At 62.9% G+C, this 56,673-nt stretch carries 57 protein-coding genes and 1 tRNA gene (2 of these 58 running past the window's edge); 35 read left to right on the forward strand and 23 right to left on the reverse strand.

What is annotated here, in order from left to right:
* Positions 1–465 carry the start of an ExeM/NucH family extracellular endonuclease gene (locus tag KBB96_RS19570; protein ID WP_211631181.1) on the reverse strand. It extends 2,760 nt beyond the left edge of the window, so only the first 465 of its 3,225 coding nucleotides appear in the window; its start codon is at positions 463–465; its stop codon lies beyond the left edge, outside the window.
* A 158-nt stretch (positions 466–623) separates the two neighbouring features.
* Here KBB96_RS19570 and KBB96_RS19575 point away from each other — a divergent pair, with 158 nt between their 5' ends.
* On the forward strand, positions 624–1,655 hold the full coding sequence (locus tag KBB96_RS19575; protein WP_211631182.1) for a glycosyltransferase family protein: 1,032 nt from the start codon (positions 624–626) through the stop codon (positions 1,653–1,655).
* Positions 1,656–1,673: 18 nt separating this feature from the next.
* Here the strand turns inward: KBB96_RS19575 and KBB96_RS19580 are convergent, their stop codons facing one another.
* Positions 1,674–2,012, reverse strand: a complete 339-nt coding sequence (locus KBB96_RS19580; RefSeq protein WP_211631183.1) for a hypothetical protein — start codon at positions 2,010–2,012, stop codon at positions 1,674–1,676.
* A 47-nt stretch (positions 2,013–2,059) separates the two neighbouring features.
* Positions 2,060–3,361, reverse strand: a complete 1,302-nt coding sequence (locus tag KBB96_RS19585) for a hypothetical protein (RefSeq protein WP_211631184.1) — start codon at positions 3,359–3,361, stop codon at positions 2,060–2,062.
* Positions 3,362–3,493: 132 nt separating this feature from the next.
* Between KBB96_RS19585 and KBB96_RS19590 the strand changes: the two genes are divergently transcribed.
* Positions 3,494–3,949, forward strand: coding sequence for a hypothetical protein (locus tag KBB96_RS19590; protein ID WP_211631185.1), 456 nt, complete (start codon positions 3,494–3,496; stop codon positions 3,947–3,949).
* A gap of 148 nt (positions 3,950–4,097) precedes the next feature.
* Here KBB96_RS19590 and KBB96_RS19595 read toward each other — a convergent pair whose 3' ends face one another.
* From KBB96_RS19595 to KBB96_RS19655, 13 genes are all read right to left on the reverse strand, one after another.
* Entirely contained in the window at positions 4,098–5,819 is a 1,722-nt protein-coding gene (locus KBB96_RS19595) for a sulfite reductase subunit alpha (protein ID WP_211631186.1), read from the reverse strand.
* A 108-nt stretch (positions 5,820–5,927) separates the two neighbouring features.
* A complete protein-coding gene (locus KBB96_RS19600; RefSeq protein ID WP_211631187.1) occupies positions 5,928–7,013 on the reverse strand; it encodes a glucose-6-phosphate dehydrogenase assembly protein OpcA in 1,086 nt (361 codons plus the stop codon).
* Positions 7,014–7,109: 96 nt separating this feature from the next.
* Positions 7,110–8,642 carry a glucose-6-phosphate dehydrogenase gene (zwf, locus tag KBB96_RS19605; protein ID WP_211631188.1) on the reverse strand — a complete coding sequence of 511 codons (1,533 nt, stop codon included), beginning with the start codon at positions 8,640–8,642 and terminating at the stop codon, positions 7,110–7,112.
* A gap of 247 nt (positions 8,643–8,889) precedes the next feature.
* Positions 8,890–9,297: a type II toxin-antitoxin system VapC family toxin gene (locus KBB96_RS19610; RefSeq protein WP_211631189.1), complete on the reverse strand. Its 408-nt coding sequence runs from the start codon at positions 9,295–9,297 to the stop codon at positions 8,890–8,892.
* A gap of 8 nt (positions 9,298–9,305) precedes the next feature.
* Positions 9,306–9,566 carry an AbrB/MazE/SpoVT family DNA-binding domain-containing protein gene (locus tag KBB96_RS21220; protein WP_264176978.1) on the reverse strand — a complete coding sequence of 87 codons (261 nt, stop codon included), beginning with the start codon at positions 9,564–9,566 and terminating at the stop codon, positions 9,306–9,308.
* A gap of 201 nt (positions 9,567–9,767) precedes the next feature.
* Positions 9,768–11,441 carry a ribose 5-phosphate isomerase B gene (gene rpiB, locus KBB96_RS19620; protein ID WP_211631191.1) on the reverse strand — a complete coding sequence of 558 codons (1,674 nt, stop codon included), beginning with the start codon at positions 11,439–11,441 and terminating at the stop codon, positions 9,768–9,770.
* 149 nt (positions 11,442–11,590) lie between these two features.
* On the reverse strand, positions 11,591–12,151 hold the full coding sequence (locus KBB96_RS19625) for a GNAT family N-acetyltransferase (protein WP_345779498.1): 561 nt from the start codon (positions 12,149–12,151) through the stop codon (positions 11,591–11,593).
* A gap of 74 nt (positions 12,152–12,225) precedes the next feature.
* A complete protein-coding gene (locus tag KBB96_RS19630) occupies positions 12,226–12,897 on the reverse strand; it encodes a hypothetical protein (protein ID WP_211631193.1) in 672 nt (223 codons plus the stop codon).
* A 13-nt stretch (positions 12,898–12,910) separates the two neighbouring features.
* Positions 12,911–16,276 carry a helix-hairpin-helix domain-containing protein gene (locus KBB96_RS19635; protein WP_211631194.1) on the reverse strand — a complete coding sequence of 1,122 codons (3,366 nt, stop codon included), beginning with the start codon at positions 16,274–16,276 and terminating at the stop codon, positions 12,911–12,913.
* 282 nt (positions 16,277–16,558) lie between these two features.
* Positions 16,559–18,472 carry a heavy metal translocating P-type ATPase gene (locus tag KBB96_RS19640; protein ID WP_211631195.1) on the reverse strand — a complete coding sequence of 638 codons (1,914 nt, stop codon included), beginning with the start codon at positions 18,470–18,472 and terminating at the stop codon, positions 16,559–16,561.
* A gap of 84 nt (positions 18,473–18,556) precedes the next feature.
* Positions 18,557–20,032, reverse strand: a complete 1,476-nt coding sequence (locus KBB96_RS19645; RefSeq protein WP_211631196.1) for a leucyl aminopeptidase family protein — start codon at positions 20,030–20,032, stop codon at positions 18,557–18,559.
* A gap of 28 nt (positions 20,033–20,060) precedes the next feature.
* Positions 20,061–21,428, reverse strand: a complete 1,368-nt coding sequence (locus KBB96_RS19650; RefSeq protein WP_211631197.1) for an MBL fold metallo-hydrolase — start codon at positions 21,426–21,428, stop codon at positions 20,061–20,063.
* Positions 21,429–21,490: 62 nt separating this feature from the next.
* Positions 21,491–22,006, reverse strand: a complete 516-nt coding sequence (locus tag KBB96_RS19655) for a peroxiredoxin (RefSeq protein WP_211631198.1) — start codon at positions 22,004–22,006, stop codon at positions 21,491–21,493.
* Between the two features lie 131 nt (positions 22,007–22,137).
* On the opposite strand from KBB96_RS19655, the gene KBB96_RS19660 reads away from it, so the two are divergent.
* From KBB96_RS19660 to KBB96_RS19805, 30 genes are all read left to right on the forward strand, one after another.
* A tRNA-Met gene (locus KBB96_RS19660) sits at positions 22,138–22,212 on the forward strand.
* Positions 22,213–22,926: 714 nt separating this feature from the next.
* Complete coding sequence (rpsL, locus tag KBB96_RS19665; RefSeq protein ID WP_211631199.1) at positions 22,927–23,340, forward strand: 30S ribosomal protein S12; 414 nt, start codon at positions 22,927–22,929, stop codon at positions 23,338–23,340.
* A gap of 40 nt (positions 23,341–23,380) precedes the next feature.
* The gene (gene rpsG, locus KBB96_RS19670) at positions 23,381–23,854 is read left to right on the forward strand and encodes a 30S ribosomal protein S7 (RefSeq protein ID WP_211631200.1); all 474 of its coding nucleotides are present in this window, start codon (positions 23,381–23,383) and stop codon (positions 23,852–23,854) included.
* A 57-nt stretch (positions 23,855–23,911) separates the two neighbouring features.
* A complete protein-coding gene (fusA, locus tag KBB96_RS19675; RefSeq protein WP_211631201.1) occupies positions 23,912–26,074 on the forward strand; it encodes an elongation factor G in 2,163 nt (720 codons plus the stop codon).
* A 32-nt stretch (positions 26,075–26,106) separates the two neighbouring features.
* Entirely contained in the window at positions 26,107–26,415 is a 309-nt protein-coding gene (rpsJ, locus tag KBB96_RS19680) for a 30S ribosomal protein S10 (RefSeq protein WP_211631202.1), read from the forward strand.
* A gap of 55 nt (positions 26,416–26,470) precedes the next feature.
* Complete coding sequence (gene rplC / locus KBB96_RS19685; RefSeq protein ID WP_211631203.1) at positions 26,471–27,106, forward strand: 50S ribosomal protein L3; 636 nt, start codon at positions 26,471–26,473, stop codon at positions 27,104–27,106.
* 39 nt (positions 27,107–27,145) lie between these two features.
* Positions 27,146–27,754 (forward strand): 50S ribosomal protein L4, encoded by a 609-nt coding sequence (gene rplD / locus KBB96_RS19690; protein ID WP_211631204.1) that lies wholly within the window; start codon positions 27,146–27,148, stop codon positions 27,752–27,754.
* 23 nt (positions 27,755–27,777) lie between these two features.
* On the forward strand, positions 27,778–28,062 hold the full coding sequence (gene rplW / locus KBB96_RS19695) for a 50S ribosomal protein L23 (RefSeq protein ID WP_211631205.1): 285 nt from the start codon (positions 27,778–27,780) through the stop codon (positions 28,060–28,062).
* 44 nt (positions 28,063–28,106) lie between these two features.
* A complete protein-coding gene (rplB, locus tag KBB96_RS19700; RefSeq protein ID WP_211631206.1) occupies positions 28,107–28,949 on the forward strand; it encodes a 50S ribosomal protein L2 in 843 nt (280 codons plus the stop codon).
* Between the two features lie 34 nt (positions 28,950–28,983).
* Positions 28,984–29,256, forward strand: coding sequence for a 30S ribosomal protein S19 (gene rpsS / locus KBB96_RS19705; RefSeq protein WP_211631207.1), 273 nt, complete (start codon positions 28,984–28,986; stop codon positions 29,254–29,256).
* Between the two features lie 27 nt (positions 29,257–29,283).
* Positions 29,284–29,985: a hypothetical protein gene (locus KBB96_RS19710; protein ID WP_211631208.1), complete on the forward strand. Its 702-nt coding sequence runs from the start codon at positions 29,284–29,286 to the stop codon at positions 29,983–29,985.
* Between the two features lie 32 nt (positions 29,986–30,017).
* Positions 30,018–30,443 carry a 50S ribosomal protein L22 gene (gene rplV, locus KBB96_RS19715; RefSeq protein ID WP_211631209.1) on the forward strand — a complete coding sequence of 142 codons (426 nt, stop codon included), beginning with the start codon at positions 30,018–30,020 and terminating at the stop codon, positions 30,441–30,443.
* Positions 30,444–30,477: 34 nt separating this feature from the next.
* Positions 30,478–31,242, forward strand: coding sequence for a 30S ribosomal protein S3 (gene rpsC / locus KBB96_RS19720; RefSeq protein WP_211631210.1), 765 nt, complete (start codon positions 30,478–30,480; stop codon positions 31,240–31,242).
* A gap of 58 nt (positions 31,243–31,300) precedes the next feature.
* Positions 31,301–31,720 carry a 50S ribosomal protein L16 gene (gene rplP / locus KBB96_RS19725; protein ID WP_211631211.1) on the forward strand — a complete coding sequence of 140 codons (420 nt, stop codon included), beginning with the start codon at positions 31,301–31,303 and terminating at the stop codon, positions 31,718–31,720.
* A 53-nt stretch (positions 31,721–31,773) separates the two neighbouring features.
* Positions 31,774–31,971 (forward strand): 50S ribosomal protein L29, encoded by a 198-nt coding sequence (rpmC, locus tag KBB96_RS19730; protein WP_211631212.1) that lies wholly within the window; start codon positions 31,774–31,776, stop codon positions 31,969–31,971.
* 32 nt (positions 31,972–32,003) lie between these two features.
* Positions 32,004–32,276, forward strand: a complete 273-nt coding sequence (gene rpsQ / locus KBB96_RS19735) for a 30S ribosomal protein S17 (protein ID WP_211631213.1) — start codon at positions 32,004–32,006, stop codon at positions 32,274–32,276.
* Between the two features lie 74 nt (positions 32,277–32,350).
* Positions 32,351–32,716, forward strand: coding sequence for a 50S ribosomal protein L14 (gene rplN / locus KBB96_RS19740; RefSeq protein ID WP_211631214.1), 366 nt, complete (start codon positions 32,351–32,353; stop codon positions 32,714–32,716).
* A 26-nt stretch (positions 32,717–32,742) separates the two neighbouring features.
* The gene (rplX, locus tag KBB96_RS19745; RefSeq protein ID WP_211631215.1) at positions 32,743–32,967 is read left to right on the forward strand and encodes a 50S ribosomal protein L24; all 225 of its coding nucleotides are present in this window, start codon (positions 32,743–32,745) and stop codon (positions 32,965–32,967) included.
* Between the two features lie 58 nt (positions 32,968–33,025).
* Positions 33,026–33,601, forward strand: coding sequence for a 50S ribosomal protein L5 (gene rplE, locus KBB96_RS19750; protein ID WP_211631216.1), 576 nt, complete (start codon positions 33,026–33,028; stop codon positions 33,599–33,601).
* A gap of 30 nt (positions 33,602–33,631) precedes the next feature.
* Positions 33,632–34,027 (forward strand): 30S ribosomal protein S8, encoded by a 396-nt coding sequence (gene rpsH / locus KBB96_RS19755; RefSeq protein WP_211631217.1) that lies wholly within the window; start codon positions 33,632–33,634, stop codon positions 34,025–34,027.
* Positions 34,028–34,055: 28 nt separating this feature from the next.
* Positions 34,056–34,595 carry a 50S ribosomal protein L6 gene (gene rplF / locus KBB96_RS19760; protein WP_211631218.1) on the forward strand — a complete coding sequence of 180 codons (540 nt, stop codon included), beginning with the start codon at positions 34,056–34,058 and terminating at the stop codon, positions 34,593–34,595.
* Positions 34,596–34,636: 41 nt separating this feature from the next.
* Complete coding sequence (gene rplR, locus KBB96_RS19765) at positions 34,637–34,993, forward strand: 50S ribosomal protein L18 (protein ID WP_211631219.1); 357 nt, start codon at positions 34,637–34,639, stop codon at positions 34,991–34,993.
* Between the two features lie 17 nt (positions 34,994–35,010).
* Positions 35,011–35,721 carry a 30S ribosomal protein S5 gene (rpsE, locus tag KBB96_RS21110; protein WP_211631220.1) on the forward strand — a complete coding sequence of 237 codons (711 nt, stop codon included), beginning with the start codon at positions 35,011–35,013 and terminating at the stop codon, positions 35,719–35,721.
* Positions 35,722–35,752: 31 nt separating this feature from the next.
* A complete protein-coding gene (gene rplO, locus KBB96_RS19775) occupies positions 35,753–36,199 on the forward strand; it encodes a 50S ribosomal protein L15 (protein WP_211631221.1) in 447 nt (148 codons plus the stop codon).
* A 98-nt stretch (positions 36,200–36,297) separates the two neighbouring features.
* The gene (gene secY, locus KBB96_RS19780; RefSeq protein WP_211631222.1) at positions 36,298–37,824 is read left to right on the forward strand and encodes a preprotein translocase subunit SecY; all 1,527 of its coding nucleotides are present in this window, start codon (positions 36,298–36,300) and stop codon (positions 37,822–37,824) included.
* Positions 37,825–37,835: 11 nt separating this feature from the next.
* Positions 37,836–38,483: an adenylate kinase family protein gene (locus KBB96_RS19785; RefSeq protein WP_211631223.1), complete on the forward strand. Its 648-nt coding sequence runs from the start codon at positions 37,836–37,838 to the stop codon at positions 38,481–38,483.
* A gap of 35 nt (positions 38,484–38,518) precedes the next feature.
* On the forward strand, positions 38,519–39,298 hold the full coding sequence (map, locus tag KBB96_RS19790; RefSeq protein ID WP_211631224.1) for a type I methionyl aminopeptidase: 780 nt from the start codon (positions 38,519–38,521) through the stop codon (positions 39,296–39,298).
* 81 nt (positions 39,299–39,379) lie between these two features.
* Entirely contained in the window at positions 39,380–40,222 is an 843-nt protein-coding gene (locus KBB96_RS19795) for a hypothetical protein (protein ID WP_211631225.1), read from the forward strand.
* A 99-nt stretch (positions 40,223–40,321) separates the two neighbouring features.
* A complete protein-coding gene (locus KBB96_RS19800) occupies positions 40,322–40,855 on the forward strand; it encodes a hypothetical protein (RefSeq protein ID WP_211631226.1) in 534 nt (177 codons plus the stop codon).
* A 109-nt stretch (positions 40,856–40,964) separates the two neighbouring features.
* On the forward strand, positions 40,965–42,128 hold the full coding sequence (locus tag KBB96_RS19805; protein ID WP_211631227.1) for an FtsW/RodA/SpoVE family cell cycle protein: 1,164 nt from the start codon (positions 40,965–40,967) through the stop codon (positions 42,126–42,128).
* A 99-nt stretch (positions 42,129–42,227) separates the two neighbouring features.
* Here KBB96_RS19805 and KBB96_RS19810 read toward each other — a convergent pair whose 3' ends face one another.
* Both KBB96_RS19810 and KBB96_RS19815 read right to left on the reverse strand, forming a co-directional pair.
* Positions 42,228–44,459, reverse strand: coding sequence for a transglycosylase domain-containing protein (locus KBB96_RS19810; RefSeq protein WP_211631228.1), 2,232 nt, complete (start codon positions 44,457–44,459; stop codon positions 42,228–42,230).
* A gap of 63 nt (positions 44,460–44,522) precedes the next feature.
* Positions 44,523–50,324, reverse strand: coding sequence for an alpha-2-macroglobulin family protein (locus KBB96_RS19815; RefSeq protein WP_211631229.1), 5,802 nt, complete (start codon positions 50,322–50,324; stop codon positions 44,523–44,525).
* Between the two features lie 152 nt (positions 50,325–50,476).
* On the opposite strand from KBB96_RS19815, the gene KBB96_RS19820 reads away from it, so the two are divergent.
* Positions 50,477–51,043, forward strand: coding sequence for a ribonuclease H-like domain-containing protein (locus KBB96_RS19820; RefSeq protein WP_226373591.1), 567 nt, complete (start codon positions 50,477–50,479; stop codon positions 51,041–51,043).
* A gap of 403 nt (positions 51,044–51,446) precedes the next feature.
* Here KBB96_RS19820 and KBB96_RS19825 read toward each other — a convergent pair whose 3' ends face one another.
* From KBB96_RS19825 to KBB96_RS19840, 4 genes are all read right to left on the reverse strand, one after another.
* Positions 51,447–51,818 carry a glyoxalase superfamily protein gene (locus KBB96_RS19825; protein ID WP_211631230.1) on the reverse strand — a complete coding sequence of 124 codons (372 nt, stop codon included), beginning with the start codon at positions 51,816–51,818 and terminating at the stop codon, positions 51,447–51,449.
* Between the two features lie 949 nt (positions 51,819–52,767).
* On the reverse strand, positions 52,768–53,526 hold the full coding sequence (gene eutC / locus KBB96_RS19830) for an ethanolamine ammonia-lyase subunit EutC (protein WP_211631231.1): 759 nt from the start codon (positions 53,524–53,526) through the stop codon (positions 52,768–52,770).
* Entirely contained in the window at positions 53,523–54,908 is a 1,386-nt protein-coding gene (locus tag KBB96_RS19835; protein WP_211631232.1) for an ethanolamine ammonia-lyase subunit EutB, read from the reverse strand. Before KBB96_RS19835 ends, eutC begins: the two co-directional genes overlap by 4 nt.
* A gap of 105 nt (positions 54,909–55,013) precedes the next feature.
* Positions 55,014–55,376 carry a bleomycin resistance protein gene (locus tag KBB96_RS19840; RefSeq protein ID WP_211631233.1) on the reverse strand — a complete coding sequence of 121 codons (363 nt, stop codon included), beginning with the start codon at positions 55,374–55,376 and terminating at the stop codon, positions 55,014–55,016.
* 116 nt (positions 55,377–55,492) lie between these two features.
* Between KBB96_RS19840 and KBB96_RS19845 the strand changes: the two genes are divergently transcribed.
* Both KBB96_RS19845 and KBB96_RS19850 read left to right on the forward strand, forming a co-directional pair.
* Positions 55,493–55,894, forward strand: a complete 402-nt coding sequence (locus KBB96_RS19845) for a hypothetical protein (RefSeq protein WP_211631234.1) — start codon at positions 55,493–55,495, stop codon at positions 55,892–55,894.
* Positions 55,894–56,097 (forward strand): helix-turn-helix transcriptional regulator, encoded by a 204-nt coding sequence (locus KBB96_RS19850; RefSeq protein ID WP_211631235.1) that lies wholly within the window; start codon positions 55,894–55,896, stop codon positions 56,095–56,097. Before KBB96_RS19845 ends, KBB96_RS19850 begins: the two co-directional genes overlap by 1 nt.
* Here the strand turns inward: KBB96_RS19850 and KBB96_RS19855 are convergent.
* Positions 56,094–56,673, reverse strand: the final stretch of a protein-coding gene (locus tag KBB96_RS19855; RefSeq protein WP_211631236.1) for a hypothetical protein. 1,469 nt of this gene lie beyond the right edge of the window; the window shows 580 of its 2,049 coding nt (coding positions 1,470–2,049); the start codon falls outside the window, past its right edge; its stop codon occupies positions 56,094–56,096. The genes KBB96_RS19850 and KBB96_RS19855 overlap by 4 nt on opposite strands.

Consider the following 56,673-nt stretch of genomic DNA (forward strand, 5'->3'; position numbering starts at 1 on the left):
CCATTGTTCACCGGTATAAGCGATGGAGAAGGAAGTGATGGTCGAACCGGTGTTATTGACCAGCGCCACACCGATGGTGGATTCCACGGACCCACTGAGCAGCATGCCCAGTGCGCGTTCTGAAGCGGAAGCGGCACCGAAGGAATAGACCGAACCCGTGTTGCCGGAACCGGTGCCCACGTTGAAGAGGGCGTTGCTGCCTGAACCACCGGTTTTCGCGAAGCTCCAGCCGCTCAGGCCGGAGGCGTTCACCGGTGAGGCGTTCAAGCCGAACGGGCCGGCTCCCGTCACCGTGAAGGTGCCGGAAGATGGCAGCGTGTCGAAGTTCTGGCTGTAGGTGCCGCCAGCGTAGGACACCTGGGCATTGGCGGATCCGGCAAGCATCGGGATCGACGCCAGCACGGACAAGAGGGAAAGGACACCGCGTCGTCTGAAGCGGCATGAAGGGGCAAGGGGTGGGTTCATGGCTCGGAGGGGCTGCGAATCCGGAGATTCACCATCATCCCTAGTGATCCGGCCGGAGCGCGCACCCCGCTGGCGGTGGCACTATTGTCATGTGAAGGTTTCGCCATGATCCCTGCGGCATTGACCACCGCCGCGCCACGCCCGAAACTGCGGGCCGCATGCGCATCGTTCACGCCGCCAACCTCCAGCTCGACAAGGATGGCGCCCATCTCTGGAATCAGGATCAGAAGATCCACCACGGCCTCGTGCGGCTGGGGCACTTCGTCTATCCGTTTTCCATCAACGACCGTGCGCGCATGCTCTCTCCCTTCGGAGGGAAATCGCTTGGCAAGAAGCCGGCGAACCGCGCGTTGATCGAGACCTGCCGCAACGTCCACCCGGATGTGCTGTTGCTCGGGCACGCGCAGTACATCACCGCGGAGACCCTGCTGGAGATCCGCCGGATTCTTCCGGAGATCCGCATCGGCCTGTGGTACGTCGATCCGTTGTGGGACGATGAAGCGACGCAACATCTGCGCGATCGCCTGCAGGTGCTCGACGCTCTCTTCTGCTCTACCGGAGGATCATTGTTGGAAGCTCTGGCGCGCCCGAATTGCCCGGCTGCGTTCATCCCCACGGCGGTGGATGCGGGGATTGAATGTCACCGTGCGTTCGAGACGGCGGAAGCGGACTTCCTGCACGACTTTCTTTTCTTCGGCCGCGACAAGGGCGAGCCGGCACGGCGCGCATTGCTCCAGGAACTGGAGCGCCGTTTGCCCGATCTCAAGAGCGGCATCTATGGCTGCCTTGACCGGCCCGGCATCTTCGGCTGGGAGAAGGAACAGATCATCCGGCGCTCCAAGCTGGCGCTGAACCTTTCCCGGCGAGCCGATGTTTCACTGTATTCGTCCTCACGCATCGGCGAACTGATGGGAAATGGCATCCTTGCTCTGACACCGCGCGGCGCGGGGTTGGAGGAACTTTATGCCGAGGATGAGATCGTTTACTTCGACGGTGCCGACGAACTGGTGGAGAAGATCCGCCATTACGCCACGCATTCGCAGGAACGCACCGCCATCGCCCGCAAAGGGTGGGAGCGCAACCACCGCGATTACAACGGAACGGCGGTGGCGGGATTCATCACCGCGCTTACCACGCGGGATGATGCATGGAAACAAGCGCCATGGGCGGCGCATGTGTACGGGGCCTGATGCGCGGGCAGCGTCGGATCACTTCGGCTTCTTCTTGGTCTTGGCCGGAGCGTGTTCGGCGGGTGCGTTGCCACCTTGGGCTGGAGCCGGTGTCGAGGGCTCGGCGACGGGTTGGGTGATTTCGTTGTCCGGCATCGAGGGTTCCTCTTCGTCCGGCATCACTTCATCGGCGGATTCCGGAGGCGTGGCACCCGGTGGCAGATCGAGATTCGGCTTTGGTGGAGCCTCCGCTTTCGCCACCGCAGCCGGTGCGGCGGATTTTTCCTCGGCGGCTCCGGACGTTTCCTTCTTGCCGCAGGAGGTGAGCGCGAGAGCGGCCAGCAGGCCGGCAAACGGAAGCCACGAACGAAGTTTCATGAGCACAGGATATGCGCCCGCACCCGGGTTCCGTCAAGGGATCGGGCCTATCGTACGAAGGCGAGTTGCGGCACCTTGCGTGCCTCGACCTTCAGACGGGCAAGGCTTGGCGAGTCCGGCAGGGCCAGTTCGCGGCGGCTTTCATTCCAAGTGAAAGGCTTGCCCGAGACCGGCTCCGCCGTCACCGGTTCACCGGCCAGGATATCGAAAACCGCCGCATCCATGGAGCGCTGGATCTGCATGCCCAGCCACTCGCGGCTGGCGGCGGCGCGATCATCCATCGCCATTTGATAAAGGTCGCGACATTCCGGGGAGAGTTTTTCCGGTGGCGCGATGATGGTATTCCACGATGGCAGGTCGGTGAATGCGGCGGCTTTTTCGCAGGCCTCGATCTGGGTCCGCATGCGGTCGGTGTAAGTATCGACGAGCGCGTCCGCATCCGGCGCATGGCTTTGGTCGTGGAGGTTCACGAGCGTGGGCAGCAGGAACTCCCGGAGACTCATCTGCCAATTGGCACGGAGGATTGTGGCGTAGTCCTTCGGGGCGGCGGCGGGTGCGCGCAGCAGGGGGGCCCAGGTCTGGAGATGGCAGGCGCGGTCCCCGGACAGGGCGGGCAGGATTTCCCGGATGATGCGGTTGCGCATCCGCGCATCGATGGCGGAGGTGATCCGCCAGTAGTGGTCGTCCGGCACCTCGATTCCGCTGAAATGGTCTGCCAGTCCCTGTACGGCCCGCATGCGGCGCAGAGCGGTGGCTTCGTCGCCATCCTCCGCCACCGAGCGAGCCTCCAGCATCAGAGCCTCGGCGCAGCGCAGTTCAAACCTCCCGCAATCGTGCTTCCAGCGTTCCAGTGCGATGCCCCGTACCGAGCGGTCCGGCAGTTCGCCAATGGCCTGAAGCTCGTCCAGCAGGGCCCTGTTTTCCAATAGCCAGCGCTTCGTCTCGAACCGGTCCAGATTGGACCCGCCATCGAACCAAGCTCCCAAGGCCGCTGGGACTTTCAGTGAATTGCAGCCATGGGTCTCGACGAACTTCACCCATCTCAAAAAGCCGTTCCGCTCATCCGCCACTTCATGGTTGGCGGGAGCCAGGTCCGGATGACGGGCCGCGATTTCCTTCCACCAGTCCTCCGATCTTGAGGCGATCCTGTGGTAACGCTCCCGGACCGCAGGGTCTTCGGAGCGGGCCATCGGCTCGGTGCCACTGACAAACACGATCGCCCGGCAGACCACGTTCGTCCTCACCGGCTCAGGTTTTGACCACCGGAAGACTCCGTAAGCTCCCGCCGCCGCGGCGATCAGCACCACCGCGAGAACCAGGAGACAGCGGCTGGAGCGCCATTGATTCACGGCACCAGATATTTTAGCTGAATTTACAATGTATGCAAGAGGGTTTTGTCGATACCTCCTATTCCTGAACCTTGGTTCTGAACTCTTTCCCGAATTTGACCTCGGAACGCGGATGCGCCATGATGCCTGAACATGGCTAACAGCGGCACAATCATCATGGCGGCCTCGATCGCCCCCATTCTACTCGGAAGCTGCGCGACGGTGATGCAGGGGAAATCCGATCCGGTGAAATTTGCGACCGTTCCAGCTGGTGGGTCGGTGACCGTGGATGGCACGATCCACAAGACACCTTCCACGGTCGAAGTATCGAAGAAGACCACCTCCGCCACCTTCTCACTCCCGGGGCAGGGATCGAAGACCGGCAAATGGGATCGCAAGTTTCAGGAAGACTACGTCTTGATGAACGTGATCTTCACCCCGGGCATGGGCAGCTCGGGCACCGCGGTGGACACCGCCAGCGGCGCGATCTGGCAGCAACCGGAGAGCGTGACCTACAACTTCAAGACCGGCCGCACCGAGATTGCGATGAAGCCGCCAGGCAAGTCCCATCCGACGACGGGCAATCCGAAGCGGACCGGGAAGCGGTGATCCCGAGGGCGGCGGCTTTCGGGCCGCCGTTGCATCGAACGAGATCCATACGCTTTGTGACAACCGGCGTTGCTTTGACGCCGGTTGTCTTTGATCGCAGGTGATCTCCCGCGAATATGGCTCCTCGAACGGAGCCACTCCCAGTGGATCAATAGACGTCGCGCAGGTAGCGCTTGTCCTTCTTGAGCTGGCTCACGAACGCCGCAGCGTCTTCTTTGGAAAGACCGCCGTGCTGCTCGGCGATGGTGTGGAGGGCGGCATCGACGTCCTTCGCCATGCGGGTGGCATCACCGCAGACGTAGAAAGCGGCTCCGTTCTGGAACCACTGCCAGATCTCCGCGCCCTGCTGGACCATGAGATTCTGGACATACACCTTCTCCTTCTGGTCGCGCGACCATGCGACATCGAGGCGACCGAGCGTGCCATCCTGCTGGAAGGCCTTCAGTTCATCCTGATAGAGGAAATCGGTGGCGCTGTAGGGATTGCCGAAGAACAGCCAGTTCGCGCCCTTGGCATTGGTGGCCTTGCGTTCTTCAAGGAATGCACGGAACGGTGCGATGCCGGTACCGGGGCCGACCATAATGACCGGAGTCTCGCCATTGGCAGGCAGACGGAAGGCGTTGTTCGAATGGACGAACACGCCGGGCTGGAGGCCCTTCGAGCGATCCGAGAGGAAGGTCGAGCAGATGCCGCCGCGCTTCCGGCCGAAGGTATTGTAACGGACGATACCGACGCAGAGATGCACCTCGCCGGGATGAGCCTTCGGGCTGGAAGCGATCGAGTAGAGGCGTGGCTGGAGCTTCTTGAGCACCGACACGAATTCCTCCGCATCGGTGAAGTCCGCCGGATGGTCGACCACAAGATCGATCAGGTCGCGGCCCCAGCAGAAATCGTCCCAGGCCTTCTTGTCATCGGCGGCGACCAGCGAACGCAGGAACGGCGAGCCGCTGCGGGCCTGCCACTTCTGGACAATGGACTTGTTGAGCGTGCCGATGTCGTAGTGGCTGATGAGGGCCTCGCGGAGAGGGACCTCCTCACCGCTGGCGAGTGCCACGGTGCCGCCCTTGAACGGCAGATTGGCGAGGATTTCATCCACCACCGGCTCCGGATTGCGCGGGAAAACGCCGAGAGCATCGCCGACTTCGTATTCGAGGCCGGAACCATCGAGGGAAAGCTCGATGTGGTGGGTCTCCTTGTCGCCACCACCATTGAGATTGAAATTCGAGAGGATGGCGGAGGGGAAGGGATTCTTCTTCGAGTATCCGGCTTCCACTTCGGCGGCGGCCGCGCCATTGACCGGAGCGGAGGCACCGCCAGCGGGAGACAGCACGCCGAGCACGCCATCGGACCACTGCTTGAAGGGTGCGTCGTAGTCGACATCGCTGTCGACACGCGGGAACAGACGCTTCGCGCCGAGTTGCTCGAAGCGGGTATCGAACTCGATGCCGCACTTGCAAAAGTCCGGGTAGTTCGTGTCACCCAGCGCGAGCACGGAGAAGCTCAGGCCTTCCAAACGCGGGGCGCTTTCGCCGAGGAACCAGCCGTGGAAATCCGCGGCATTGTCCGGCGGTTCGCCATCGCCGTAGGTGGAGGTGATGACGAGCACGTTCTTCTCCGTGGCCAGGCGGCTGCGGTCGTAGGCACCGAGATCGTGGACCTCCGGCTCGAAATTCCCCTTCTTGAGAGTTTTGACCAGTTTCTTGGCGAGGCCTTCGGCATTGCCGGTTTGGGAACCGAAAAGCACGGTGACAGGCACCGCCGGGCCGCTCGGAGCACCGGCACCGGCGAAGAACTTGCCGAGGAAGTCGTTCAACCACGCGCGTTGCTCGGGCGTGAAAGGGGCGTCTTCGGGAATCACTGGGATGGTCATGGTCTCAAAAATGGCCCCCGAGGTGGATCGGGGCGCGGAAGATGGGAGAAAAGCTGAGGGGGTTCAAGCGCGGATCGTGCCAGCCAAAGCGGCAAAATTCACTGGCGTTCAACTACCAAGGAGTTCGAGGAAGCGGGGCACCACCTTGCGGTAGAGGGAGTTTTTGCCGCCGCGGGAGAGCTGGTCGCCCACGAGCAGGGCATCGTCATCCGGGTCCGCCGGACCCAGAGCTGAGCGCGTGACCCCATTTACTGAAGATTCCCGGACCAGATGGCTGGCTCCGGCCTCGCGGGACACCCGGACGGCGGCCTGAGGTGAGGTGAGTTCCAGCAGGCCGAGCGGCGCGGAATTTTCGTCCGCCTCCACGGTGACCGTGATGGCGTTTCCGGACGGCGATTCGAACGAGAACGACTGGTTGCCACCGTTGCGGCGGGCCACCGCCAGATCCAACTCCAGTCCGGTGCGCCAGCCTGCCTGCACCGCGATCCATGCGAGAAGCTGGAGCGCCGAGGAACGATGGGCCGGGTGATGGACGATGCGGGCGGACATGATCGAGCCGAGGGCATCGAGCGCGACCGGCTCATCGAACAAGGCTGCCACCGAGAGACGGAACTGCCAGGTGCGGGTCCACGCGAGATCCTGCACGACGAGATTGTCGCCGGAGGCCTTTACGGCTTCGCGGAGTTTGGTGAAGGACGCCACCGGGTCGGTCCACGGCGCGCTGTCGATCACGAGGCGGTCAATCACGCTGGAAAGGCGCTCGGTGAACACGTCCGTGAGTTCGCCCTGCCACCAGAAGATCAGCGGCAGATCGCTGTTGAGGTGGGCGAAGACGGTGTTGCGGAAGCGACCGGTCACGCGACCGGTGAACTGGAAGGCGATCTGTTCGCAGCACACCGACTTCTTGCCTTCGGAAAGGTGGCAATGCGCCGTGATCCACGCATGGATCGAGGGCTCGGTGACGGTGCGGTCAAACTCGACGAGGATCGCGCGGCAGGCGTGCTGCTCGGTGAGATGCCGGATGATCTCCGTGTTCTTGCGCAGCGAGCCGGTTTCCTCGGAGCAGGTGACGAGATTGATCAGGGACGCGTTGGTGCGCGCCTCATCCGCTTCCCAGAGCTTGCGCAGCTCCTTGTCGATGGAGGCCACGGGGACTTCCTGTCCGAGCACGGGGTCCATGGAAAGAGTGGGCATGGTAGGGTGAGTTGAGAGTTATTGGTTGAGAGCTGAGAGTCGGAGGAGAAGGATCGGAGTGGATTCTCAACCCTCGGCTCTCCCCTCTCAACTTCTTCACAGCCTGCGCCAGGAGAAGCCGTCTTCCTGCAGGAGGTTGTCGGCTTCCTTCGGACCCCACGAACCCGCGGTGAAGGTCGCCATCGGCGGCGGGGTGGTGCTCTTGTGCCAGGCGTTCTCGATGTTATCGATGAACTTCCAGGCCTCCTCCACTTCGTCGCGACGGGCGAAGAGGGTGGCATCGCCGGCCATGCAATCGAGCAGCAGGCGCTCGTAGGCTTCCGGGCTGCCCTTGCCGAAGCTGGTGGCGTAGTGGAAGTCCATCTTCACCGGCTCCAGGCGGAGGCTGGTGCCGGGGAGCTTCGAAACCATGCGCAGCGAAATGCCTTCGTCCGGCTGGATGCGGATGACGAGGACGTTGCCGCCGGGCACGCCACCGGGGAGCGCGTTGAAAAGCACGCAGGGAGCGTCCTTGAAGTGGACGGAGATCTCGGTGGTCTTCTTCGGCAGGCGCTTGCCCATGCGGATGTAGAACGGCACGCCGCTCCAGCGCCAAGTGTCGATCTTCAGACGCAGGGCGATGTAGGCCTCGGTCATCGACTCGGGGTCGACGCGGTCTTCCTCGCGGTAGCCGGGAACCGGGGTGCCATCGATGTGCCCGGCGAGATACTGGGCGCGGATCACGTTGGCAGCTACCTTCTCCGGAGTGTCCCACTGGCGGAGCGAGCGGATCACCTTCACCTTCTCATCGCGCACCCCATCGGCGGAGAGATCGGTCGGCGGCTCCATCGCCACCAGGCTGAGAAGCTGGAGCAGGTGGTTCTGCACCATGTCGCGCAGGGCCCCAGCCTTGTCGTAGTAGCCGCCGCGGCCACCTTCCATGCCGAGGTTCTCGGCGCAGGTGATCTGGACGTGGGAGATGAAGCGGCTGTTCCAGAGCGGTTCGAAGATCGAGTTGGCGAAACGCAGCACCATGATGTTCTGCGCCGTTTCCTTACCGAGGTAGTGGTCGATGCGGTAGGTATCGCTCTCGTGGAAGGTCTCGTTGACGACCTGGTTGAGGTGCTTGGCGGTGGCGAGGTCGGTGCCGAAGGGCTTCTCGACGATCACGCGAGCCCAGCAACCTTCCGCGGCCTGGTTGAGGCCGGCGTTTTTGAGGCTGATGAGGATGTCATCGAAGAACTCCGGAGCACTGGCGATGTAGAACAGGCGGTTGCCCTTGCCGCCGCGCTCGCGGTCGATCGCATCGAGGCGCTCGGCCAAGCGCTTGTAGCCGTCCGCGTCCGTGAACTCGCTGGTGTGGTAGTGGATGTTCTCGGCGAAAGGGGCCCAGATCTTGTCATCGTGGCCGGAGCGGGAAACCTTGCGGTTCAGCTCTTCCAGACCGGTACGGAACTCGGCATCCGATTTCTCACGACGGGCGAAGCCGATGATCTTCACACCGGTTGGCAGTTCGCCATCGACAGCGAGATTGTAGAGCGCCGGGACCAGCTTGCGGTGCGTCAGATCGCCGGTGGCACCGAAGATCACCACGGTGCAGGGCTCTGGCTGCGAGCGGGAAACGAGGTCTTCGCGGAAGGGGTTCGTCATGAGCGGGCGGGGATTTCACCTCAGGCGACCCCACAGGCAAAGGCAAATCGCCCCCTCTCGAACGAATGGCGTGCATTGAAACCAGCAATGCGGCGAATGCGTCACAAGGGGTTTTTTCGCGATTTGCGAACCGATGCAGAGTGATCGCGGAGCCTATTTCGGCCATTTTCGCCAAACTTTAACCACGAATGGTCGCGAATAGGCACGAATTGCGAGAAATGACGGCGACTTTCCCGCAAGCGCGCCACTATCCTCTGAAACTTCCGGGAGCCTTTCGCGTCACGCCATGGAGTTTATCGAAATCCTTGTCAAACGACGCCACGGGGAGCTTTTCCAAGATGGAAGCTGCGGCCAAATAGCAATCGACGAAATCCAGCCTTCCGACCCCGAAGAGCTTCAGCGCGCGCAAAAGCCGATCCAGTTCGGAGCATTGAAAGCCGGGACTGGAAATCAGATGCGAGAGCGCTTCCGCGACCGCAGCCCGGGGATGTTTGTAAAAGCCGTTCAGTACGAAAACCGATTCAGCCACCACCATCGGAAGGACGATCAGGCGGATTTTGCCCTGCTCCGCCAGCGTCACCAATCCCGCCACTTCGACCGCCTGCTTTTCCGGTTCTCCCGTAACGAAGCGAACGATGGTGTTGGTGTCCAGCAATGCGGACTTCATCGAAGTCCCTCCTTGGCGGCATCCGCTTCCCACATTTCGCGGGACTTTTTCCGGGCTTCCTTGAACTCCACACCGGCTTGATCCGGAGCGGACTTGAGGGTGCCGAATACGGCCATCGCCCCGGGCTGGTGACGGATGACCACGGCATCCCCTTGGATCTCATACGAAATCCGGTCGCCTGGTTTCAGATGGAGGGCCTCGCGGATCTGGGAAGGGAGAGTGGTTTGGCCTTTGCTGGTGATGGTGGAATGCGTCATGGCTTCTCCTTGCATTAGAATTTTTCCTTACTTTTAGAATAAATCAAGGCGATGATGAAATTCCAATGATCCTTATTCGTGCCCACATCCCCGGGCGGATGGAGAACAGGACAGGAATGTCCCTTCTCCTTGGGGGCGAAAACAAAACGGCCGGAGGAAGTCCTCCGGCCGCTTGGTGAAATGATTCTGGATGCGCGCGGCTCAGGCCGGCATCGGGAAGGCGCGGTTGAATTCGAAAACGCGGTCGCGGATCTCGTGGAGCTTCGCGGTGTCCTTGTAGTTTTCGAGGGCTTCCTGGATGAAGTCGGCGACCTGCTCGACGTCCTTTTCCTTCATGCCGCGGGTGGTCACAGCCGGAGTGCCGATGCGGATGCCGCTCGGCTTCATCGGGGTGCCGGTGTCGAACGGGATGGCGTTCTTGTTCACCGTGATGCCCGCTTCATCGAGGGCGTGGGAAGCATCCGCGCCGTTGAGGCCCTTCGGACGGAGGTCGACCAGCATGACGTGGTTGTCGGTGCCGCCGGAGACGATGCGGAAACCGTGTTCGGTGAGCCGGGCGGCCATGGCCTGGGCGTTCTTCACGATCTGGGCCTGGTAGTCCTTGAACTCCGGCTTGAGAGCCTCGCCGAAGCAGACGGCCTTGGCGGCGATGACGTGCATCAGCGGGCCGCCCTGGATGCCCGGGAAGACCTGGGAATCGATCTTCTTCGCGAACTCCTCCTTGCACAGGATGATGCCGCCGCGCGGTCCGCGCAGGGACTTGTGGGTGGTGGAGGTGACGAAGTCGGCGTGCGGCACCGGATTCGGGTGCTCGCCACCGGCGACGAGGCCGGCGATGTGCGCCATGTCCACGAAGAGGTAGGCACCCACTTCACGGGCGAGCTTGCCCATACGTTCGAAATCGATGATCCGCGGATAGGCGGACGCGCCTACGGTGATCAGGGCGGGCTTGGTTTCACGGGCCATGCGCTCAAGCTGGTCGTAGTCGATGCGCTCGTCCTTTTCGCTGACGCCGTAGTGGATGACATCGTAGAAACGGCCGGAGAAGTTCGCCTTGTGGCCGTGGGTGAGGTGACCGCCGTGGGCCAGATCCATGGTCAGGATGCGGTCGCCTGGCTTCAACACGGAGAAATAAACGGCGGTGTTCGCCTGCGAGCCGGAGTGTGGCTGGACGTTCGCGTGCTCGGCACCGAAGAGGGCCTTGGCGCGGTCGATGGCGAGCTGCTCGACCACATCGACGTTCTCACAACCACCGTACCAGCGCTTGCCGGGATAACCCTCGGCATACTTGTTGGTGAGGACGGAGCCTTGGGCCTCCATCACCGCAGGGGAGGCGAAGTTCTCGGAAGCGATCAGCTCGATGTTGTTCCGCTGGCGGCGCTCTTCGGCGAAGATCGCCTTGTAGAGGTCCGGATCGATCTCGGCGATGCGGCTGCCGGAGGACTTGCAGACGCGGGCTTCGTGACGGCCACCGGCAAAAGCGGTGGAAAGGAAGGCGTCCACGATTGCGGCGCCGGTGGCGGCATCCGTTTCCTTGCCACCCAGGCAGAGGACGTTGGCGTCGTTGTGCTCACGGGTGACTGTGGCTTCCTCCACCGTGCGGACGACCGCGGCGCGGACGTGGCGGTGACGGTTCGCGGCGATGGAAACGCCGATGCCGGAGGTGCAGCAGAGCACGCCGTAGTCGCTGGTGCCATCGGCCACGGTGCGGGCCACCGCGTTGGCGAAATCCGCGTAATCCACGGACTCGTGACCGTGCGTACCGAGATCGGTCACCTCGTGGCCGGAGGCCTTCAGATGGGCGACAAGGGAATCCTTGAGGTCAACTCCGCCGTGGTCGGCGCCGAGTGCGATACGCAGGGTCTTGGTACTCATGGTGTGGGGCAGGCAGGGGAAATGACGGGTGGGCCGGGAAAAAGCAACGCCTGATTGGTTCGGAAGGCTCCGGGATTTCACCCGTCCTCTCCGACTTCCCGGACTGCGAATCTTCCATCGCTCGAATCCCGGTCACCTGACCGGTGTGGCTAGCGCAGGGTGATGCGGAAGCGCACCATTTCCCCCGGTGGATAGCCCGGTGGCTTCGGCACGCGTTCCACCAACTCGCCGCCATTTGCCAGAATCACTTTCTGGGACGGCAGGTTGTCGGTATTCGCGGTGATCTCGACATAGGGCAGGCCCTCGGCTTTCGCTTCCGGGAGTAGCTGGCGCAGCGCCTCCGTCGCGTAACCGCGCTGTTGCTTCCACGGCACCACGGAATACCCGATGTGCCCCAGGCAGGTGGGAGGCAGTGCCGGGGTTCCGCGCTGCCAGCGGAAATTGATTGAGCCGCAGAACTCTCCATCCCACATCCACTGGTAGAATCCAGGCAACCGGGACACGATGTTGCCATCCGGCAGCTTCACAGGGTCGCCCTTCGCCTCGCGATCCACCAATGATGCCACGTATCCGGCGGCATCGGCGGAAATCCTCGCTTGGATCTCCCGGGCCGCGGCTTCTCCGCGGACGGTGTCCGGGGACCAGCCACGCTCCAGCGCGTCGACATAACCCGGAAGATATTCAATCGACGGCCAGACGAGTTCCATGATGGGACCATGACAGTCAGGCCCTGCCGGGCAAGAGCAATGCCGGGTAGGGTGACGGTCGATGGATAGCCGGGAGATTACAGGTTCGCCTGCGTCTTCTGGGTTTCCGGCGGCACGAACTCATCCACCGCGCGGTAGTCGAGGCGGCCGTTCGAGGGGTTCTTGAAGAAAAACACATAGGACCGCGAGCGTTCGTCCACGGGCCAGCGGGTGGTGCTGAGGACGCGGTTCCCGGTTTCGGCATGCACGCCGAAGCCCACGTCATAGAATTTTTCCGCGCGTGCTCCTTCCGGTTTGATGATCTGGCCTTTTTCCGCCGCGATCGTGAACTTGCTGCTGCCCACGTATCCGAGGATCGTCTGATCGCTGTGGTTGTAGAAATAGACATCACCGGCTTTGAAGGCCTGGGTGTCCGCCGGGATCACGATGGCCTGGTAGCCGCCACCGGAGGCCGGGACCAGCAGCGAGATGAACGAGTCGCCGGACTCGGGGAGCTGGAGGTTGGCGATGGCCACGTCCGGTTGCTTGCAGCGGAGCTGGCAGGTGCGGGCCGGCACTTCGATGGGCTCGGAAAGATGATTGGTCGTGAGCGCGAAGTCGGCGGAGCGCTTGTCGCCGGCGACCAGTGCTACCTGTCCGGCATTGGCGGGGACGCGTTCGGCGAGAAAGCGGATGCGGGGACGGCCTTTTTCATCGGCAGCGAGGCCGGTGACGGTGAGGAGAAGCAGGAACAGGGCGGAGCGATGCATGGGTCGGTGGGGTTCAGACTTCGGACGGCAGCAGCCAGCGGAACGAGACCATCTGATAGCGGCGGCCGAAGATCTGGTTGATGGGGGAGAGGGAGGCGGCGGCGACCGTCGACTTGTTCGTCGGATCCACATTGGCGCCGCCGCGGGTGACTTCCGCTTCACACCAGGCACGGGCGGTAACCTTGCCGCTGCCGTCCACCGATTCACCGTAGCCGCGGATCAGGAAACTGTCCGAGCGGGCGGACAGATAGGGTGCCAGCGGAGTGAGAATGTCCGCCTGCTTCACCACACCGGGGATGCCATACGCGGCGGGGCCGTTCTCGGCCTCCGGGAAGACATAGCCGCGGCTGCCATCCACCGATGCGGCGCGACTACCACTGTTGTAGTACTTGTTGATCGAGACGGCGGGGGAATCCAACGCGCTCTGGAGCGTGCCTGCCTTCGCGAGATCCTTGTCGGAACCCGGGCGGCGGTTGATGAAATCCGCCAGGCACAGGAACGGCCCGCGCTTCCGCACTTCGTAAACGATGGCCCGTGCGAGTTCATCGATCTCTCCATCCTTCAGCACCCGGTGGCCGGTCCATTGCGGCGTGGAAAGGACGTCTCCGAGCGTCTCTCCCTCCGCCAGCAGGTCGGCGGGAGTCTGGATCCCCATCACCGGCACGCCTGCGGAACTGATCGAAACCTCGGTTCCGGAGGCATCGCGGGCGGCGAGCTGCTGGTTGCGCACACCGGAGAGGAAGGTGCGCCAGGCTTCCACGGAGGTGGAGTTCACGTTGAACATTCCTTCCACGCACATTGCGGACGCCATCTCGTCCACCGCCTGCGCGGACGGCGTGTCGCCACTGAACCAGCGGCCCAGCAAGGCCTCTTTGGTTTCGCCGGTATCGGGGGCGGAGTAGAGGTAGCGGGAGTTCGGCAACGGCCGGGTTCCGGCGAAGAACTGCTGGGCGACCTGGCGTTGGCCGATTTTTGAACTGAAGCTGTCGGCGGTCTGCGGGGCGATGCTGGAAAGGAACCAGTCATCCCACAGGGCCTGGTTGGCGAGATAGGAATGGTCGGCGAGCTGGCGCGGACCATCGAGAGTGGAACTGGTCTGGTCGGATGGGATGATGGAAGGCGCGACGGAGTTCCCGATCGCGTGGCTGATCTGGGGCAGCAGATAGGAGCCTTGGGCGGGCAGGTTGCCATTCCAGGTGAAGCCATTGGCGAAGGCGTTTTGGAAAGCGGCGAGGGAGGTGAGCGGCTCGTGCGGCACCGAATGGGTGGTGACCAATGGAGTGCCGGACTGGGCGGTGACTCCGCCGCCGAAGTAGCTCTGGCCGTTCGGGGAGACTTCGAGGTTGCGGTTCTTCCAGGAATTCAGCGGCTCGATATGGACCTCGAAGGGCAGCGTTTCCAATTCGTCCGGGGTGAGGGTCTGGAAATCGGTGCCCGCACGCGGATTGTAGCGGGCCAGATAGCGGCCGGGGCGATCGGTGTCCTGCTCCGTCTTTGCGCCGAAGGAGAAGATCATCAGCGGCTCCTTGCGGCCCACCAACTGGGACGAGGAGATGGGACGCGAGGTCGAGGCCGGGACCTTGTTGAAGAAGTCCGGTTTCTGATTGGCATAGATGCGGCCGGTTGGCTTGCCACCCAGGTTGTCGATGGACGTGCCGGAGTTCAGGCCGAGGCTTTCGCCGCTGCCGGTGCGGTCCTCCTTGTAGAAGGTGTCGTTGGCGGTGAGGAACCAGGCCTGGGTGCCGAGTCCCTGGTTGCCATTTGGAGAGATCTCGTAGCGGAGGGTGTCTGCTGGATCGAGATAGACGGGGCTGCTGCCGTTTTTCACCGGAATGGCAACGCCTCCGCCGAAGTTCCAACCGGCCTTTGCCTGGATCTTGTTGAGGCCGGGATTGTAGGTGGCCGGTGAGGTGTTCGGCCCTTGGGAGAACATGACCACTTCACCAGGGCGGAGCACCACCGGCTGTGACTGGCCGATGACGAAGGTGAGGTAGTTGGCCTGGCCCCCCATGATGTTGGTCATGCTGATGGAGACATCGCCGCCCGTGAGCTTGAGTTTGAAGTCGTACGGAAGCTGCCAGAATTTGACGGAATGATAGGCCGGGGTGATGACCAGCGGCACGTCGAGCGGATTCCAGTAGGTGACGATCGGATCGACCACCATGTAGAGCTGGACCTTCGAGGCTCCGGCCACGGTTGCCGGGATGCCGTAGAAGGACAGGATCGTCTTGGTGCTGAGGAAAGTCGGCTGCTTGTAGAGCGTGAAGGAGTCTCCCTGCAGGGCGGCGAGGCTGGATGAGAGTTGGAGATAGGGCGTGGATGCCCCCATGTCACCGCCGGTGGTGTAGGTGAAGGCGCCGCCGGTTTTGAGCTGCTTGTAGAGGTTGTAGTAGAGCCACAGTTCGCCCTGGTTGATGCCATTCTGACCGCCGCTGGAGTAGAGGGTGTTTCCCATCAGGGAGTTGAGCGGTTGTTCCATCTGCATCGAGAGGTCCTTCCGGAAGCCACCGGTGCGCACGTTGGTCAGCAGGCCGGTGGAGCGTCCGGCAAGGTCGTGAAAGAGTGGTTTCGGCGCGTTCGGTGAGACGGCCACGAGTTCGCCCTGCTTCCAGCCGGTGAGACTGCGCACCCGGGTATCGGCCGGCGTGATCGAGGAGAATGGTTTCTCCCCTGTGCCGCTGACGGCGACCTCCAGCGAAGTGCGGGGCGAGGACTGGAGTCCTTGGCGGGCGGCGGCGAGATCCGTGGAAGTGCCGGGCGCGGGCGTGGAAAGCGGGGCTTTCACCCCCTGGTCACCCACCCACCAGCCATAGCGGGCCACCACTTTGCCCGATGCGTTGTAGTCCACCAGCGGCACCTGGACCGTGCCGATGCCAGTGTCACCGAGCGTCCCCTTGCCGACCAACTCCACGCCACCGCTGCCATTGGGGGCGGACCTGGCGAAATCGAGAAGGCGGGCCTCCGAGTCCGGGGCGGAAACAAGCCAGCGCTGGAACTCCGGTGCGGGACGGGTTGTCGCCGTATTCAGCCACGATTTGTAAACGCCGGTCCAGTGGCTGCGAGTCGCCTGGGCACCGGTGGATTTCCCATCCGCCGCGCCCGGGATCTGATCCGCCGCGATGGTGATGCGCTGGTCCGGGCCGGTTTGTTTCTGAAGCTCCCCGATGGCAAGTTGCAGGGCGAGGCGCGCGTTCGAACGGGCCACCGCTTGATCCGCCTGAGCCTGGGAGCTCCGGAGCGTGATCGTGGACAGTGACAGCAGCCCCAATGCGAGGATGCAAAGCAGCATCATCATCATCAGCGTGACCAGGAGGCTGAATCCGCGGCGTGGAGGCCGCCCGGCCAGATGGGGAGGGACTATGAAAAGGGTCTTTTTCATCGTGCGGGAAAGATTGAAAGCTGGAACTCGAATGTATGGTCTTTGTGCCTCAATCGCCTTCTGTTGCATGCAAGATGATTTGACGCATGAGGTGGCTATTGAGAGCGTAACTTCATCATCTGGAGCGAATCAGAAGGAGTGGCGGCAAATCACGCGCTGAGCATGGGCAGTAGAGGGAAACATTTCATGCAACTGCTGCATCATGCTCTCGATTCGCCATTTGCGTCAGTCGGCAGTACTGCCGACACGCCAAATTTCCCCCGCAATTTGCCGATCCGGCTCTCAGTTTCTGGCCACAAAGAGCAGCCGCAGGCTGTTCAAGACCACGATGACAGTGGAACCCTCGTGGCCTAACACTCCCACGGGCAGCGGAATCCACGCTCCCAGCGCGGAGAGAGCGAGCACCAGCACGATCCCCAGGGAGATCGCCAGATTCTGGCGGATGATGCGGGTGGCGCGGCGGCTGAGATTGAGCGCGGTGAGCACTTTCTCCAGCTTGTCCTGGGTCAGGACGATGTCCGCCTGCTCCAGCACGGCATCCGAACCCCGCAGCCCCATGCCAATCGAAACGTCCGCCGCTGCCAGCGAAGGCGCGTCGTTGACTCCATCACCGACCATGGCCACGCGTTCACCGGCGGCCCGCCAGGCTTTGATTGCGGCGACCTTGTCCTCGGGAGTCAGTCCGGCGCGGGCTTCGTCGAGGTTGAGCTCCTTTGCCACCAGCTCGGCGGCTTGCGGGCGATCGCCGGTGAGCATGGTAACCTTCAGTCCTTCCTGATGGAGCCGTGCGATGAGGCCTTTCGATTCGGGGCGGAGCGCATCGCGGAGCAGGATGCGGCCGGTGGTTTGTCCGGAGCCGACAATGACCTCGGTGAGGCCGGGTTCGGGATCCGGCAGGCCGGCCACCCAGGCGTTGCCGGGGAACAGACCGCGCCGTCCTTGCGAAACGGGCATGCCATCGAGTTCTCCACGCAGGCCTTGTCCGGAGATGGACTCCACCTTGTCCGCTGCGGTGGCCTCGGAGCCGTGGCGCTTGTGCCAGGTCGCGGCGATGGCACGTGAGAGCGGATGCGTGGATCGGCGTGAGAGACCGGCTGCCAGCCGCAGCACCTCGTCCTCCGCGCCCGGGGCGGCGGCTTCGATGGAGACCAGTTCCAGCTCGCCCTTGGTCAGCGTGCCGGTTTTGTCCACTGCCAGCCGTTGGATGGTCGCAAGGTTTTCCACCGCGATGCCGCCACGAAATAGAATGCCACGCCGTGCTCCGGCGGCGATGCCGGTGAGGATCGCACTGGGAATGGAGATCACCAGCGCGCAGGGCGAGCACACGACCAGCAAGGTCATGGCACGATAGAGCGCGGAGGTTTTGCCTGGTTCGGAAACAAAGGCGGGGAGTCCGAATGCAAACCTCCACACGAGGAACATCACCAAGGATAGGGCGAGAACGCCGAGCGTATAGCCGGTACCGAAGCGGTCGGTGAAGCGTTGCGACGGTGCCTTGCTGGCCTGGGCGTCGCGGATCAGGTCAATGATGCGTGCCTGTGCGCTGTCATGCGGCGGGCGGGTGACTTCCACGTCCACGGCACCCCAGGTGTTGAGCGTCCCGCCGAAGACGGTATCGCCCGCGGCTTTGTCCACCGGCTCGGACTCACCTGTTAGGGAAGCTTCGTCGGCCGCGGATTCGCCGCGGATCACGCGTCCATCCGCGGGGAACTGCGAGCCGGGCAGGATGCGGACGTGGTCTCCTGCTTGTAGTGACTCGACTTGAATCTCCTGCTCCTTGCCATCCGCTGTGATGAGCGTGGCGGTTTTCGGAGCATCGCGGAAGAGGCTCTTGATCTCACGTTCGGTGCGGGCCATCGCCATCGCTTCGAGGGCGTTGCTCAGGGAGAACAGGAACAGTAGCGCCGCACCTTCCCACCACGCTCCGATGGCGGCCGCTCCGATGGCCACGGCCAGCATCAGGAAGTGGATATCGAGGCGGAAGCTCTTCAGGCGGTCGAAGGTATCGAGTGCTGCGTCCCAGCCGCCGCACAAATAGGCCGCCGCATAGGCCGCATAGGCGAGGTTCGGCGGAGCGCCGGAACGCTGGAGAAACACGCCCGCTAGTGTGAAGAGTCCGCAACCCGCGGCCGAAGCCAGCAGCAGTTTCCACGACGGGCCTTCGCCGTGATCATGACCATGGGCGTGATCGTGCATCGCCCGCCATCATCGCCCAAGTGATGTTAGGGTGCAAGAAGGTTGCCGCATTGCAACCCGTGCGCGAATGCATGTCGTGTGCGGTTAGCGCTTCTCCCAACCCGCAAGCAGCGCGGTCAACGTTCGCACGCCCCATCCGGTCGGGCCCTTCGGATAGAGGCCCTGCCAATCGTGGTCGCCATCGCTCACCGCCGTGCCGGCGAGGTCGAGGTGCAGCCATGGCGTTACCGGCATGCTTTTCGGTGCGTCTTCCCCCACGAAGAAGGAAAGATACGCGGCCCCGGTCCCGGCATGCGAGTAGCGGTAGGGCGAGGAGTTGTGCAAATCGGCGACGCCCGCGCGCATCTGGTCGCGCAGCGATTCATCCAGTGGCAAACGCCACACGCGCTCATCGGCTTGGCGGGAGGCGTCCTCCAGTTCCTTCACCAGCTCATCGTTGTTGCTGAAGACGCCGGTGATGGTGCGGCCCAGTGCGACCAGCACGCCACCGGTGAGAGTGGCGGCATCGATCACCGCGGACGGCTTGTAAGTTTTCGTGCCCCAGGCGAGCGCATCGGCGAGGACGAGGCGGCCTTCGGCATCGGTGTTGGTGATCTCGCAGGTCACGCCGTTGGCGTGGGTGATCACGTCATCGAGGCGGTAGCAGGTGGAGTCGATCATGTTCTCCGCCGCAGCGAGGATGCACACCACGCGGGTCTTCACCTTGAGAAGCGCGAGCGCCTCCATCACGGCGAGCATCGTGCAACCGCCCGCCTTGTCCACCTTCATGCCCTTGCCACCATCGGCCTTGATGGAAAGGCCGCCGGAGTCATAGGTCATGGTCTTGCCCACCAGCAGCACCGGCGCGGTTTTCTTTTTGGAAGGATTCCACTCCATCACCACCATGCGCGGTGGAGTGACGGAACCGGCGCCTACGGCGAGCAGTCCGCCCATGCTGAGCTTCTTCGCCTCGGCGGCACCGATCACGCGGATCGGCATGCCATGCGTTTTCGCGATGTCCTTGGCGCGTGCCGTCATCCACTCCGGCGTGGCGATGTTCGGCGGTGTGGTGGACAGCATGCGTGCGGTGTTCACCGCTTGGCCGAGAAGCAGGCCGGTCTTGAAGCCGGCATGGAAACGCGGATCGAGCGTGATCTTCAGCGAGGCATCGGCCTTGGCGGCGCTCGCGGTTCCGGCGAAGGGCTTGGAATCGAAGGTGGCGATGGCGAGGCCTTCCGCGAGCGCCTGGCCCACGGCGGCATCCTCCGGAGATTCATCTGCAAGCGCGAACAGGTCGAATGCGAAATCGCCGACGTTTAACTCCTGCATCGCTTTTACAGCACGCACGGCACCGAGTCGCAGCGCGGCGGTGCCTGCGTTTTCCTCGATGCCGATGAACACGGTGACGCGGCCCTTCGCATCGACCAACGTGCGGGTTTGTTTCGCGGACAGTGGGATATCCTTCAGCGCGGCGGCCAGAGGAGCGGAGAGTTTTTTTCTCGCGACTTCACCCGCAGGCAGAAGAACGGCGACGGCTTGGGTGGCGGATGCCTTGGAACGACGGAGCGTGATGACGGACATGACGATGAACGAACGACGAAACGAAAGATCAGATCACATGTTCCTCGCCCGGCTGCGGGACGATGACCTGGGTGCCCGGCAGCTTCTCGGCGAGCTGCTGCTTGAACCACTCGACGGCCGGTTCGTCACCATGGACGAGGAAGGTCTTCGGTGGGTTCACCTTGATGATGTAGTCGAGCAGCGCTTCGCGGGTGGCGTGGCCGCTGAAGTCGAACACCTTCACGTCGCAGTTGATCGGCACCGCGCCATGGGCCGCATCGATGGTGACAAGATCGCCCTGTGTCGCCGCACGGATCTTGCCGCCAGGGGAGGAGGGATCGGCATAGCCTACGAAGAACAGGCCGTTCTTCTTGTTCTCGAGGATGCCGGTGCGGGCGAAAAGATTCGAGACGGTCTTTTCCGTCATCATCCCGCTGGAGAGTGCGTAGATGGCACCCTGCACCAGTGGGATCTGGCGCGGCTTGCGGCGGTCGCGGTTTCCTGCTTCCAGATCCATGTCCGCGAGGATGCGGAAGCCGGGGAGCTTGCGGCGGGAAGTATCACTATGGCGATCGTAGATGAGCGTCATCTTCGTGCTCAGGCCGCCGATGTAGACCGGAGTCTTGTAGGGAATGAGATTCTCCTGCTTGAAGCGGTGGATCATTGCCAGCACCTCCTGGGTCTTGCCCATCGCGAAGACCGGCAGCAGCACCGAGCCCTTGCGTGCGATCACCCGCGAGATCGCTTCGCCGAGCGCGTTTTCCTCGGAAAGCCGGGTATAGTCCGGACGCCGCGCGTAGTCGCCGCGGGTGGTCTCGATCACCAGCGCGTCCACCGGGCCATGCGGCAGGATCGCGCCCTTTTGAATGGTGGCGTCCTCGAAATTCACGTCGCCGGTGTAGAGCAGCGTCTTGCCATCCGCCTTCAGCGTCACGCCCACCGAACCGAGGATGTGGCCGGCATCATGGAAGGTCGCGCGGATCTTGCCGTCCGGATCGACATCGAAGGGGCGCTCGATGCCGCGCAGCTCGAATTTCTCGGCGATGACATCGATCTCGCGGTGCTCGAAAAGCGGATATTCATTGATTCCCAGCTCGATCCGCTTCGCCTGCATCACGTTGACGGAATTGTGCAGCATCGCGCAGGCGAGGTCCGCGGTTTCCGGCGTGAGGAACACCTTCGATTGCGGCTGCTGCTCCAACAGCACCGGCATGGTGCCGACGTGATCGAGGTGGGAGTGTGTGATGATGGTTGCATCCACGCTGCCCGGCTCGAGCAGTTCGAACCGTGGACAAGCTTCGGGGCCCTCCAATTCCGGGTGCATGCCGGAATCAAGAACGACACGGGCACCGGACGCTTCCAGCAGGTAGGAGTTCGCGCCGATTCCAGCGTGGCGGCAGAGGCTTTTGAAAATCATTCGGTCCGGGAAAGTCCGCCGACCATGGGGGACCGGGGCGGTCGTGTCAACCGGGCCAAGTATCAGGCATTTGCGGAGCGGATCGCACTCAAGGCATCGGCGGCCTGTTGCTCGGTGGCGGCGGAGAGATCCCGCCACACTAGGACGCCATCCTTGAACAAAAACGCCTGCCGCCGCGTGAAGCCGAAGGAATGCGGCACGCCGAAGGCCTCCGCCAGCTCTGCCTCGGTATCCGCCAGCAGCGGGAAGGGGAGGTGGTGCTTCGCGCGGAATTCTTTCTGGCGCTCCACACTGTCGAGGCTGGCTCCATAGACGTGAGCACCCAGATCGAGCAGATCGGCATAGGAATCGCGGAGGCTGCACGCCTGCTTGGTGCAGCCCGGGGTATCCGCGCGCGGATAGAAATACACCAGCAGCCAGCCGGTGGCGCCCATGCCGGAGAGGTTCACGGCCGTGCCGGAATCGTCCGGCACCGTCACGCTGGGAATGCGCGCGCCGAGCGGCAGGGCTTCTCCCGCGGAGGAAAACCAGCGGCCGATACCATCGAGGATGCGGGAAACGGTGGATTCCGATGCCATGGCATACAGGTGTCAGGTTGTTCCGGACTTGCAACCCGCCGATGCGGATGAATTTTCCAATGGACAACCACGTGGAGCGGCGATAAAGCGTGCGCCCCGCGCGGTGACTTCCATCGCAGGGAAACGAACGTGGCAGAGTAGCTCAGGGGTAGAGCAGAGGACTCATAAGCCTTTGGTCGGCGGTTCAAATCCGCCCTCTGCTACCACGTTTCCTTCTTTTCTTTTCTGGTGTCCGGTCTTTTGCCGGAACACATCCCGCAGTATGGGATTCCGATGATCGCCTGCGAAGCAGCGCCGTGTCCCGCCCGGCGCTGCTTCGCAGGCGTCCCGGTGGCGCTATATATAAGAGGGTGTACCGAAACCCCGGTTGAAGTTTCTTCGTCCCGTTGGGACGAAGAAGGTTTCGGCGCCCCCTCTGAGAGCGGGTCGCAGCGATTTGGCGGGAACTGGAGAGCCAGGCGGGAGAGGTGAGGGGTTTGCCGGGCTCTCGCAGACCTTCGTCCGGGCAGTGAAGTGACTTTTTTGTCGGCTTTCTCTGAAAATTTTTTGGCGGATTCTGGAGATGGAACCCGCCAATTTTTAACCCGGCAGGGGATAAAAGTGCCGGACACGGGCGAAATCCGGGTGCTCCCGGGAGAGGATTTGTTAGTCTATAGTTCTCATTCTGAGCGATATGCGTGCCTGGTGGATGATGGTGGCGGCTGCTGCAAATAATTTCAAAATAGGGCTTGTCAGATCCTCGGCGATCACTAGATTCGCCGCCCCGCATTGCGACCCCGGGTGCCAAGTCACCCCGGCTCGCCTACATGGGATCAATTTTATCGGGTGCAGCTCCGGATAACAGGCTCCTGCGAGGATTCTCGCCGGCGCTCTGGTTTGCACTCGAAGCACGATGCAAATCCAGAACCACGCAGGATAACATGCCGACCATCAATCAGCTCGTTCGCAAAGGGCGCCTCACTCCGGCTGAAAAGTCGAAGTCGCCGGCATTGGCGAACTGCCCCCAGCGCCGCGGAGTCTGCCTCCAGGTTATGACCCGCACGCCGAAGAAGCCGAACTCGGCGCTTCGTAAAGTGGCCAAGGTTCGCCTGACGAACGGCTACGAAGTCATCGCCTACATCGGTGGTGAAGGCCACAACCTCCAGGAGCACTCGATCGTTCTCGTGCGTGGTGGTCGTGTGAAGGACCTTCCGGGTGTCCGCTACCACATCGTCCGTGGCTCCCTCGATACCCTCGGTGTCGACAAGCGCCGCCAGGCTCGCTCGAAGTACGGTGCCAAGCGTCCGAAGCCGGGCCAGGCCGCCGCTCCCGCCAAAGGTGGCAAGAAGAAGTAAGCCTTCTTTCAATCGACTTTAACACCAACCGATTCCCGCCATGCCCCGCCGCAAGCGCGTTTTCACCAAGCCCGACCGTAGCGATCCGCGCTACGCCAGCCCTCTCGTCGGCCACCTCATCAGCAAGGTCATGCGTGATGGCAAGCGTTCGCTCGCCCAGCGCATCGTCTACGCCGCGATCGACAAGGCCAACGAAGGTGTCGACACCATCGACCCGCTCGAGGTCATCACCCGTGCGATCGAGAACGCCAAGCCGCGCGTGGAAGTGAAGTCCCGCCGCGTGGGTGGTGCCACCTACCAGGTGCCGCTCGAAGTTGCCGCCGACCGTTCCGAGTCCCTCGCCATGCGCTGGATCTGCACGTATGCCCGCAACCGCAAGGGCACGCCGATGCACGTCGCCCTCGCCAACGAGATCAAGGACGCCGCCAACAACCAGGGCAACGCCGTCCGCAAGCGCGACGACGTCCACAAGATGGCCCAGGCCAACCGCGCCTTCGCCCACTTCCGCTGGTAATCACAGCTCAGCAGACGCTCCAAGAAACTCCAACGCCCGCCGGTCTCCGGCAAGACGATGTCCGCCAACCCCAACAGTCCAAACCGCCAGTATACGCTGGAGCGCACCCGGAATATCGGGATCGCCGCTCACATCGATGCTGGCAAGACGACGTTGACGGAGCGGATTTTGTTCTACACGGGCATGATCCACAAGATCGGTGAGGTGCACGATGGTGCCGCCACCACCGACTGGATGGAGCAGGAGCGCGAGCGCGGCATCACCATCACCTCCGCCGCTGTCACCACCGAATGGTGGCAGCGCAATGAGGACGGTGTGACCAAGCTCTTCCCGGAGCTCAAGCAGCGCATCAACATCATCGACACCCCCGGCCACGTGGACTTCACGGCCGAGGTGGAGCGCTCGCTCCGCGTGCTCGATGGCGCGATCGTCGTGTTCTGCGGCGTCGCCGGTGTCCAGCCCCAGACCGAGACCGTCTGGCGCCAGGCCACCAAGTATCATGTTCCGCGTATCGTGTTCGTCAACAAGATGGACCGCACCGGCGCGAACTTCCAGAACGTCTTCAATGAGGTGAAGGAGAAGCTCGGTGCCCATGCGGCCCGCATTCTCATCCCGATCGGTGCCGAGGATCATCTCATCGGCCAGATCGACGTCGTGAACCAGAAGGCCATCTTCTATTCCGACAGTGACAAGTTCGGTTCCACCTATGAGGTGCGCGATCTCGATGACGCCCAGAAGGCCGTCGCCGAGGAAGCCTACGGAGAGCTTGTCAATGCCGTTGCCGATGTGGACGACGTGCTCGGTGAAAAGATCCTCATGGAGGAAGCCTTCACCAAGGCCGATCTCAAGGCCGCCATCCGCCGCGCCACGATCGCCAACAAGCTGATCCCGGTCGCAGGTGGTTCCGCTTTCAAGAATAAGGGCGTCCAGTATCTCCTCGATGCCGTTGTCGACTACCTCCCGAGCCCGCTCGACCTGCCGCCGGCGGTCGGCATGGATCCGGACGACCACGATCGCCACATCGAGGTCATCACCTCCGACAACGAGAAGTTTGTCTCGCTCGCCTTCAAACTCTGGGCGGACAAATTCGTCGGAAAGCTCGTTTTCTTCCGCGTCTACTCCGGCTCGATCAAGAAGGGCGACACGGTCTACAACCCGCGCACCCGCCGATCCGAGCGCGTCGGCCGCCTGATCCGCATCCAGTCCAACGAGCACAAGGACGTGGATGTCTGTTACTCCGGTGACATTGCCGCCATGGTCGGCATCAAGAACGTCACCACCGGCGATACCCTCGCCGCCGAAGACCACGACGTGGTCCTCGAACCCCCCACTTTCCCGGAACCGGTCATCTCCATGGCCGTCGAACCGAAAACCAAAGCCGACCAGGAAAAACTGGCGCTCGCCTTGGGCCGCCTCTCCGAAGAAGACCCGACCTTCATGGTCAAGACGGACGAGGAAACCGGCCAGACCATCATCGCTGGCATGGGCGAACTCCACCTGGAGATCATCGTCGACCGCCTCAAGCGCGAGTTCAAGGTTGAGGCCAACACTGGGGCTCCGCAGATCGCCTACCGCGAGACCATCACCAAGGGCGCTCCGGGCGAAGGCAAGCTCGTCAAGCAGTCCGGTGGCCGCGGCCAATACGGCCACGTCCGCCTCGAGCTCAAGCCGAACGAAAAGGGCAAGGGCCTCACCATCGAGAACAAGGTGGTCGGTGGCGAAATCCCGAAGGAATACATCAACGCCGTCTACAAGGGCGTGAACGAGTCGATGACCAATGGCATCATCGCCGGCTTCCCGGTGATCGACGTCCACGTGGACATCCTCGGTGGTTCCTACCACGACGTGGACTCGAACGAAAACGCGTTCACCATGGCCGCCATCTTCGCGATGAAGGATGGCTTCAAGAAGGCCAAACCGATTCTCCTCGAGCCGATCATGGCCGTGGAAGTCTCCACTCCGGACGACTACCAGGGTGACGTGATGGGCGATCTCAACCGCCGCCGCGGTCAGATCCAGAACATGGAAACGAAAGGTCGTCTGGCCGTGATCCACGCCAACGTCCCTCTCAAGGAAATGTTCGGATACTCGACCGACGTCCGCACCATCTCATCCGGCCGCGCTTCGTATTCGATGACCCCGTCGCACTTCGAGCAGGTCCCCAACAACATCGTCGACCAAATCGTCAGCGAGCGCACGGGCTACTCCAGCCGCGACTGATCCACTCTCACGCACCAACCCCTTCACACGTCATGGACAACCAGAAAATCCGCATCCGCCTGCGCGCTTTCGATCACCGCGCGATCGACCGCTCGGCCCAGGAAATCGTGGAAACCGCCAAACGCACCGGTGCCAAGGTGGCTGGCCCGATTCCGCTTCCGACCCGCATCGAGAAGTTCAGCGTGAACCGTTCCGTCCACGTCAACAAGAAGTCGGCCGAGCAGTTCGAGATCCGCACCCACAAGCGCCTCCTCGACATCGTCGATCCCACCGCCCGCACCGTGGATGAGCTCAAGAAGCTCAACCTCCCCGCCGGTGTCGACATCACCATCCGCATCTGAGCCGCCGTCCGGGTATCTCTAGTTCTCAATTTCCAATCTCAAATTCTTCCACGCCATGTCTCTCGGACTCCTCGGCAAGAAAATCGGTATGACCCGCCTTTTTGATGAAAAGGCGCAGAGCATGATCCCCGTGACCGTCATCGACGTCGCCGGCAACACCGTGCTCCAGGTCAAGACCACTGAAAAGGACGGCTACTCCGCCGTGCAGGTCGGCTACGGCGACCAGAAGGAGCAGCGCGTTTCCAAGCCGGATCTCGGCCGCTTCAAGAAGGCCGGTTCCACCCCGAAGCGCTTCGTCAAGGAGTTCCGCTTCGCCGCTGGTGAAGCCGCTCCCGAAACCCACCCGGGTGTCGAGCTGTTCTCCGCCGGCCAGTGGGTCGACGTGATCGGCACGAACAAGGGCAAGGGCTTCCAGGGTGCTGTGAAGCGCCACGGCTTCGGTGGTCTCAAGATGACCCACGGCTCCATGATGCACCGCCGGACCGGAGCCATCGGCTGCCGCTCCACTCCGGGCCGCGTCTGGAAGAACCAGAAGATGCCGGGACACATGGGCTCCGTGAAGAGCACCGTCCAGAACCTCAAGATCGTGGCGGTCCGTCCGGAAGACGGCGTCATCCTCATCTCCGGTGCGATCCCGGGCGCGAAGGGCAACTACGTCACCGTCCGCGCTTCCAAGAAGAAGTCCGCCTGATTCCGGGCTCAACGCCGAACCCCGTAAACGATTCCAGCCATGCCCGCGAAATCCTTCACCGCTGAAGACGCGCAAGCCGCCAATGTCGTCCTCGTCGAGGCCGACCGTGGTTCCCAGGCCGTGCACGACCTCGTGACCGCCTACCGCGCGAACCGCCGCTCCGGTTCCGCCAACACCAAGACCCGTGGCGAAGTCCGCGGCAACAACAAGAAGATCTACAAGCAGAAGGGCACCGGTAACGCCCGTCACGGCGACAAGCGCGCCCCGATCTTCGTCGGTGGTGGCGTGGTCTTCGGCCCGCGTCCGCGTGATTACTCCAAGAAGGTTCCGAAGAACGTCCGCAAGCTCGCCCTGCGCCGCATCCTCGGTGACCTCGTCCGCTCCGAGTCGATCCACTCCGTGGACACCTTCTCGATCGCCGATGGCAAGACCAAGACCTTTGTCTCCACCGTGGAAGGCCTCGTCTCCCCGGGCAAGGTCCTGATCGTTTCGAACTCCTTCGACGATTCCACCTACCTCGCTGCCCGCAACGTCGTATGGGCCCAGCTCGTCACCGCGCTGGAACTCAACGTCGAGCAACTCATCCTCGCCGATTCCGTCCTCCTGGTCGGTGACGCCGTGGCGACCCTCGCCCAGCGCACCGCCTGAACCCCGGACCCACCCGCACGACCATGAAAGACATTTACCAGGTCATCAAGAACGTCCACCTCAGCGAAAAGGCCACCCTTCTCCAGGAGACCAACAACGAAATCGTCCTGCACGTTGACCGCAAGGCCAACAAGCTTGAGATCAAGCGGGCCGTGGAACAGCTCTTCGGCAAGAAGGTCGAAGGCGTCCGCACCGCCAATGTCACCGGCAAGTTGAAGCGCCAGCGCCGCGCCGATGCCGGCCGCACCGCCCACTGGAAGAAAGCCGTCGTCCGCCTCAAGCAAGGCGAATCGCTCGACCTCGTCTGATCGAGAGTCATTTACCCGCGAAAACTCGAAACTGAACGCGAGTCATGCCCCTTCACAATCTCAAGCCCGTCACGCCGTCCGCGCGTTACATGTCGCTTCCTTCCTTCGAGGAGGTCACCAAGACCAAGCCGGAGAAGAGCCTGCTCGAGCCCCTCAAGCGCTCCGGCGGTCGTAACAACACCGGCCGCATCACCTGCCGCCACATCGGCGGTGGTCACAAGCGCCATTACCGTCTCGTTGACTTCAAGCGCCGCAAGTTCGACGTGCCGGCGACCGTGGTCGGCATCGAATACGATCCGAACCGCACCTGCCGCATCGCCCTGATCCAGTATCAGGACGGCCAGAAGTCCTACATCCTTGCTCCGGCCGGTCTTGAGACCGGTGCCACCGTCGTCGCCGGCGAGAAAGTCGCCCCGAAGGTTGGCAACGCGATGCCCCTCAAGAACGTCCCGCTCGGCACCTCGATCCACAATATCGAGCTCACCCCGGGTGGTGGCGGCAAGGTGGCCCGCGCCGCCGGCCAGCAGGCCGTGCTCTCCAACCGCGAAGGCGGCTGGGCGCTCATCAAGATGCCTTCCGGCGAAATCCGTCGCTTCAACGAAGAGTGCCTCTGCACCATCGGTGTCGTCGGCAACCGCGACCACATGAACGAGTCCTCGGGCAAGGCTGGCCGCACGCGCTGGCAGGGTGTCCGTCCGACCGTCCGCGGTATGACGATGAACCCCGTCGACCACCCGAACGGTGGTGGTGAAGGCCGCTCCAAGTCCGGTGGTGGCCGCCAGCACCTCCTCAGCCCGTGGGGTCACGCCAAGGGCCAGAAGACGCGCAAGAAGAAGAAGCCGACCAACGCCTTCATCGTCGAATCCCGCCACAAGGCGAAGCGCTGATCCGCCCTAGCATCCATCCGAACTTTACGACGTCATGCCACGCTCGCTCAAAAAAGGTCCGTTCGTTGACCAGAAGCTTCTCGAAAAGATCGACGCCGTCGCCGCCGCTGGCGAGGACCGCAAGCCGATCAAGACCTGGAGCCGCAAGTCGATGATCACTCCCGACTTCGTCGGCCACAACTTCATCGTTCACAACGGCAAGACCTTCGTCCCCGTCTACGTGACCGAAAACATGGTCGGCCACAAGCTCGGTGAATTCGCACCGACCCGCATCTTCCGTGCCCACGGCGGCATCGGCAAGAAGTAAGCCGTCATCTCCTTCCGCCCGCCACCCATGGTCGCCTGCCTCCAGCCCCGCAGCCTCGCCGCAGTCCTCGGACTGCTCGGCACCGGTGCGGTGTGCGGTCAGGACGACGCCCGGGTGGCGATGCTGGAGGAGAGGGTCTCGGCGCTCCAGAAGAGCCTCGCCGAGTCCAACCAGAACGAGAAGAAGGCTGTCGAGCAGCTCAACCAGGTCCGCGAGCGTCTCGAGGCCCTCGGCAAGAACCTGCTCGATGGCGGAGACGACCGCCTGATCCAGGCCGCCTCCGATCTTCAACTCGCCAACGAACGCCTCAAGGGGCTGCAGGACGCATCCAGCCGTCTCGTGGCCACCATCAATGAATACCTGCGCCAGGCCGTGGTTTCCGATCCGGACGCCCGGCTTCGTGTCGAAACTTCTCTACGCGAGCTTGACGTACAGCTTGGTTTCAAAGACAAGCCCCGCCCCGCGCTTCGGACGGGCAGTCTTCAGCAGGCCAATATCGTCAGTATTGACCAGAAAAGCGGCCTGCTTGTCCTGAATGTTGGAGAAGCCCAGGGGGCCCGGATCGGAATGAGCTTCATGCTCACCCGCGCCAACCAGCCCTATGGAAAAGCCATCATCGCCGACCTTCGCAAGGATGTCTGCGGTGCCTTCGTCGAGCGACTCGACCGACCTACAGAAACCGCCCGACTTGGCGACTCCGCCACTCTCGAGACCCAACCGAACCGTTAATTTTTTCCCGAACCATCCACCTTTCACGACCGATGGAAGTCAAGAGCACCACCAAATACGTCCGTCTCTCGCCGAAGAAGGCGCGTGACGTCGCACGCGAAATCCAAGGCCTCCCCGTCTCGAGCGCCCTTGATATCCTCACCTTCACCCCGAAGAAGGCCGCGCACCTCATCGGCAAGACTCTCAAGACCGCCATCGCGGACGCCGAGCACAACTTCTCGCTGGATACCAGCACGCTCGTCGTGAAGGAAGCCGTCATCGGCATCGGTCCGGCAATCAAGCGCTTCAAGCCGCGTGCCAAGGGCTCCGCCGGTGGCATCCGCAAGCCCACCAGCCACATCTTCATCACCCTCGTCGGCTCCGCTCCGGAGAAGAAGAAGCGCGCCCCGCGCAAGGCCGCCGCCAAGAAGGCCGACAAGCCCGCCATCGAGGAAGCCGCTGCCGAAGAGCAGGCCTGATTCCCACCCCGCAACCTTTCACCAAGCACCGATCATGGGCCAGAAAGTCAATCCGATCGCCTTCCGCCTCGCCGTCAACAAAGACTGGCGTTCCAAGTGGTTCGCCACCGGCAAGGATTACACCACCAAGCTTCACGAGGACCTTGCCATCCGCAACTACCTCCGCAAGCGCCTCCAGTCCGCCGCTCTCGCCAAGGTCGTGATCGAGCGCGCTTGGAACAGCGTCCGCGTCACCCTGCACACCTCCCGTCCGGGTCTCATCATCGGCCGCCAGGGCCGTGACATCGAGATCATGACCAAGGACCTCAACGGTCTGTGCAACGGCGCCCAGGTCAAGATCGACATCCTTGAGATCCGCAAGCCGGAGCTCGATGCCCAGCTCGTCGCCGAGCAGGTCGCCGTCCAGCTCGAGCGCCGCATCAGCTTCCGCCGCGCCATGAAGCGCGCCATCCAGACCGCCATGGACTTCGGCGCGGAAGGCATCCGCCTCCGCTGCGCCGGCCGCCTCGGTGGTGCGGACATCGCCCGCTCCGAGTGGTACCGCGAAGGCAAGGTGCCGCTTCAGACCCTCCGCGTCCCGCTTGACTACGGCTTCGCCGAAGCCCGCACCCTTTACGGCGTCATCGGCGTGAAGTGCTGGGTGAACAAGAAGGAAGAAGAAGCCCGCCCGCAGGGTGAGCGCGGCCCCCGTGGCGACCGCGAAAACCGTGGCCCTCGTGGCGACCGCGAAAACCGTGGTCCCCGTGGTGATCGCGGCGACCGTGGTGGCGACCGCCGCCCCGCCCGCAACAACGGATAATCCGATCCGAACCGAATCCTTTTCCCGCAACCCGAACTTTTCCCAGGAGGACTAAGCCATGCCTTTGATGCCCAAACGAACCAAGTTCCGCAAGAGCCACCGCGGCAGCCGATCCGGCAACGCGACCAGCGGAACGACCGTCGCTTTCGGTGACTTCGGTCTCCAGACCGTCGACCGCGGCTGGATGACCAACCGCCAGATCGAAGCCTGCCGTATCGCGATCAACCGCTACCTGAAGCGTAAAGGCAAGGTGTGGATCCGCATCTTCCCGCACAAGTCGGTGACCGCCCGCCCCCCGGAAACCCGAATGGGTAAGGGTAAAGGCTCCGTCGAGTTCTGGGTGGCCGTCATCCGCCCGGGCAACATGCTCTTCGAAGTCGCCGGCGTCCCGGAATCCCAGGCCCGCGAGGCCATGCGCCTGGCCTCCTACAAGCTCGGCATCCGCACCCGCTTCGTTGTCCGTAACCCGCACGCCTGACGCTCCCCGCGTTCCGTTGCGATCCACCGAATCCCATCAAGATCACCGCTTCCATGGCAACCAAGACCAAGGACATCAAGGAGCTGACCGTCGCCGAGCTCCAGAACCGCCTGCGCGAACTCAAGCAGGAGTCCCTCAACCTCCGTCTCCAGAAGGCCACCGGCCAGCTTGAGAACTCCGCCCGCATCCGCATCGTCCGCCGCGAGTCCGCCCGCGTCCAGACCGCCCTCACTGCCAAGCGCAACGCTTGATTCCGGAACGCAACGCCAACCATAGACTCAACATGAGCGAGACCACCACCACGGACTCCACTCCGCACCTTCGCAAGACCCGCGTCGGCGTTGTCGTCTCCACGAAGATGGACAAGACCATCGTCGTCGAGCACGTCGCCCGCGTTCCGCACCCGAAGTTCAACAAGATCGTCAAGCGCTCCAAGAAGTACTACGTGCATGACGAGAAGGGTGAAGCCGCCATCGGCGATCGCGTCCGCATCGTCGAGACCCGTCCGATCTCCAAACTGAAGCGCTGGAACCTCGAGAGCATTCTCTCGCACTGATCCAGTCACCTCGGTGACCGGACGTGCCGTCCGGATCATCCACCACTCCAGAAGCTCCTACTTTCCTATCCGCCATGATCCAGATGGAAACCAAGCTGACCGTCGCCGACAACACCGGCGCGCGCAGCGCCAAGATGATCGGTGTCCTCGGCAAGCGCACCCGCATCGCCAATGTTGGCGACGTGATCACCGCCCACATCCGCGACTCGATCCCCACCGCTTCCGTGAAGAAGGGCAGCGTCGTGAAGGCCGTGATCGTCCGCACCGCTGCTCCGATCCGCCGCGCGGACGGTTCCGTGCTCCGCTTCGACGGCAATGCCATCGTCATCATCGACAAGGACAACAATCCCCGCGGCACCCGCATCTTCGGACCGGTCGCCCGCGAACTGCGTGAAAAGCAGTTCATGAAGATTGTTTCGCTTGCACCGGAGGTTCTCTGAGTCCACTTCCAGCCCCGACAATTTCCATGAAGACTCACGTTAAGAAAGGCGACGAAGTCGAAATCATCGCCGGCAATCACAAAGGCAAGCGTGGCACGGTTCTTTCCGTGAACGCCGCCAAAGGCCAGGTCGTCGTCGAAGGCGGCCGCAAGGTCAAGAAGGCCACCAAGCGTTCCGAAGCGAATCCGGATGGCGGCCTGATCGAATCCGACGGCCCCGTTCATATCTCCAATGTCAAGAAACTGGGCTGAGACTCCGGTCTCCGCCCGCGCTTAAGCGCACAACCAATAGCGCTGACCCGCTGAAAAAATGAGCACACCAAAGCTGCAACAGCACTACAAGGAAAAGGTCGTGCCGGCTCTCACCGAGAAGCTCGGCTACGGCAATCCGCATCAGGTTCCCCGTCTTGAAAAGATCGTGGTGACCTCCTGCATGGGCAAGTCCCCGGACCGCAAGCTCGCTGTCGACGACGCCGTCGTCGAAATCGGCAAGATCACCGGCCAGAAAGCGTCGATCACCTTCTCGAAGAAGGCCGTCGCCAACTTCAAGCTCCGCGAGGGTGAAGCCCTCGGAGCCCGTGTCACCCTCCGTGGCACCCGCATGTGGGAGTTCCTGGACCGCTTCATCAACCTGACGGCCCCGAACATCCGCGACTTCCGCGGGATCCCGTCGAAGTCCTTCGACGGCAAGGGCAACTACGCCGTCGGCATCCCCGACCAGTCCATCTTCCCGGAAATCGAGATCGACCAGATCAAGCGCCAGATCGGCTTCGACCTGATCTTCGTGACGACCGCCAAGACCGATAACGAAGGCCGCGAACTGCTCCGCGCGCTCGGCCTGCCGTTCCGTGACAACAAGAAGGCCGAAGAAGGCGCCGCTGCCTGAATCCAGACCCATTAAGAAAGACCTGACACCATGGCAGTTCTCACCGACCCGATTTCCGATTTCCTGACCCGCCTCAAGAACGCTTGCCGCGCGGGCAACGAGGAATTCAACGCTCCCCACTCCAAGATCAAGGCGGACATCGCCAAGATCCTCCAGGAAGAGGGATACATCTGGAACTATGAAGTCGTCACCGGCGATCGCACCGAAATCAAGGTGAAGCCGAAGTTCATCGACGGCCGTCCGGTTCTCACCGATCTCAAGCGCGTCTCGAAGCCCGGCCGCCGCACCTACGTGGGCACCGGCGAGATTCCCCGCGTCATGTCCGGCCTCGGCATCGCCATCCTTTCGACCTCGAAGGGCGTGATGACCGGCGGCACCGCCAAGCGTAACAACCTCGGCGGCGAGCTCCTCGCCATCGTTTGGTAATCCTAACCCTGAGAAAGGAACCAATCCCATGTCACGAGTTGGCCTCAAGCCCATTTCGCTTCCCGAGAAGGTTGCCGTCAAAGTCGACGGTGGCCAGGTGACCGTCGAAGGTCCCAAGGGCAAGCTGAACTTCGCTCTTCCGGAAGGCATCACCCTCACCACCGGGGACGGTGGTGTGACCGTCTCCCGCTCCACTGAATCCCGCCAGCACAAGGCACTCCACGGCACCGCCCGCAGCTTGATCAACAACATGATCATCGGCGTGTCCAAGGGCTTCGTCAAAGACCTTGAAATCCAGGGCGTCGGTCTCCGTGCCGCCGTCAAGGGCAAGGAAATCGACCTTTCGCTCGGCCGTTCCCATCCGCTCCTTCACCCGATCCCGGCCGGCCTCACCGTCACGGTGACCGACAACACCAAGATCAAGGTGGAAGGCATCGACAAGCAGCTCGTCGGCCAGTTCGCCGCCGAGGTCCGCGGCTACTACCCGCCGGAGCCTTACAAGGGCAAGGGCGTCCGCTACGTCGGCGAATACGTCCGCCGCAAGGAAGGTAAGAGCGTCGGCAAATAACGCACGCAAGACGAACGAAACCACGAACCGATCAACTGCAAATGAGCAAGATCAACCGCAAGGAAATCCGCCGTCGCGTGCATGCCCGTATCCGCCGCAAGGTGGGGGGTACGACCGAACGCCCGCGTCTGGCCATTCATTACTCGAATCAACACATCTACGCGCAGGTCATCGACGACACCGTCGGCAAGACCCTCGCCGCCGCCTCCACCCTCGACAAGGAAGTGGAAAACGCCTCCTCGAACATCGCCTCCGCCCAGAAGGTCGGCAGCCTGATCGCCGAGCGCGCCAAGGCCGCCAACATCGGCACCGTGGTCTTCGACCGCGGTGGTCACCTCTACCACGGCAAGGTCAAGGCCCTCGCCGACGCGGCCCGTGAAGGTGGCCTGCAGTTCTAATCCCCAGACCGATCAACGTGAGCAACGACAATACCCAACCTGGAGCAGGTGCTCCGGCTCCCGCCCCTTCTACCGGCGGTAACTTCCGCGGCGGCCCAGGCGGCCAACGCAGTGGTCCTGGTGGCCAGCGTGGTGGTTTCGGCGGCGGCCCTGGTGGTCAGCGTGGCGGTTTCGGCGGTGGCCCTGGCGGCGACCGCGGCCGTGGTCGCGGCCCGCGCCGTGACGACCGCGCCCCGCAGGAGGCCGATGGTCCCCAGCTTGCTGAAAAGGTTGTCTTCATCAACCGCTGCGCCAAGGTCGTCAAGGGCGGCCGTCGCTTCAGCTTCTCCGCGCTTGTCGTCTCCGGCGACAAGGAAGGCAAAGTGGGCCTCGGTTTCGGCAAGGCCAAGGAAGTCGCCGATGCGATCAAGAAGGCCAGCGAGATTGCCAAGCGCTCGCTCAAGCCGATGAACATCGTAGAGGGCACCATCCCGCATGAAATCGTCGCCGAATTCGGCGGTGGCAAGGTGCTCCTGAAGCCCGCCTCCCCGGGTACCGGAATCATCGCCGGTGGCGGTGTCCGTGCCGTCTGCGAAGCGGTCGGCATCCGTGACGTCCTCGCCAAGTCGATGGGCTCCTCCAACCACGCCAACGTGGTGCAGGCCACCCTCAAGGCGCTCTCCCAGCTCCGCACCCGCGACCAGGTCCTGTCCTCCCGCGGCAAGAAGAAAAAGGAAAAGGCCATCTGAGCCGGATCCCCATCCCAACTTCCACTAGGAAATGAAACTTCACGAACTCAAGCCGAACAAGGGTGCCAAGCACCGCGTCAAGCGTCTGGGCTGCGGCGAAAGCTCCGGCCACGGCAAGACCTCCGGCAAAGGCAACAAGGGCCAGCGCGCCCGCTCCGGCGGCTCCGTCCGCGTGGGCTTCGAAGGCGGCCAGATGCCGATCCATCGTCGCCTGCCGAAGAAGGGCTTCAACAACTACGAATTCCGCGACGTCGTCGCGGTGGTGAACCTCAACGACCTCGAGGAAAACTTCGATGATGGCGCTGTCATCACCGAGGAAGTTCTCAGAGCCGCGGGCTTCATCAACGGCCGCTATGACAAGGTGAAACTCCTTGGCACCGGCACTCTCACCAAGAAGCTCACCATCACCGTTTGCGCGGTGAGTGCTTCCGCCCGTGAGAAGGTCGAGAAGGCCGGTGGCACCGTCACGGTGGCCTGAGGTCCCTTCCCGCATACCTCCTGTTTCTCGCCGGTGAGGAAGCGCTTGCGCGCTTCCTCATCGCGTTTATAAACCGCGCGACTCTTTTCCCTGCCCCAATGATTTCTGCGTTTGCCAATACCTGGCGGATTCCCGAACTCCGCGACCGCATTTTGTTCACGCTGGCGATGATCATCATCGTCCGCCTCGGCGTCCACATCACGCTCCCGGGCGTGGATGGTACCGTGATCAAGGCGCTCATGGATTACCAAAGCAAGGCCGATCCCAAGGATCCGGCCGGTGGCCTGACCGCCGTGCTAGCGATGTTCTCCGGCGGCGGCCTCCAGGCGGCGGGCCTTTTCGCTCTCGGCATCATGCCCTACATCTCCGCGTCCATCATGATCCAGCTCATGACCGCGGTGGTGCCGAAGCTCGCCCGCCTTTCCCGTGAGGACGGCGGACGCCAGAAGATCACGCAGTTCACGCGCTATCTCACCATTGTCATCGCGCTGGTCCAGGGTTTCTTCGTCGCCAAGTCGCTCACCCATCCGGAAAGCATGCCTTATCTTTCCGCGATCGCGACCCATCACCTCGGCACGCTGGTGCCGGATCCATCGCTGACTTGGTATGCCCTGGTGGTCGCCACGGTGGTGGCCGGAGCCATGCTGCTGATGTGGATCGGTGACCAGATCACCGAGCGCGGCATTGGCAACGGCACTTCGGTGATCATCGCGGTCAACATCATGGCGTCGCTGCCCGGAGCATTGATCCAGGCCTGGCACTTGTTCGTGGTCCCCGCCAAGGGAACCGCCAGCGATGGCAGCGCCTTCAACTCCTGGAAGATGCTGCTGATGCTCGTCCTGCTTCTTGTCGTGATCGCGGGTGTCATCGCCCTGACCCAGGCCCAGCGCCGGATCGCGGTCCAGTATGCGAAGCGCGTCGTCGGCCGGAAGCAGTTCGGCGGCCAGACCCAGTATCTGCCGCTCAAGGTGAACTACGCGGGCGTGATGCCGATCATCTTCGCCACCGCTGTGCTCTCTCTCCCGCCGATGATGTTGAAGTGGATTTTCCCCAATGCGAGCTGGGCGACGAGATTGAATGACGCCCTCGCCGGTGGCGGCACTTGGTACTACGTCCTTGGAGCCCTGTTCATCTTCTTCTTCTCCTACTTCTGGGTAGCCACCATGTTCCAGCCGTCCCAGATCGCGGAGGATCTGAAACGCAATGGCGGCTACATCCCCGGCGTGCGTCCCGGCAAGCCGACCGCCGAGTTCCTCGATTTCACGATGACCCGCCTGACCTTTGCCGGGGCCATCTTCCTCACGATCATCTTCATGCTGCCGGTGATGGTTGGCGCGATTGTGAGCCTTCCGCCGAGTTCCCTCGTCCTCCACTTCTTCGGTGGCACCAGCCTGCTGATCATGGTTGGCGTCGTGCTTGACGTGATGCGCCAGGTGGAAACCCACCTTATCCAGAAGCACTACGACGGCTTCCTCCGCAAGGGTAAGATCAAGGGCCGCTACGACCGCCTCGCCCAGACCGGTTCCGCGGCTTCGCGGACCGCGCTGGTTTACCTGTGGACCGTGGTCGCCGTGCTGGTGATCTTCGGCACCGCCGTGTGGATCTACAACAGGGGCGGCCACTGATCGAAAAGGCCATGGCTCTCCGCGTCGTGCTCCTCGGTCCGCCTGCTTCCGGCAAGGGGACCCAGGGGCGCCGGTTGGCCGACTCCGCGGGCGTCGCGTACCTCAGTACCGGCGCCCTCTTGCGTGAGGCGGTTGAGAACGGCACCCCGCTCGGTCTTCAAGCGAAGCCGATCCTCGATGAGGGCGGCTATCTGCCGGACGACCTGATGTGTGGCATCCTCGGCGAGTGGCTGGAGCGGCATCCGGATGGCTGGGTGCTCGATGGCTTCCCCCGCAGTGTCCCGCAGGCGGTGTTCCTCGACCAGTGGTTGGAGGATCACGGTCAGTCTCTCGACCGGGTCATTGCGCTCGATGCTCCTCTGGAGGAACTGCTCCATCGCATCCTCGGCCGTGTGGAATGCCCGGACTGCCGCTGGACCGGCCAGGAATCGCAGGCTCCGGATGATCATTGCCCGATCTGTGGTGCGACAGTGTCCCGCCGCGAAGACGACGACGAAACGAATTTCCGCCGCCGTCACGCGGCCTACACGCGCTTCACGGTGCCGCTGCTGGACTACTATCAAACCCATGGCATTCTGAGCCACTTGGACGCCACGGCGTCCGCCGATGTCGTCAGCGGCGCGATCCGCACCCTGTTCGACCCCACCACGGCCGGTTGAACCGTCCGCACTTTTTCATTCCTGCATTCCTTCCCATGGCCCGCCACAATCGCATCCCGATCAAGTCCGCCCGCGATATCGAAAAGATGCGTGATGCCGGACGCGTCGCCTCCGACGTGTTGCAGGAACTCGCCAAGGCTGTGGAACCAGGCCGCACCACCGGTGAGATCGACAAACTGGCCGCCACGTTGATCGCGAAACACGAGAGCAAGAGCGCCTTCCTCGGCTACCGCGGCTTCCCCGGCCAGATCTGCATCTCGGTGAACGAGGAGGTCGTCCACGGCATCGGCGGCTCCCGCCGCATCCAGCCGGGGGACATCCTGAAGATCGACGTCGGTGTCGTGAAGAGCGGTTTCATCGGTGACAACGCCACCACCGTTCCCGCCGGAGACATCCTCCCGGAAACCAAGCGCCTTCTTGCCGCCACCGAGCAATCCCTCTACGAAGCCATCGCCTGGGCTCGTCCCGGCAAGCGCCTTTTTGATCTCTGCGGTGCCGTTGAGGACTACGTGAAACCGCTCGGCTTCACCATCGTCCGCGACTTCGTCGGCCACGGCGTCGGGCGCAACCTGCATGAGGAGCCGCAGGTGCCGAACTACCGCCCGAACGGCAAGAGCCCGATCCTCATGCCCGGCATGACCCTCGCCATCGAACCGATGGTGAACGCGGGCCGTCCTGGTGTCCGCATCCTTGATGACGGCTGGACTGTCATCACCGAGGACCGCCAGCCCTCCGCCCATTTCGAGCACACCGTCCTCGTCACTGATGGTGAGCCGGAGATTCTCACCTGGCGCCCGCGCGAGACCTTCGTGTGATAGTCATGGTACGGGCCGCAAGATTGCAGCGCGCACCGTTGTATCCCGGATATGTTGTGGCCTCGGCTCCTTCTGGCGTGGGTGTTGTTGCTATCGGCGACAGCCTTCGCAATCGATTGGCCTTCTGGTTTCCAATTGGAAGAAGAGACGACTTCGCCTGATGGCCGGCTGGGTATTCTTTCGGCCGACGGTAAGGCGTTCCATCGTGATGAGGACCACGCCAAGGCCGCGCGCCTGATGTATCTGGCGGATTTGAAGGAACACCGGATCATCAAGGACATCGCGATTCCCGGGTATTCGGAAGCCCGCTATCTTGAGGTGAATTGGGATGCGGATTCTTCAGCATGCGTGCTGGTGCACCGGGCCCGCCACAGCTTGTTGGGGATCGAGCTGGTGGAGTTGACCCGTCATGGAGCACGCCGCACGGATCTCGGGGGCGTTGTCAGCAGAGCTTTGGATCAGACCTACCTTTGTTGCCGGGTGGATTGTCATTTCCGGTTCCTGACCGACGGACGACTGATGGTCCGTTGCCTGGGAGATGACAACCCGCGCGAGCTCCAGGATAAGGAGAGAACCTTCGGGTTGTTTACGGGGGTCTTTGATCGTCGCAAGAGTCGTTGGTCGTCATCAAAATCGGGGGTGTTGGACGAAGGACAATACCAGACGCTGGTGGAGGCCTTTGAACCGTGGACGCCGCCTGGTGGCTCCAACGGGGATGTCCTGCATGCGATGGAAGAACGGATGCGGGTCCTCGGGAATGGACTGGAAGCGGTTCTGACCCGGGAGCGGTATCGCGATTTCCAACGGGATCAGGATGTGTGGAAGGGGGCCGCGAAAAATGGGGAGGCAGCCGTTGTCGATTCGGAATGTGTTCGGTTCGCGGAGAGGCTTGCAAAGATGGAGGCCCTTTTATGGCAACCCTGAGTCCGGGATTTTCCCGCCATTGGAATTCATCGGCCATTTCCCATTTGCCGCTACCGGGATGACCCGTTAGTCAAATAGCCCATGTCGATTTCAAACTGGATGTCCTGGGAAGGTGGCGTGGATCTCGTGGCCGTCACCCATCCGTCATTGGCGATGCCGAACGTGATCGTGCATGTCGCGCGCGTGGTGCACACGCCGGTCGGTTCCGCTCCGGCGGGCATGGTGTTCTGGCAGCCCGATGCGAATGCCGCGCCGGTGGTGATGGGCTTCATCAGCTCGAATCCCACCGTGGGCGCTTACTTCGGTCCGAAGATTTTCGCGGGCACTCCGTTTGAAAACGCGCCGGTGCTCGATGCCGAGATCACCGTCCGTGGCGAGGGCGATCAAGCGACCGCCCGCGTGGTGGTCGCCGGTCATACTTTCGAGACTTCATTGAACGGTCTCGGCGATGCCGAACTCATCTCCCGCGAACCGGCCCCTACCGCTCCCTTCCACCAGCAGGGCCTCGAGCGTGTGGCAGCCTCCGCCTCGCTCACCGTTGATGGCAGGGAGGTCAATGTGATCGTGCCTCCGGTGGGCATTTCCGGTGGTCCTGCGGCGGTTTTCTCGCCGAACGGACTCTACGCCCGCTGAGCACGCGGTGATCTGATTTTTCACCGACGCCCGCCTTGCCATGGCGGGCGGGGACGGTATCGTGCGGTTCTTTCCCGCGATGACGCCGTTCCTGCGTAAACTTCTGGGCATGAACTGGATGCTTGTCCTGGTCATGTATGGCATCCTGATCTTCGGCCTCTTCATGGTGGAGAGCGCCGCCCGCCACCTGCCTTACCCGGCTGACAAGCACGATCTCTTTCCCTCCGCCGGGCTCTACTACGCCCATCTGGACAAGTACTGGATCGCGGCCGGCAGCGTCGCTTTCTTCGCCGCTTCGTTCGTGAACTACCGCTGGATCCGTTGGCTGGGCATCCCTGTTTATCTCGTCAGCCTCGGGTTGATGGGCGTGGCGATGGTGCAGAAGAACGCGGTCTATCAGGTGCATTTCGGCTCCTTCTCGTTCCAGCCCGCACAGCTCGGCATCTTCTCCGGCATCGTCATGATTGCCTGGCTGATGCAGGACCTGCCCAAGCTCCATCGCATCTTTGGCTCGCCCCTCGCGCGGATCGGAATCATCGGTGTGACCTCCGCCATCCCCTTTCTGCTGGTCATGAAGATGGGGGACATGGGTTCCGCGCTGGTGTGGGTTCCCGTGATCGTGGTGGCGCTGGTGATCGGAGGCGTGCCCTTCCGCTACCTCTCGTTCATGACCTTCATCAGCATCGGGTTGCTTCCGCTCATCAACTTCATCGCGCTGCCGATGTTGTCGAAGCGCGGTCCGGAACGTATCGATACCTGGCTGCGCATGGCCCAGGGTCAGGAGGTGGACAAGAACGGCGATGCCTACGCCGCCTACTACGTGTCCATGGCCATTGGTAAGTCCGGTTGGAAAGGTGCGGGCTGGAACGCCAGCGCCGATTCCGGATCGCTGCACGCCCGCAAGTTGATCCCCTTCCTCACCGCCCACAATGACTACATCTTCGGCGTGATTGGAGAGGAACTCGGTTTCCGCGGCAGCCTGCTTCTCATCACGGCCTATGGGATACTGCTGATCCAGTGCCTGTTCATCGCCTTTTACAGCAAGGACGTGTCAGGGCGCCTCATCTGTTGTCTGGTGGTCGCATTGTTCTTCGCGCACATTTTCGAGAACATCGGCATGGACGTGCTGCTGCTGCCCATCACCGGTATCCCGCTGCCGCTCATCAGCTACTCCGGCACTTTCATCGTGATCTGCATGTTCCTGCTCGGGCTGGTGCAGAGCGTATGGATCCATCGCAACGACGGAGTGGAGGAAGAGCCCGTGGAGGCTTGAGCAAGGAGCAGGGACATTCCTGTTCCGTTCTTGAAATGAAGCAGCCAGCAAAGCTGGGTGGTTTTCAACACGGGACAGGAATGTCCCTGCTCCTTGGAGTCACAGCTTCTTCACCTTGATCGTCACGGACCGCTGCGTGCCGTCACGTGGATCAGTTGCGATCAGCACATGTGTCCCGGGCTGTAGGACCACCGCGGCCTCCGGAGCCGCTGCTTCGACCGCCAGTGTGGGCGATGACCACACCGCCGTACCCGGCAGATTGGTCGCCACACGCAATCTTTTGCCACCCGAGGGCAGCTCCGGATCGAGCAGGCAGGTGATCCCATCCAGCGGCGCGAGAATCTTCAGCGGCTCTTGTGCCGGACGCTCGGCTGCCAATGCGAGTTCATTGCGCCGACGGTTGTCCGTGCTCTTGAACCACTCCTGATACATCGCATCGAGCACCACATGGCCCTCCGCATCATAGTCCTCCGCTGCGGCGGGCAGCGGCTGCCGGTCGGTGAGACAGAGCTCGCTGCGCGGCACGATAGTCCCCCATGCATGCGGCAGCGCCTTGCCGGTGCGTTCATCCACGCCGAGCTCCATCACTCCCTCCGGACGAGGCAACCATTCCGCCGCGCTGTCGCGCTGCACGCGCACCAGCGTGCGATGAAAAATCGGTCCCGCACCCGCGACTCCGGACAAGCCCTTGATTGGCGTCTGGTCGAAGTTCCCCGCCCACACGCCCACGGTGAAATCCTTCGTGAAGCCCACGCACCAGTTGTCATGGAAATCCGAGGACGTGCCCGTCTTTGCTCCGCACTTGAACGGCAGTTCCAGCGGCCCGTGCCGGCCGAACGAGGGCGCGCGCGCATCCGCATCGGAGAGAATGTCCGCCACCAGCCACGCGCAGCGCGCGTCAAACGCCCGCCGGGGTTCCTCCTGAGGTGTGGAGAGGAATAGCCGCGGTGGGAAATACATCCCTCCGCGCGCGAGCGTCGCATACGCGTTGGTCAGTTCCAGCAAACGCACCGGGGCATTGCCGATGGTCAGGCCGAGTCCGTAGTGATCCGGTCGCTCGTCGAGCGTGGTGAGCCCGAGATCGGTGAGCAGATGATACAACGGCTCCGGCCCGCCGAGATCGTTCAGCTCACGGATCGCCGGTACGTTCAATGAACATGCCAGCGCCGTGCGGATCGACACCGGACCGCGATGCGTGTGGTCGAAGTTGCCGGGAAGATTGAGCCCCTCCGGCGTGCGGAAGCGTGTGGGGATGTCCGCCACGATCGAACCCGGATAGCGGCCCGTGCTTTGGAACGAGAGCAGGTAGGTGAACGGCTTCAATGTCGAGCCCGGCGAACGCGGAGCCAGCGCTCCGTTGATCTGCCCGCCGCGCGGATCGTTCCAATTACCGGACGACACCAGCGCGAGGATGTCACCCGTCGCATTGTCGATCACCACCACCGCCGCATGACGCAGGTTCGCACCGCGCAGCGCGGCAAGCTCTTCACGCACGATCGTTTCCACATCCCGCTGCAACGGCAGATCGAGGGTGGTCTGGAGATCGTGTCCTTCGCTTCCCACAGGTGGTGAAAGCCACGGAGCCACCGGCTTTTCTTCCAAGGGCCGCAGCCCGGGTTGCTCGCCGATGGCTGCGGAAATCCGATCCGCTGGCGTCGCTCCAGCTTTGGCCAACCGACCAAGCACCACGTTCCGCCGTGCGATCGCCTGATCGGGCCGCTTGAGCGGATTGAGGCGCGTCGGGGCCTGCGGCAGACCCGCCAGCAACGCGCACTCGCCGAGCGAGAGATCCGCCAGCGGCTTCTGGAGCAGGTGCCGAGCCGCCTCCATCGGTCCTCTACGACGATTGCCGTAGTCGAGCCGGTTGAAATACGCGGTCAGGATCTGTTCCTTCGTCCACGTCATTTCCAAACGCCGCGCGCCCAGTGTCTCGCGGATCTTTGCCATCAATCCGCGGCTCGTCGGTGGCGATGAAATCTTCACCAACTGCTGCGTGATGGTGGAGGCCCCGGACACCACGCGGCGGTGCGCCACCAGATCCCGTACGGCCCGGCAGGTCGCGAGCAGGTCCACCCCGCCGTGTTGGAAGAAGCGCTTGTCCTCCGCCGCGAGCGTGCACGCGATGAAATCCGGCGGCAGGTCCGCAAGCGTGACCGGTTCGCTGCGGGAGAAATCGTCCAGCGTCAGCCGCCGGATCGGTTCGCCGTGGCGGTCCAGCAGCACTGGGGATGCCGCAGGCTCCGTCCCCAATCCCGCGGGCAGCGGGACCAGGAACGGCAGCACGAACCAGCCGAAGGCCCACAAGGCCGCAAGCGCTAGCGGAATGGCCACGCGCTTGCGGCGGAGATGACGGAGCGGTTTCACAACCATCGGGGCCACGAAGGCCCGCGGACTTCACTTCGTGCGGATGATCTGCGAGGCGGAGAGCGCGAATTTCTCCGGATCGTACATCGATTCAACCTTTGCGGGCGGAGCGGTTACTTCACCCGGCACCGTGCAGCGCGCGAGATAGGTCACGCTGTAGGTGCCACGGCGCCAGATCTGGTCGAAGTAGAACACGGCGCGGTCGCCGCGCAGTTCGCTGTGCGACATGTCCCAATCGTTCTGGCTGGTGCGGCCGCCATTGGCCGCGGACTGCGAGGCGAAGTCGCTGTTCACGGTTTCGAACACGGACGGCAGCAGGTCCTCCACCACCAGATAACGCGTGTCATCCTTCGGCAGCGTGACGCGCAGGGTTACGCGCACCAGATCTCCCACGGCGGGACGGTCCAGCGGCTCGCTCTTGCCGTCCGACTTCAGTCGCTCGTAGAAGCGCGTGATCTCCAATCCGTTCGAGGCCACCGGTTGCTGCGGCTGGATCTTCGGCTTGGCGGCGAGCTTCAGGCGCATGAACGCGGGTGAATCGGACTTCACCGTCGCTTTGAACGGACCGCCGGTGGTGAAGGAACGGCTCGCCACCGGAGTTTCCGCCGAGAGCGTGAACGGATCGGCTCCTTTCGCCGTGGTGAGCGTGACCGCGATGCGGCTGTCGCGCTTCGGCTCGGTCTTCGCATAGGTCGAGAGTGCCAGCAGGCTCCAGCCGTTCATCCACGTGGTACGCCATTCCCCGTAGGGATTGCGGTCGCGGAAGAGGCGGTCGAGCGTGCGGGTGGTTTCCGGCGAGTTCGGATCGATGGTGGCCCATGCCAGCACATCCATCGCGGCATCCGGATTCCACGGCATCCATGAGTCATCGCGGGCCTTGAATGGCTTGGTGCTGTTCAGCACCGCGAGCGCCTCGGCCTTCGCGTTGTCGGCATTGGTGGCGGCGATCGCGAGTGCGAGGAAACGGCGCGCACGTGGCGGCACGGATTCGATGCGGTCGCGCAGCAGGTTGTGATACGCCTGCTGCGGCTTGCCCGCCAGCGAGAGCACCCACAGCGCGCGGGTCGCGGATTCCATGTCCCACGCCGAGCGGATGTCGGTGATGCCGCGCAGCGAGGTGGTCAGGTCATTGCAGAGGTTGTTGATCGCTTCCTCCGGCACGGCGGCACCTTCCTTGTCCGCCATCACCAGACCGAGGCCCGCATAGGAGCTGGCCCAGTCCACACGGTCACGACCGCCCGGCCAGTAGGTGAAGCCACCGCTCGGCAGTTGCATCGAGAGCAGGCGGTTGGCTCCGGCCTGGATCGCCTTCTTGACCTTCTCGTCCGGCACCTTCTCAAAGCTGGGCACCACGGAACGCAGCGACTTCACGGCGAACCACGGCATCAGCGACGAGGTCGTCTGCTCCACGCAGCCGTGCGGATAGGACAGCAGGTAATCCACCGAGGCCCCGGCTTCCATCAGCAGCGAGCGCGAGAACTCCATCTGCAGGTCGCCCTTGCCCTCCAGCAAGGCGGGATCGAGCTGGCTGCGGATGTCCACTTCAGCGGCGGGACCGGCCAGCTTCACCAGTTTCATCTGGCGGATCAGCGGCATCGGGTAGTTCACCGGGAAGCGGGTTTCCACCGCGTCACCCAGCTTGCGGGCCAGCACCGGGGTCAGCGAAACGCCTTCCACCGAAACCGGCTCGGCCTGGAAACGAAGTACGGCTTCACCCGTATTTTCCACGGCGATGGGGAAGGGGACCGTGGTCGAGCCGTTCGGATCGAGCGTTACCGTCTGCGTCGTTTCCGCCAGCGCGCGGCACACCGGCTTCGTGCCGGTATCGCCATTCGGCGTGAAGGTGATCTTCCACGTGCCGCGATGGCCGGACGCATTCTGCACCAGCACCTGCGGCGTGACGAGGTCCGCCTCATTGGCGAAGCGCGGGGCCTTCGGTTCCAGCATCAGCGGCTTGTTCACCACGATGTCCGTCTTCACCGTGCCGAAGCGCGAGGCCTTCTCGGTGGCGACCGCCAGCACGCGGTAGCGCGTCAGCGTGTCCGGCACCTTGAAGGAATGGCGGAACTTCCCTTGGGCATCGGTGACCAGGGTCGGTGCCCAGGTCGCGCACGGGTCGAAGTTCTTGCGCAGCAGCTTGCTGAGATCGCCGCCCGCGTCATCGCCATCGCCGACGAAGAAGCCCTTGTTGAAGAACGACTGGTTGTCCGGATTCTCGGAAATGAAGTTGTCCAGCGAGGTGCCGGAGTTCACGCCGAGCTCGCGCGGATCGTGGAAGAATGCCATCGGGTCCGGGTTTTCGTAACCCATCACCGCCAGCGTGCCCTCGTCCTCCGCATACAGCGTCACTTCCGCGCCCGGGGCGGGGGAGCCGTCGGCGCGGGTCACGGTGCCAGCGAGGATCACTTCATCCCCGGGGCGATAGGTGGCGATCTGGGTGGTGCTGCCGCCGGTGCTCACCGGCAGCGTCTCGGTGGAGTTCTCCGCAGCCACCTTTACGGAAAGCCGGTTGCGGACGTCCTCGACCGTCAGCTCGCAGTAGCCCAGACGGAGCTGCGGCTCCTTGAAATCGCGGGCGGAATCCTTGCTGCCCTTGATTACCAGCACGGAGACGAAGGCGTTCGGCGCGTCATCCTCGTTCAGCGGGATCTCGATCACCGGCTTGTCCGCCTTCAGCGGCACAGTGAATGAACGCAGCACCGACTCGCGCTCGACCGTCACCAGCGCGGAGCCCTCGATGGGCGAAAGCACCAGCACGCGCGCGACATCGCCGGGGCGGTAGGACTTCTTCTCCGCCACCAGCTTGATCTTCATGCCCTCCTCGTAGGCCCACGGGTATTCATTGCTACCATAGACCCAGTAGGTGGTGGTGGTGGCGAAGGCATGGCCCTGCGCGTCCCTACCCTTGAAGGTCACGAAATGACGGCCCGGCACCGTGGCGCTGAACTCGTAGAGGGTGCCGTCCTTTTCGTTGCCGGCGGGCTGGATCGTGGCGCTGCCGGTGGACACCGGTTCCTCGTGCGCGTCGTTGCGGGTCACGGTCGCACCTTCGTCGTTCTCGGTCTTCGACTGCTCGTTGACCTCGCGGGTGGTCACGGTCTCGATCGTCACCGGCTTGCCATACGGCTTTCCGTCCGGAGTCACGGCCACCAGCTTGAGCGGCACCTTGTCGCCCACGCGGACGAGACGGTCGGTGCGGGAAACGCCGACGTAGATCGCCGCCGGATGCACGGTCACCATGCTGCTGGCGGTGAGCGTCTGCTTGTTCGCATCCGTCACTTCCGTGCTCACGGTGATCTCGCGGGTGGTCGGGAAGTCGCCCTTCGGCAGGTTCACGCCGAAGGTGGCCTTGCCGGTGGCATCGAGCTGCGCCTTGCCCTCCTCGGCGGTGCTGCGCTCGTCGTCGTCCCCATCCCGTTCGCGGTAGTTGAAGTAGCGGTACCAGTAGCGCCAGTCCTCCTCGTGATGGTTGCCGAAGAGGAAGTCCTGGTAGCGGTCCGGATACAGGTTCACGTCCGCGATCCGCGTGTAATGTTCGGCATTGCCCGCGGCAACCGGCTGGCCCTGGTAATAGTTCGCGGCCAGGTCGATCTTCACCGCTTCCACACCGGGCGCGGGCTCGACGATCTTCTGCTCGACCTCGAAGGCATTGCGTCGGAACTCCTCCACGCGGAACTGGAAGTGGAACGTCGCATTGCCGGCGATGCGTTCCTTCTCCTCATAGGCATCCTCGGGAAGCTCCTCGGACTTCTTGACCTCGTCCGTGTATTCCAGCTTCACCGCATACCAGCCGACTTCGCCATCCGGAGTCTTGTATTCGATGTCGAAAGTGCCGTTCGGCGAAAGCGTGATCTCCTTGTTGATGAGTTCCTTTTCCCGGGGATCGGTGATCACCAGATGGGGCTTGGCTTGGTCGGCCGCCTCGATGGCGTTGCCGCGCTGGTTGCGCACGATGCCCTTCAGCCGCACGGTTTCACCGGGGCGGTAGAGCGAGCGGTCGGTGAAGACCAGCACGCGGCGGCGCGACTCCGGCTGCTCGTCATACGAATAGTGGATCGGGAAACGCCACAGGCTGACCGTGGCCAGCGAGTTGTCGAAAGCGGTGATGTAGCTGTCATCCCCGAGGCTCGCGCGCAGATGCCGCGCCTCCCCGCCGCGGGGCACGCGGGCCACGCCATCGGCATCGGTGGTGGCATGCTGGAGCGCCTTCGCATCCTCGCCATAGACATCGATCTTCACGCCCGGCAAAGGCTCGCCGGTGCTGCATGAGAACGCGTAAAGCAGCGCCTCGCCTTTGGTCAGCTTCCACGCCAGGCCGATGTCCGTGAGCTGCACGAAGGCCTGCGCGGACGGACGACCTTCTTCATGTACGACGCCTTCCGTAAGTGTGCCGGTGGCTTCCACGAAGAACGTGCCGTGCTTCGGCGCGCCTGAAATGAGCTTGTCCCATTCCAAGGTGACTTCGCCGGAGGTATCGATGTCCTTGCCGAGCTCGAAATCCTTTTCCAACACGGTCTTGCCCGGCACCAGTTCGAACGGCACCGGCGCGGTCGGCTTGATGTCCGCGCCATCGTGGCCGGAGCCGGTGTAGTGGCGGTAGCCTTGGAATGCTCGCACCAGCGAATCACCGGAGATCTGGCGTGCCCGCACGTGTACCTGCTGCACGTTCACCGTCTGGATGCGGTACTGGCGGCTGCCTGCGGCGAGCTGCGCTTCCTCGGTGCTTGGCAGCGCCAGCGAGGGTTCCAGGCGTTCGAAGATGAGTTTCTTCGATGCCCCCGCGGCCAGCGCCCGGCCATCGTAGGACGCCAGTGGCGGCGTGATGCTCACCTCCCACTCGTCGTCCCCGAAGTCACCCTTGAGATGCAGCTCGCTGCCTTGGATGGTGGCGTCGAGATTCTCCGGCTCCGGTGTCAGGCGGATCGCGGACTTCAGGATGTTCGCCGGGATTTCCTTCGGCAGCGCGAGGTTGAAGTCGATCACGATCTCGCGCGGCTCGTCGGCGGTGGTCACGGCGTTCATGGCGGTGACCCTGAGCGGATCGATGTTGCCGAGCTGCTGGCTGCTGTTGTCCTTCACCTTCGCGTTGTTCGCCACGTTCGGCAGGCCCGCGAGCACCGACAGCTTCCAATCCTGGCCGACCGGCAGCGGTGTCACCGGAGTGACAATCAGTCCCTGCACGTACGGATCGTTGGCCGGGCGGGTGGCACTCGGATCGCGCGGCGTCTTCGCCTTCATGCGGGCGAAGCGCTGGCTCCACGAATACGTGTCCAGGCTGGTGGCTCCGGCCTGTCCGGCGGTGGCTCGCACGGTCTTCGCTGCCACCCGTCCGCCATCCTTGCTCTCGAACGAGAAGAACGGCGCGGCGGCCGCGGGGTCGACATCGTCATTGAAACGCAGCAGCCACGAGGCGGTGCGCGGTGTGAAGCCTTCCTGATAGCGGTTGAGCGCGCTGGTCGCCTCGATGCGGAAGGCCGTGCTCTCCACCGTCGCGATCTGCCCGGCGGGCACCGGCGACTGGTCGATATGCTTGTGACCGCCGCGCACCGAGAACTTGTAGGTCGTCCCGAGTGCCGGCACCTGGTCGGGCAGGAACCGTGCCACGTTCGGTGCCCTCCATTCCAGTTTCCCGGCGAGGGCGGGCTCGACTACCAGCCAGTCATTGGCGGCGGTTTTTCCAACGGACTCGTCCGGCACGACGGCACGGTCGAGGATCAATTCGATCCCGCTTTCAGGAGTGAGCGTGGGAGTCGAGACGAACAGACGGGGCGCGGCCCAAAGGCCGGGCATGGTGGAGGCAAGGGCCAGCACCGCAACACGGAGCGTTTTCATGGAGATCAGGGAAAGGCCTGATAGGGAGGCTATACGTATTTGCCCTTGTTTTCCTACACTGTGGTGATTCCACTTCGGAAAAATTTTGTAACCACTTTTTCCTGTCGGGAGCGGACTTGCCGCCCGGCGGAATCCCCGGTTAGCTGTCGCCCGTGGCTGGCAAGAACATCGTCTATTTCGACCTCGAAACGCAGCGCAGCTTCGGCGACGTGGGCGGTTTCGCGAACAAGGGCAAGATGGGCATCTCCATCGCCGTGACCTACAGCACCGCCCGCGGCACCTACGAGATCTACCGCGAGAGCGAACTCGACAAGCTGGGTGAAGAACTCTGCCGCGCCGATCTGGTGGTGGGCTGGAATCACATGCAGTTCGACTACCCGGTACTCCAGCCCTATATCTTTCCAACGTTGGCCGAGCAGACCATCAACCTGGACATGATGCTCGACCTCGAGCAAAAGCTCGGATTCCGCCTCAAGCTGGACTCCGCCGCCTCCGCCTCGCTCGGCGTGGGCAAGACCGCGGATGGTTTGGATGCCCTGAAATGGTGGCAAGAGTATAAGAAAACCAACGACTTCGGTGTTCTGCGCAAGATCGCCGAGTACTGCGCCTACGACGTGAAGGTCACCAAGTGCGTCCACGAATACGCCTTGGAACACGGCCACCTCAAATACGAGGACCGCGGCGGCCACCTTCAGGAAGTCGCCGTGGATTGGAAGTGAGCGGGCTTCTCTTTGACCTCGGAGAGGTCACGGACAATAGCCGGAGCGCCGCAACGCGACCTCCGGATGGGGAAGCTTCTTTTTAAATCCGCGCCCAAGCGTCAGCGGGGCGCGTGTGGGAGGAGCGTCTTGGCGGGTAAAGGCAGCCGCTTTCGGGAAACATCCGCCAGAAGCACGCCAAGCCAAGCCTGGCGCTACTTGTCTGCCACCCGCTCCGAGGTGCCGAATCAGATCAGACCCATCTGCTCGTGGAGCACGCGGTAGAGCGTGTAAACGAACACGATGGCGAGGGCGACGACGAAAAGCTTGGCGCAGAGCTCGATGGACGTGCGGGTCATGGCGGCGGGGTTTTAGGAACTCCCGGCCCGCCCGCCAAGGCGAAATCTCCCCGCGGCGGATGGTTTCACTCCGTGGGAGCCGGTTCGGAAAAGGTCAGCCGGTTGCCGAAGGGGTCGGTGAGGCGCACCTCCAGCGTGCCCCACTCGGTTTTCTCCAGCCCGGGCCGGGCGTGCTTGTAGCGCTTGGCGATCAGGTCGGCCTGGAGTTCGGACACGCCGGTGGTCTCGATCCGGATCGCGCTGCCCGGGCAGCCATCGCCGAAATGGCCGGAAAGGTGCAGCACGCAGCCATCCCGGGACACCTGCTGGTAGAGCGGTGCGTTTTCGTCAAAGCGGTGCTCCCAATCGACCTGGAAGCCGAGGAACCCGACGTAGAACTCGCGGGCCTTGTCTTCATCGAAGATCCGCAGGATGGGAGTGATCGCACCGAGTTTCATGGATGTGCCTATGGAGCGCGGTGGGAGGGGTGGCGTCAATCCACACGTAGCTGGAGTCGTGAGACTTCAGGCGGGGCAAACCCACCCCGTTCTTCGGAGGTCGCATCTCCTCCGGGGACCCCGATGGAGACGGGAGAACTGCGGCTATCGCAGGAAGGAGGCGAATCCACCCACCATGAAGTCTCACGACTTCAGCTATTCAAAGAGAACTCCACTCCGCTAATCCGACCCTCCCGGTTCTACCTAAAATTCACTCCAGTTGCGGAAACTTCGTGGCCGAATTTCCGAACTGGAGGGAATTTTAGTTTGAGGGAGAACCGGCGCCAACCTTTCCGTGCGGACTAGTGGTGGAGAGTGGTGAAAATGATGATTGATTTTCAATGGGTTGCGGGATGGCGTCCGCGCCTTCAGATCAGTCCGGTAATTCCGGCAATCCGGTTTTGAATTACCGGAGTTATCGGAGTTCCTCCGATCTCTCCGCTCTTGAGGGCCAAAGTTCCGCCCCATACCAGCCCAGCCCTCAAGGGTCGGGTAGTGTTTGTTCTGAGAGGAGGTACCCGTACTCTTTCGGCGCGTCTGCGGATGAAGGGTCGACCTGATCCAGCGGCTTCTTCAGCCCCGGAGGGGCGGCGTAAGGTAGCCGGTGGCGCAAGCCACCGGTCAGGCAAGAGGGATGGATGGAGTCCCGGAGGGACGACGCAGGCGGAGTCCGGTGGGCGGCGAATGGATGGTCGGGCGGTAAGACCGATGGATCTTGGATCGGTGGGTCCGGCGTGAGAGCGCAGGCAGCGTCGTCCCATTCGGGACTTCAATATTGTTGGGCGCGGTTCCGGTGGCTGGCGCCACCGGCTACCATTCGTCGTCCCTCCGGGACTCAGATTGGAAGGGCGGCGCTTTCTCGACGAACGGATCTGTCGGACCCGGACACCTCGAGGCTTCCCTGCCTTCGCTATCCTTCGATCCCAGTTACGCCCCCAAGGCCCATCACCGGCGTGTCGTCCTTCAATCCGATCCCGCTCAAGCCGAGCCGGTAAGACGCGGTCAGCAGCGCGTGGAGTTTCCTCGCCGCCAGCTCCGGAGCCAATCCCTCCGGGCGGATGTTCGAGACGCAGTTGCGGTCCGCGTCCGTTTTCCCCGCCTCCGGCGAAAACGTGAAATACGCCCCCAGACTGTCCGGCGAACCCAGCCCGGGGCGCTCGCCCAGCAGCATCAGGCTCAGCTTCGCGCCCAGCAGCCCGCCGACCTCATCCTGGATCGCGACCCGCCCGTGACGGACGATGCACAGTGGCGCGACGATCCAGCCATCCTTCACCAGCAGCGGCAGCAGCGCGGAAAGCAGCGGCACCGCCTGCTCCATCACCGCCCGCGTGGAAAGCCCGTCCGAGAGCACGATCGCGAGATCCGCGCTACGGTCCACATCCTCCAGTAACTCCCGCGAGTGCTGTGACAGCGCGCGTCCGTAGTCCGGCCGTCGAAGATAGGTCGCCCGGTCCAGCGCCCGGCTCTCCAACACCAGTGGGTGACCGTGCAGGCCGGACAATTTCTCCGCGAGATCCAGCGGATCGAACGGCGCGAGCACCGCATCCTTCGCCCGCGCATGGGACAGCCGGAAATCCAGCAAAGGTGCCGTTGGCAAGCTGCCGCCCGCTCGCCCGAGCGCGATCCGCGCCGCCGTGAACCCGCGCAGGTGCTGCCACGGATCGTTCACGACGCCACCTCCCCGCTCAACAGCAGCGCGTGTCGCTCGCCCACCGGCAGCAACTGCTGCGCGGCATTCGTGATCCGCATCTGCTCCAGCCACGCCTCGAATTCCGGCGCAGCCCGCAGGCCGAGCACCTGGCGGATGTAGCGGCTGTCGTGGAAGGACGTGGACTGGTAGTTCAGCATGATGTCGTCCGCGCCCGGCACACCCATGATGAAGGTGCAGCCCGCCACGCCGAGCAGCGTGAGCAGCGTGTCCATGTCATCCTGATCCGCATCCGCGTGATTGGTGTAGCAGATGTCGCAGCCCATCGGCACTCCGAGCAGCTTGCCGCAGAAATGATCCTCCAGTCCGGCGCGGATGATCTGCTTCCCATCGTAGAGGTACTCCGGTCCGATGAACCCCACCACGGTATTGCACAGCAGCGGCGAGAACTCCCGCGCCACCGCATGCGCGCGTGCTTCCAGTGTCTGTTGGTCCACGCCGTGATGTGCGTTCGCGGAGAGACAGGAACCTTGGCCCGTTTCGAAATACATCACGTTGTTCCCCACCGTGCCGCGGTTGAGTTCGAGGCCCATGCGATGCGCCTCGCGAAGCAGGTCGAGCGAGATGCCGAAGCTCTTGTTCGCCGCCTCCGTACCCGCGATGGATTGGAAGATGAGATCCACCGGATCGCCGTTCTCGATGCAGCGCATCGTGTTCGTCACATGCGTGAGCACGCAGCTCTGGGTGGGGATGTTGTATTCCGTGATGAGCCGGTCCATCAGCCGCAGCAGCACGCCGCACGCGGCGGGATTGTCGGTGGCGGGATTGATGCCGATGGTGGCATCGCCGCAGCCGTAGAGCAGACCGTCGAGAATGGAGGCCGCGATGCCGCGGGCGTCATCGGTCGGGTGGTTCGGCTGGAGCCGCACGCTCATCCTGCCGGGCAGGCCGATGGTGTTGCGAAAACGCGTGATGACGGTCGCTTTCTTCGCCGCGAGAATGAGATCCTGGTTGCCCATGATCTTGCTCACCGCGGCGACCATTTCCGGAGTGAGCCCGGGAGCCACGGCGGCGAGTTCATCCGAGGTCGTCCGGTAATCCAGCAGCCACTCGCGGAACTCTCCCACCGTCAAACCCGACACCGGCGCGAAGGCCGTACGGTCATGTCGGTCCGCGATCAAGCGTGTGACCTCATCCTCCTCATACGGGATCACCCATTCCTCCAGAAACGTCGCCAGCGGCACCTCGGAAAGCCGCATCTGCGCGGCCACGCGTTCCTCCGCATTCGCCGCCGCCACACCTGCGAGTTGATCGCCGGAACGCAGCGGGGTCGCCTTCGCCAGCAGCGTTTTCAGATCCGGGAACGAGTGGAAATCCCGGCCGAGTTGGAAGTGATACGACATCGCTGGATTCGAGTGGGAGCAGCATCCGTTCCGGTCGGTGGAGTGGGCGAGGGAATTGCGCCGATTGCCCGGAACTCTGGCGATCTTGCAAAGGCGGTTGGGGTTTCAGGTCTTCGGATCGGATTCCTTCCCGAAGGCCACGAGATTGCCGTCCGGGTCTTCGATCACGAAATCGCGCATCCCGTATTCGTAGTCGCGCGGTGGTGCCTGCGCACGCGCGCCCTTTGCGGTGATCTCCGCGTGATAGCCGTCCACGTCATCGCAGAAGATGTAGAGGCCGCCCTGGCCGGTCTGGCGCTTGTTCGTCGCCGCCGGGCCGGAGAGATGGATCTGCACCGAGCCATGCTCGACGCCCGCGTAATCGCCGAAGCGGAAACGCTCCGCGAACCCCAGCACCTCCGTGTAGAACCGCAGCGCGGCTTCGACATCGGAGACGTGGAAGGTCGTGGCGCTGCCATGGGTTTGCATGATCCATGTGCCTATCAGGTCTCTTCCAGGAGGGCGAGCACGGGGAGGGGTGATTCTCGAATGTAAGGTTGACCTGACACGAAATCCATGTCAGGTATGCCTTACATTCACAAGCCATGACAACCACCCTGCCATCCACCATCAGCCCGGCCCGCAAGTATGCGATCCGGACCGCCTTATTCATGAGCGGTTATGTCGCGGTCAACGCTGCCGCCATTTCCGGAGCTTTCGACAGCATGAGACCGCCCGCGACGTGGGTATTCGCGCTGGTGGTGTCCGCGCCGGTGATCGGACAGATCTGGGCGTTGTTGGCGTGGATGCGTGACAGCGATGAGTTCGTCCGCGCGCTCTCGGCGAAGCGTTTCATCGTCGCCACGGGTTTGGCCATGGCGATGGCATCCGCCTGGGGGCTCCTGGAGTTGTATGCGGGCGCGCCGCACGTATCCGCCGCCATGGTGTTTCCGTTGTTCTGGGCCATGTTCGGACTGTCCGCGATCTTCATCCGCACCAGCCACTGATGAAGAACCGCCTCAGAGAGCTGCGCGCCGCGAAGGGCTGGACCCAGGATGAACTGGGCAAGCGCGTGAAAGTCTCGCGTCAGGCGATCAATGCGCTGGAAACCGGCAAGCACGATCCCTCGCTCGATCTCGCCTTCCGCCTCGCCGTGGAATTCGGCCTGCCGGTGGAGCAGGTCTTCGAGAATCCGTATCCGGAGGCCTAGCGGATTTCCTCCAATGGCGAGAGGATTTCCATGACTTCCGATTTTCGAACTTGGCCGACCTGATATTCGAATTGCATGAAGCCGGGTTTGTCTGCTTCGACCTGCATCAGAGTATCCCGCTTCAGCCAATAGCGTTCTTCGAACCGGGTGACCGTGGCCGCAACAGCCAGCGCCAGCATCGTCGTGCCATAGGCGGCGGCAATCAGGCGGGCGGTCGCCTGCCGCGCCAAGGCGGTGGCCCGGCGGGTGCAAAGAGCCCGGATCGCCAACGTGTGCCACCACAGGCTGCCGAGGACGAAAAGAGTGGTCCACGCGATTTCCCATCGCTTCACGAGATCGTGGGAGATGGCTAGGCCAACGAGTGGCATCAGAAGCAGGAAAAAGAAAAGGATACTCCAGCCCAGCCAAGGTCGGGCATGCTTCAATTTCCACGTCTGTGTCCGCAATCCGAGACGCCATCTGGCGATTGCGATGGGAGCGACGAAGGTGAGAACTCCCCAGGCATTCAGTTGGGGCGAAGGCTTCATCTTCAGGATGTAAAAGAAGCCCCAGTCACGCATGCCAAGAGGTGTGAGA

It is taken from the genome of Luteolibacter ambystomatis (genome assembly GCF_018137965.1).
Taxonomy (GTDB): Bacteria; Verrucomicrobiota; Verrucomicrobiia; order Verrucomicrobiales; family Akkermansiaceae; genus Luteolibacter; species Luteolibacter ambystomatis.

Coding starts and splice junctions, on each gene's coding strand:
- rpsQ (WP_211631213.1), top strand. CDS start 32,004: ATGAGCGAGACCACCACCACGGACTCCACTCCGCACCTTCGCAAGACC.
- rplN (WP_211631214.1), top strand. CDS start 32,351: ATGATCCAGATGGAAACCAAGCTGACCGTCGCCGACAACACCGGCGCG.
- rpsH (WP_211631217.1), top strand. CDS start 33,632: ATGGCAGTTCTCACCGACCCGATTTCCGATTTCCTGACCCGCCTCAAG.
- KBB96_RS19580 (WP_211631183.1), bottom strand. CDS start 2,012: ATGAAACTTCGTTCGTGGCTTCCGTTTGCCGGCCTGCTGGCCGCTCTC.
- rpiB (WP_211631191.1), bottom strand. CDS start 11,441: ATGAGTACCAAGACCCTGCGTATCGCACTCGGCGCCGACCACGGCGGA.
- rplW (WP_211631205.1), top strand. CDS start 27,778: ATGAAAGACATTTACCAGGTCATCAAGAACGTCCACCTCAGCGAAAAG.
- rplX (WP_211631215.1), top strand. CDS start 32,743: ATGAAGACTCACGTTAAGAAAGGCGACGAAGTCGAAATCATCGCCGGC.
- KBB96_RS21220 (WP_264176978.1), bottom strand. CDS start 9,566: ATGACGCATTCCACCATCACCAGCAAAGGCCAAACCACTCTCCCTTCC.
- KBB96_RS19850 (WP_211631235.1), top strand. CDS start 55,894: ATGAAGAACCGCCTCAGAGAGCTGCGCGCCGCGAAGGGCTGGACCCAG.
- KBB96_RS19840 (WP_211631233.1), bottom strand. CDS start 55,376: ATGCAAACCCATGGCAGCGCCACGACCTTCCACGTCTCCGATGTCGAA.
- rplC (WP_211631203.1), top strand. CDS start 26,471: ATGTCTCTCGGACTCCTCGGCAAGAAAATCGGTATGACCCGCCTTTTT.
- KBB96_RS19595 (WP_211631186.1), bottom strand. CDS start 5,819: ATGACCATCCCAGTGATTCCCGAAGACGCCCCTTTCACGCCCGAGCAA.
- KBB96_RS19640 (WP_211631195.1), bottom strand. CDS start 18,472: ATGCACGATCACGCCCATGGTCATGATCACGGCGAAGGCCCGTCGTGG.
- KBB96_RS19800 (WP_211631226.1), top strand. CDS start 40,322: ATGTCCTGGGAAGGTGGCGTGGATCTCGTGGCCGTCACCCATCCGTCA.
- KBB96_RS19600 (WP_211631187.1), bottom strand. CDS start 7,013: ATGCCCACTCTTTCCATGGACCCCGTGCTCGGACAGGAAGTCCCCGTG.
- KBB96_RS19630 (WP_211631193.1), bottom strand. CDS start 12,897: ATGCATCGCTCCGCCCTGTTCCTGCTTCTCCTCACCGTCACCGGCCTC.
- rplE (WP_211631216.1), top strand. CDS start 33,026: ATGAGCACACCAAAGCTGCAACAGCACTACAAGGAAAAGGTCGTGCCG.
- rpsC (WP_211631210.1), top strand. CDS start 30,478: ATGGGCCAGAAAGTCAATCCGATCGCCTTCCGCCTCGCCGTCAACAAA.
- rpsL (WP_211631199.1), top strand. CDS start 22,927: ATGCCGACCATCAATCAGCTCGTTCGCAAAGGGCGCCTCACTCCGGCT.
- rpsG (WP_211631200.1), top strand. CDS start 23,381: ATGCCCCGCCGCAAGCGCGTTTTCACCAAGCCCGACCGTAGCGATCCG.
- KBB96_RS19650 (WP_211631197.1), bottom strand. CDS start 21,428: ATGATTTTCAAAAGCCTCTGCCGCCACGCTGGAATCGGCGCGAACTCC.
- rplP (WP_211631211.1), top strand. CDS start 31,301: ATGCCTTTGATGCCCAAACGAACCAAGTTCCGCAAGAGCCACCGCGGC.
- rpsJ (WP_211631202.1), top strand. CDS start 26,107: ATGGACAACCAGAAAATCCGCATCCGCCTGCGCGCTTTCGATCACCGC.
- rplF (WP_211631218.1), top strand. CDS start 34,056: ATGTCACGAGTTGGCCTCAAGCCCATTTCGCTTCCCGAGAAGGTTGCC.
- rpsS (WP_211631207.1), top strand. CDS start 28,984: ATGCCACGCTCGCTCAAAAAAGGTCCGTTCGTTGACCAGAAGCTTCTC.
- KBB96_RS19710 (WP_211631208.1), top strand. CDS start 29,284: ATGGTCGCCTGCCTCCAGCCCCGCAGCCTCGCCGCAGTCCTCGGACTG.
- KBB96_RS19825 (WP_211631230.1), bottom strand. CDS start 51,818: ATGAAACTCGGTGCGATCACTCCCATCCTGCGGATCTTCGATGAAGAC.
- KBB96_RS19785 (WP_211631223.1), top strand. CDS start 37,836: ATGGCTCTCCGCGTCGTGCTCCTCGGTCCGCCTGCTTCCGGCAAGGGG.
- rplR (WP_211631219.1), top strand. CDS start 34,637: ATGAGCAAGATCAACCGCAAGGAAATCCGCCGTCGCGTGCATGCCCGT.
- KBB96_RS19805 (WP_211631227.1), top strand. CDS start 40,965: ATGAACTGGATGCTTGTCCTGGTCATGTATGGCATCCTGATCTTCGGC.
- rplO (WP_211631221.1), top strand. CDS start 35,753: ATGAAACTTCACGAACTCAAGCCGAACAAGGGTGCCAAGCACCGCGTC.
- KBB96_RS19835 (WP_211631232.1), bottom strand. CDS start 54,908: ATGTCGTATCACTTCCAACTCGGCCGGGATTTCCACTCGTTCCCGGAT.
- rplB (WP_211631206.1), top strand. CDS start 28,107: ATGCCCCTTCACAATCTCAAGCCCGTCACGCCGTCCGCGCGTTACATG.
- zwf (WP_211631188.1), bottom strand. CDS start 8,642: ATGACGAACCCCTTCCGCGAAGACCTCGTTTCCCGCTCGCAGCCAGAG.
- rplD (WP_211631204.1), top strand. CDS start 27,146: ATGCCCGCGAAATCCTTCACCGCTGAAGACGCGCAAGCCGCCAATGTC.
- KBB96_RS19575 (WP_211631182.1), top strand. CDS start 624: ATGCGCATCGTTCACGCCGCCAACCTCCAGCTCGACAAGGATGGCGCC.
- KBB96_RS19845 (WP_211631234.1), top strand. CDS start 55,493: ATGACAACCACCCTGCCATCCACCATCAGCCCGGCCCGCAAGTATGCG.
- KBB96_RS19815 (WP_211631229.1), bottom strand. CDS start 50,324: ATGAAAACGCTCCGTGTTGCGGTGCTGGCCCTTGCCTCCACCATGCCC.
- KBB96_RS19590 (WP_211631185.1), top strand. CDS start 3,494: ATGGCTAACAGCGGCACAATCATCATGGCGGCCTCGATCGCCCCCATT.
- fusA (WP_211631201.1), top strand. CDS start 23,912: ATGTCCGCCAACCCCAACAGTCCAAACCGCCAGTATACGCTGGAGCGC.
- KBB96_RS19655 (WP_211631198.1), bottom strand. CDS start 22,006: ATGGCATCGGAATCCACCGTTTCCCGCATCCTCGATGGTATCGGCCGC.
- map (WP_211631224.1), top strand. CDS start 38,519: ATGGCCCGCCACAATCGCATCCCGATCAAGTCCGCCCGCGATATCGAA.
- secY (WP_211631222.1), top strand. CDS start 36,298: ATGATTTCTGCGTTTGCCAATACCTGGCGGATTCCCGAACTCCGCGAC.
- rpmC (WP_211631212.1), top strand. CDS start 31,774: ATGGCAACCAAGACCAAGGACATCAAGGAGCTGACCGTCGCCGAGCTC.
- rplV (WP_211631209.1), top strand. CDS start 30,018: ATGGAAGTCAAGAGCACCACCAAATACGTCCGTCTCTCGCCGAAGAAG.
- KBB96_RS19645 (WP_211631196.1), bottom strand. CDS start 20,032: ATGTCCGTCATCACGCTCCGTCGTTCCAAGGCATCCGCCACCCAAGCC.
- KBB96_RS19635 (WP_211631194.1), bottom strand. CDS start 16,276: ATGAAAAAGACCCTTTTCATAGTCCCTCCCCATCTGGCCGGGCGGCCT.